Raw genomic sequence first — 57,671 nt, 5'->3', positions numbered from 1 at the left:
TCGTTTTTCTCCACGGCCAGGTCACCGTTGTTCATGTGTTCATAGGCGCGTTGCACGGTGAGCAACCGGCGTAGTTCTTTTAATGGCGCCTCATGGTCATCTACCCGAAGGTCTACCAGGCGTTCATTCCAGGGTTCTTTCTTGCTTTTGCCGGGCACCACCAGCAGGGCCGCTGATTGTTTGCCCCGGATGTCTCCGCCCTGGGCTTCAGCGGCATCCAATACGGCCAGCATCCGCTCTGCCAACGGAAGGTGGGCGTTCTGTTCAAAGGCTTTGGCCATGGCCGGCCATACGCCCTCGGTGAGCATCATGTTGGCCTGCACCGAGAAGTCTTTGCCCGTGATGTGCCCCGCGTACATGATGCACTTCTTACCGGTATGGGTGGCTACCCCACCTTTGGCATCTAAGATGGCCACCTGGCGCACGTCGCGGCCAGCATCATTAGAGAGCAGGATCTTCAGGGTTTCCTCAGCAGTCTTGCCTTGCTTCATCAAAGCCAACCCGCGGGGCCCGAAGGATTTATTCGTGAACGATTGCGTGGCCACTACCCCCACGCCGGCTTCGCCCCAACTCACCGCCGTGCCCACTGAAAACCAGTGGCTTTGCACGGCCACCGCCATCTCCCCGGTTTTAGGGTCTCGGGCGACAATGGAATAGGTATGGGCTAGGGGTTCCTGGGGTGTGTACACCTGGGCCGCGGCCGGTTGGGCCACTACCCAAGCACCCAGGCCCAGCAGAATAAGAAGCTTTTTCATGGAGTGGTTTCTCTGGAAATAATATATTGAGAGTACAAATATGTGGAAGGTACAGAAAATTAGCGGTGGGTTTTTGTTTTTCCACAGTTGGTTTCTGGGTGCTTTTTCAAAAACAAGCGGTAAACCCCACCCTTTACAGGGAATAATTTCAAGGTGATCTTTGCCGTCGTAAATCATACGGCCATTCTAGGTAGTTTGGGGCCTGTTTTTCTAAAAACAGGCCAAAATCGAAGTTCCTTCTTTGCTTCTTCCAATCCTGCCGTTCATTCCTTACATTTAGAGAACCAAACTCACCCATACAAACTACCCACCTCGTTTATGATAAAACAACTACCTACGTTTTTATGCCTTTCCATATTGGCGCTGGGGCAGGCGCAAGCTCAGACGCTGCCCATGAACCATTTCAACCAGATGAAAGCCCGCAGCATTGGCCCGGGGGTGATGAGTGGTAGGGTCACGGCCATTGACGCTGTGGTCAGCAACCCAGACATCATGTACGTAGGCGCGGCCTCGGGCGGTGTCTGGAAAAGCGAGAACGGCGGCACTACGTTCACGCCCGTCTTTGACGAACAGCCCAATATCAACATCGGGGCCATTGCCGTGCAGCAAAGCAACCCCAGCGTGGTGTGGGTAGGAACCGGCGAGGGCAATCCCCGCAACTCGGTGAACATGGGCAACGGCATCTACAAAAGCATAGACGGTGGTCGCACCTGGAAGCACCTGGGCCTGGACAAGAGCTTCAACATCCACCGCATCCTTATTGACCCTTCTAACCCAGATGTGGTCTACGCCGGGGTGATTGGCTTGCCTTTTGGCGAGCACCCAGAACGCGGCTTGTACAAAACGGTCAACGGAGGGAAGAGTTGGGAGCGCGTGCTGTTCACGAATGAGAAATCGGGCGTGGCCGAGATGGTCATGGACCCCAGCAACCCGAACAAACTGGTGGTGGCCATGTGGGAGCACAAGCGCACTGCCTGGGATTTCACCTCGGGCGGGCCGGGTTCCGGGCTGTACATCACCTATGACGGTGGCAAGACCTGGCGCAAGAAAGGCGCGGCTGATGGCTTGCCAGCCGGGAACTTAGGACGGTTAGGCTTGGCGCAGAGCCGCAGCATGCCCAGCCGCATCTACGCGTTGGTGGAGGCCACCAAGAACGGCTTGTACCGCTCAGACGACGGCGGCGAGAAATGGACTAAGGTGACCGAAGATCCTTCCATTGTGACCAACCGGGCCTTTTACTTCAATGAGATCTACGTAGACCCCAAGAACGAGAACCGCCTGTACATGCTCTACCAGCCCCTGTCGGTGAGCGAAGACGGTGGCAAGACCTTCCACGTGACCGCCTCCATGGACGCCGTGCACGCTGACCACCAGGCCCTCTGGATTCACCCCGAGAACCCCAACCTGATCCTGGACGGGAATGACGGCGGCCTGGCCATCAGCCGCGACCGGGGCAAAACCTGGAGTTTCCCAGAGGCTTTACCCTTTGGGCAGTTCTACCACATCAACGTAGACAATGAGGTACCCTACAACGTGTACGGTGGCCTGCAGGACAACGGCTCCTGGACCGGGCCGGCCTACACCTTCACCCGCGGCGGCCTCCGCAATTACTACTGGCAGACCGTACAGGGCGGTGACGGCTTTGACGTGGTGCCAGACCCCGAGGATGCCCGCTTTGGCTACGCCATGTCGCAGGGCGGAAACCTGGTGCGGTATGACAAAGAAACCGGCCGGTCTTACATTGCCAAGCCTACGTCCCCGGACTTGAAGACGAAGTTGCGCTTCAACTGGAACGCCGCCATTGCCCTGGATCCGTTCAATAAGAACGGGATCTTCTACGCCAGCCAGTACCTGCACCAATCCGCAGACGAAGGCCTCACCTGGCAGACCATCTCCCCAGACCTGACCCGCAACAACCCTGCCCAGCAGAAACAGCAGGAAAGCGGCGGCCTTAGCCTAGACATCACCTCCGCCGAAAACCACAACACCATTCTCACCATTGCGCCCAGTTCCCTGGAGAAAGGCGTGATCTGGGTAGGCACCGATGACGGACACGTGCAACTCACCCGCGACGGCGGCAAAAGCTGGACGAACCTGCGCGACCGCCTGCCCGGCCTCCCGGCCGAAGCCTGGATTCCGCAGATCACCGCCTCGCGCCACCGGGCCGGCGAGGCCTTTGTGGTGGCCAACCACTACCGCTTCGGGCAGGATTTCAGCCCGTACGTGTACCGCACCGTTGATTTTGGCAAAACCTGGACCAGGCTGGTAGACGGCAAGAAGGTACGGGGGTATGCCTTGTCATTCATTCAAGACCCAGCCCAGCCCAACCTGTTGTTCACCGGCACCGAGCATGGCCTTTGGGTGAGCATCAACGACGGCAAAGACTGGACCCAGTGGACTCAGGGATTACCTTCTGTGCCGGTCATGGACTTGGCTATTCAGGAACGGGAAGCTGACCTAGTGATCGGCACCTTCGGCCGCGCTGTGTATGTGCTGGACAACATCAGGCCGCTGCGCCAATTGGCGGCTACCGGCGGCAAAGCCTTGCAGAAACCGCTGGCAGTGTTTGAGCCCGCCGAAGCGTATCTAGCCAGCTACGCTTCGGCCCCAGGTTACGGCTCAGAGGCCGACAACCTCTACCAGGCGGCCAACAAACCCGCCGGAGCTACGGTCACCTATTATCTGAAACCGAAGGCCTCTACACCCACCCCGGCTCCCGCCAGAAAAGCAGTTCCTAAAAAGAAAATGCCGGCCACAGAACTCAACAAAGAGACCGGCGACAGAATGGCTACCTCTTTGCCCGCCCGTGACACAGCCGCCCTCTCTCCCGTAGCTCGCATAAAGGCAGATTCCCTCACCCTGCGGGTATTTGACGCGCAAAACAACCTGATCCGCACCCTGCGCCAACTCCCAGATTCAACCCTGGGCTTCCAGCGGATGTCCTGGAACCTGACCGAGCGCGGCATCCGCCAACCAGGCGGCAACCGGGGCCAACGAGGCGGAGGCGGCGGCGGTGAGCCAGCGGGCAATCCGGTGTTGCCAGGCACTTACAAACTGGTGATGCAGTACGCCGGCCACAAAGACTCTACGCTGGTGACGGTGAAGGCTGATCCTCGTTTCCCCTTCCAGAAAGAGAACATGATCGCGCGGCGCGCGCTTCAGGAGCGTTTAAACAAAAACACCCAGGAATTAACCGCTGTGTTAGACCGCCTGCAGGAAGCGTCAGATGCCACCGAGGCCATCAATTCCCAACTGAAATTAGCCAGCGGCAAAGAAAAAGCCGACCTACAGCGCAGCATCAAAGCCATGCAGGATTCCATCAAAACCTACCGTGAAATGATCCAGGGGCAACAACTCTCCCGCCAGGGCTACGGCCGTCTGAACCAACTCACGCCGCTCTCTAAACTGCAGGAAGCCCGCACGTATCTTTCCAGCCGCACGGAGCCTATCACGCAAACAGAGACGCAGCTGGTAGAACAAGCCGCCACCCTCACGCAGGGTGCTGTAACCAAAGTGAACAGCTTCTTCTCCACCTCCTGGGCCGGTTTCCGGCAGAAGGTGCAGTCTGCGGCACTGAGCGTGTTTAAAGACGAGAAAAGTAAGCCAGTGCTGTAGGCTGGTTTTTAGAAAAACAGGTCAAAAATCCCCGTTGTCACTTGGCAACGGGGATTTCTGTTTTTGGAAGGGTCTAGAAAACTGGTAGGCATTAGAATGTAGCGGCGTTACACTGTAACGCCGGGGCTCCATGAAACTAGAAGCCTCTACCAGAACGAACCGATATCCGTGGAAAAAAGATCCTTGCAAATAGAGGTTCAATTAGACGAGGCCTTTGTTGCTCCGTAGAACCACGGCGTTACAGTGTAACGCCGCTACGGTTGGTAGAACTTATCTTCCTGCCATTTGGTGGGGTTGGATAGAATGTACTGCTCTATATGCACCAGCTCGCGCTGATTTCTGATGATGCGGTCATGGTAGCGGGCTTGCCAACCAAAAGGCATTGTGCTCACGCCCCTGATCATTTTGGTACAAGCCGCCTTATAAGAACCTATAATCCTGGAGAGAGAACCTGCCTTCGGCGATAAATTCGCCATGGATTCGTTCTTACCATTATAAAGGCCCGTAGCGGCCTTACACTGTAACGCCGAATCTCCGTCGATCAAGGAAAGGGCCTTGGTTTTCAAATTATCTTCCCCCTCCAATCCAATTATCCCGTGCACATGGTTTGGCATGATGACAAATTCACCAAGAAAAACCCGAGGCCAATGCTGTTCTATCTCCAACCAATATTCATGGGCTATAGTCCCTTCATCAGATAGCTCCATTATTCCATTTTTCACCTCACCAAAAAATGGGCAACGGTCTTGGGTACAGATGGTAATGAAATAAAGCCCTTCCATCCGGTAATCATATCCCGTGAGGCGGCGGTTCTTTTTACTGAAGGCGTCATATCTTCCCATACTGGTTTTAACAGCTCCAATATCCTTAAACGAACACCGCTCCCGCTGGATTCTTCCTTTAGCCCATTTTCTTGAAACCACCTAATAAAGGCAAAATGTAGCGGCGTTACACCGTAACGCCGTGGCTCTACGCAGCAGAGTCGTTTTAAATGACGTTAAGGTGGTTGCCATTAGGAATCCATTATTGCTCCGGAAAACAGTCTGTTTTGGTGGAGACTTTTCTGTTTCATGGAACCACGGCGTTACAGTGTAACGCCGCTACACCTATCAAAACAAAAATCCCCACCAACCTTTAGAGGCAGTGGGGATTTTTAATATCCAAAAGCGGCCAATCTAGCTGGTCACCGTCTTGCGCTCAATCTCGCGGAGGTTTTCCATTTTCTTGTTACGCAGGAAACCGTTGATGTCCTCAAAATGCTCCTTGATGCGCTTATTCCCGAACTCAAACACTTTGGTTGCAAGCCCGTCCAGGAAGTCGCGGTCGTGGGATACTAAGATCAGCGTGCCGTCAAAGGCCTTGAGCGCATCTTTCAGGATGTCCTTGGTTTTGATGTCCAGGTGGTTCGTGGGCTCATCAAGAATGAGCAGGTTCACCGGTTGTAGGAGCAGCTTGATCATGGGCAGACGGGTCTTTTCGCCACCGGACAGCATCTTCACCTTCTTCTCCACGGTATCGCCACCGAACATGAAGGCGCCCAGAATGTCTTTGATGCGGGTGCGCATGTCGCCAACGGCAATCTGGTCAATGGTCTGGAACACGGTCAGGTCTTCGTCTAAGAGGGAAGCCTGGTTCTGCGCGAAGTAACCGATCATGGAGTTGTGGCCCAGTTGCAGTTTTCCTTCGTAGTCAATCTCGCCCATGATGGCTTTGATGAGCGTAGACTTCCCTTCGCCGTTCTTGCCCACAAAGGCTATCTTCTCGCCCCGCTCAATGGTCAAAGATGCATCTTTGAACACCGTGTGGTCGCCGTACTTTTTAGTGAGTTCCTCTACAATGACCGGGTAGTTGCCGGAGCGCGGGGCGGGCGGGAATTTGAGGTTCAGCGCCGAGGTGTCTACCTCATCTACCTGAATGATCTCAATCTTCTCCAGCATCTTCACCCGCGACTGCACCTGCAGCGTTTTAGAGTAAGTTCCCTTGAAACGGTCAATAAACGCCTGAATATCGGCAATCTCTTTCTGTTGGTCGTCAAACTGGCGCTGCTGCTGCTCGCGGCGTTCTTTGCGCAGCTGCAGGTATTGGCTGTAAGGCACCTTGTAGTCGTAGATACGGCCCATGGTCACCTCAATGGTGCGGTTGGTGATGTTGTCTACGAAGGCCTTGTCGTGCGAGATCACAATCACGGCCTTGGCGTTGTTCAGCAGGAAATCCTCCAGCCACTGCACTGATTCAATGTCCAGGTGGTTCGTGGGCTCATCCAGCAGAATCAGATCCGGTTTCTGCAACAGGATCTTGGCCAGCTCAATGCGCATCCGCCACCCACCCGAGAACTCGCTGGTGGAGCGGGTAAAGTCTGTCCGCAGGAAACCAAGGCCCAGGAGGGTTTTCTCCACCTCGGCGTCAAAGTTGATTTCCTCAATGGAGTAGTATTTCTCACTGAGCTCAGACACGTCCTCAATGAGCTTCATGTAGGCATCAGATTCATAGTCGGTGCGGGTTTCCAGCTGGGTGTTCAGTTCCTCCATCTGCCGTTTCATCTCCAGAATCTGCCCGAACGCCTTAGAAGCCTCCTCAAACACCGTACTCTCATCTTTTGTGAGCAGGTGCTGTGGCAGGTAGGCGATCACAGCATCCTTGGGCGCCGAGACCTTGCCTCTGGTGGGTTTGTTCACGCCCGCAATGATCTTGAGGAGGGTAGACTTTCCCGCCCCGTTCTTGCCCATGAGGGCGATCCGGTCGGTTTCATTGATGTTAAAGGTGATGTTACTGAAAAGAGCCGCGCCGTTGAATTCAACAGCGACCGAGTCAACTGATATCATGTTTTTTCTAAATAAGACCGCAAAGATACTAGGATTTCCCCGATTGCTTCGAATTCCAACCTCCTCAGCAGAAGGATTATTCAGGAACAAACCCTTGGCGAAACCAGCGCAACACCAGGGGCAGCAGATTGGCTCCCTTTTGGGCTTATTTTTATAAAACAAGCCCCAAAAGGGAATGGTCACAAACAAATGAAGGGCCCGCAGAAAGGCCGGTCTCCCAAAAAATACGTACCTTTTCAGAAAGAACTTTTCCTTTGACTTAAAACTCTCCCTTTCTCCTTGGCAGGGAATGGAATGGTTTTTGCCCCTGACACGCTATGAAAATCCCCTATCGCTATATTTTAAGAACATCGGCCAGTCTTCTGCTGGCAGGGTTATCGGTTTTCCCGGTGTTTGCGCAGGAAGACCCGGTGCCTTCGGTGGCGGCCTTTGACCCCGCTTACGTGAACTGGTACAACCTGGACCCCGTGCAAGACAAAGTACAGGGCACGGGCGTGAACCGCGCCTACAAAGAACTGCTGGGTAATAAAAAACCCAAGAAAACCATTGTGGTGGCCGTGATAGACAGCGGCATTGACATTTTCCATGAAGACCTCAAAGGGCGGATCTGGGTTAACAAGAAAGAAGTGGCGGGCAATGGCCAGGACGACGACCAGAATGGCTACGTAGACGACGTGCACGGCTGGGGCTTTTTAGGCAACGCCCAGGGCGAAAACATCCGGTATGAAACCTATGAGTACGTGCGCCTCTTGCGCAAGCTGGCCCCCGTGTACCAGCACGTGAATGCTATCTCTGAGGTTCCCCTGGCCCAGCAACCGGAGTACAAAACCTACCTGCGCAGCAAGCAGACCTATGAAAAGGAACTGGCCAAACACCAACAGACCAAAGAAACCCTGGCCGCCTTTGAACAGGTCCTGAACCAGGTGCAGGACGTATTGGCAGCGCACCTGAAAACCAAAGACTTCACCGTGCAGGACGTGCAGAAAATCTCCACTCCAGACGAGAACGTGATGAAGGCGCGGGCCTGGTACCTGGGCAGATTCAACCAGGGGCTTACGGTAGAAGCGTTCCAGAAATACAAGGAATATACAGACACCTTCCTGGAGAAACACCTGAACCTGGCCTTCAACCCGCGCACCGTGATTGCGGACAACCCAGAGGTAATTTCTGACACCAAATACGGCAACAACGATGTGGCGGGTCCCCGGCCTACCCATGGCACCCCCGTGTCTGGCCTCATTGCCGGCTTGCGCGGCAACAACCTGGGCATTGACGGCATCGCTGAGAACGTGCAGATCATGGCCCTGCGGGCGGTACCCGAAGGCGATGAATATGACAAAGACATCGCCCTGGCTATTCGATACGCGGTAGACAACGGCGCCCATATCATCAACATGAGTTTCGGGAAAGGTTTCTCGCCCCAGAAGGCGTTTGTAGACGAGGCCGTGAAGTATGCTGAGTCCAAGAATGTGCTGCTGGTGCACGCCGCCGGCAACGAGGCCTCCAACAATGACCAGGTGCCGCATTTCCCTACCCGGGTGCTGGGAGATGGCGCGCAGATCAGGAGCTGGATTGAGGTGGGTGCTACCTCCAGAACGCTGGGCAAAGACCTGGTGGCTCCTTTCTCCAACTACGGCAAACAGACGGTAGACCTCTTCGCCCCAGGCGTAGACATTGTGTCTTTGGCCCCGGGCAACAAATACGCCAAGATGGACGGCACCAGTTTCTCTACCCCGGTAGTAAGTGGAGTGGCGGCCTTGGTGTGGTCTTATTACCCAGAGCTGACCGCCTCAGAGTTAAAGGAGGTACTGCTGAAATCGGTGGTGGTGTACCCCAAAGAAACGGCTCTTTCACCAGCCTCTGAGACGGAAGCCCGAAAGAAGGTAAAGCTGTCTGACCTCTCGGTGACCGGGGGCTTCGTTAACGCTTATAATGCCCTGCTGTTAGCTGAAAAGCAGGTGAACCAGAAAAAAGCCAAGAGTTAAGCTCCGTCCAAGCTTTCCTTATCCCTCAACAGAAGGCGCTGCCTAGGTTTCGTGCCGGGCAGCGCCTTTTCTTATTCAGGGAGCCAAGCCTTCAGGAAAGGGCTTTACCTGAAGGCTTGGCGCCCGCCTTTTTTTTAGCCGCTGGCAATAGAACCCTAATTCCTATTTTAGGCCTTTTTCGGGAAAGGGAGGCCCTTTTTCATCTTACGTTGAGGGCTTGCCAAGCTGATCATCCTTTCTTGATTGAATTAAAATACAAGGAACTGCGTTAGACCATCCAGACCAATCCATCAAAATAGTACAGTTTTCTGCTTTACTTCTTATTTAGGTAAAATAGCAGTATAACACCTTATACTTCACCTTAGCCACCTTCACCTTAACCCAGCAAGCTAAACCAAGTTCTTACTAAAGTGATAGCATCAAGAAATAACCATTTTATTTCACAAAGAAGGAAAAGCTAATTAGGAAAGATGAAAAAAGAAGGATTATATTTGTTCATACCGCCTCTAACCCCTTTATTAAACAGCACTATTGCATGAAACGTCTACTCAAGAAAGCTATCAAACCCTTTATGCCTTCGTACCAGGTAGTGACCACGTCGTACCAAGTAATTCCAGGCAAACCCATCACCAAGCAGCTCTCTACCCATTCTTTTGAAAAAGGTGCCTCCAAAGAGGCCAAAGCCTTTTACGGGAAAGTGATTTCCTCTGACTTCACCAAAAAGCTGGCTCCGGTAGAGGTGCAGCTGCGCGTAGCGGGCATCACCATCAAGAAAGCCCAGTACGGCCCGTTCCAAAGCTTTGACAAGAAGAAGATCGCCTAACAACTTCTCTTGCGCCTTTAAGGCATAGCGTCTGTTTCAACCTAGCCTTACCCCAGGTGCTGCCGGTAAGGCTTGGCTTAAGGAGACTATTTTGCCCCTTGGTCTCAAAAAAGAGCCTGAAAACGCTGTGCGGTTTCAGGCTCTTTTGGTTTAAATAGGCTTTAAACGTGGTTTATCCTTCGCTGCGGCCGCTTTCCAGGGTCTTAGAGGCGGCCGGTGCCTGGGCCCCTGGGTTCAGATCCCAGTCGTTGTTGAGCAGGCCAATGGTGTGGTGGGCGGTCATATCAAACTGGCAGGGCACAACAGACACGTAGTTCTGGGCCAGGGCCGCTTCATCAGTGTCTTCGCCTTTGTCATAGTTCACAAAGTTGCCGGTAAGCCAGAAGTACACGCGGCCCCGGGGGTCCAGGCGCTCGTCAAACTCCTCTTCCCACTTAGCCACCGCTTGCCGGCAAACTTTTACCCCGGCAATGGGTTCGTTTGATTTCTTAGGGAAATTCACGTTCAGGGCCACACCTGCCGGAATGCCGTGCTCCAGCGCCTGCCGGGTGATCAGTTCCACGTACTCCTCCGTGTGGGAGAAATCTATGTCATGGCCGTAGTCGCAGAGCGAGAACCCGATGGCGGGTAAGCCTTCAATGGCCGCCTCTATGGCTGCCGACATGGTACCGGAATACAGCACGCTGATGCTGGAGTTGGAGCCATGGTTGATCCCGCTCACCACCAAGTCCGGCTTGCGGTCTTTCAGGATGTGGTGCTTGGCCAGTTTCACGCAGTCAGCGGGGGTTCCGGAGCACTCGTATGATTCCACTTCGGCAAAGACCAATGACCGGTCTAACCGGAGGGTGTTCCCGATGGTGATGGCATGCCCCATTCCTGATTGAGGACCATCTGGCGCCACTACCACTACCTCTCCTATCCGCTGCATCACCTTCACCAGGGTATGAATCCCCGGCGCAGTGATTCCGTCATCATTGGACACTAAAATCAAGGGCTTTTTCTTCATCGTGATCAATTTCTAAGTTCGGCGGCAATTTAGCTTGTATACGGCCCGCGGCCAAATTAGAAGCACCGCAACTTAGGCCAAACGCTTGCGTTAAGCCCCAGGAAACCGTACCTATGCCGTGCTAAAACCTTTATAGCCATGAAGAAATCCGCTTTCCTGTTTGGTGCCCTCCTGGCGCTGGCCGCCTGCAAGCAAGACACCGCTGCCGTGAAAGACAACACCGAGGTGCAATTGGAAGAAGCCGCTGAGGAGGTGGCCCCCGAGGCCACAGAAGCCCCGGCGCAAAGCCCTGATGGCCCCACCCCTGCCCCGGCAGAGCCCATGTCTGAAGAACCGCTGCCCGGTGCCCCCTCTACCGCTTCCACCCCGCCCTCCGCAGACAACCCGCTCTTTAACCTGACCTTGCAGAAGGGCCAGGCGGGCCGCGTGAAAATAGGGATGCCCATAGAAGAGCTGAAACAGGCCTACGGAACCCAGAAGCTCCAGGAAATAGACCATACCCTGGAGGGCACCACCACCAAAGCCTATGAAGTGCTTGGGGAGCGCCGCCGGCCAGACCTGCGCGTAGAACAGCAATGCAACGGCACCGCCTGCAAAGTATCGCGCATCACGGTCCTGAACCCCGCCTTTAAGAGCTCAGCCGGCGTGGGCATTGGGAGCACGTTTGGCGAGGTCAAAAACCATTTCAATATCACCCGGGTGGGTACCGGCGAGGGCATTTTTGTGGCCATCTCAGAGGTGGACAAGATCAGTTTCGTGCTGGATATGCGCCAAATACCTTCTACCCGCTGGGGCAGCCTGAAGGTGAAAGACATCCCTGCCACCACCCCCGTCACCAGCATCATGCTTTACTAACCTTTTTACAGGCGTTTCCGGAAATGAAGGCCGAAAACAGAAGAGGCGTGCCTTTGCACGGTACGCCGCTTCTTTTTGAACCTGCTGCGCGAACGGCTGCCCTCTTTTAAAGAAGTAAAGGGTGAAAAGCCATACAAAAAGAAGACAAACCAAAAGCTATCAGCAGGAAGAACCCCAGACGGGAAGGCTTGCGCCGTTCTTTCGTAATTTCCGTAAAGTGAAACATCACCTTCCAACTTTTTCAATACAACCATGAGCTTTCTCCGCAATCTGTATCCTCACCAGCACATAGGGCTGCTGATCCTCCGCCTGGGCATCGGGTTTATGTTCATTGTGCATGGTTGGCCCAAGATGACGGGCGGCATGGAAAAGTGGGAGCAGGTTGGCAGTGCCATGTCAGTGGTGGGCATTACCTCCGGGGCGGCGTTCTTTGGGTTTATGGCCGCATTCGCCGAGACGGTAGGCGGTTTGTTCCTGATGCTGGGCTTCCTTTTCAGGCCCATCACCCTGCTTCTGCTGGTCACTATGATCATGGCTGCCCTCCGGCACATGGTAGCCGGCGACGGCTTTGGCGGCTACTCGCACGCCTTGGAAGCAGCCATCCTTTTTCTCAGCCTCTACTTCATCGGCCCCGGCCGCTACAGCCTGGATGAAGGCATGTTCCGCGACAGGAAAAGGGACATGGCGTAACTCCTTGCCTTGTAAAGAAAGGTTCTTCAACACCGTTCCAAGGCTCTTTTTTGATAAACGATAAACAGCCTTGAAACAGTGAAAAAGCCAAGCTCTTCGGTTCCCGTTCCCGCTGCAGGGCAGCAAGGGAAACCACAGACTTCCCGGCATAGCTGGAGTCTGCATTTTTTTGGCGGTCACGCGTTTTCCGGCTCCCTTCAGTAAACCAGTCCTCAAACGGAAGCACGCCGTTCCTTCTCCCTCAGGGAAAAGGCTAGGATGAGGGGGAGTAGGTTCCTACCTGGAAAAGCCTTTGCCTTGAATGCCCGCAGCCCCTCACCCTAACCCTCTCCCCAGGGGAGAGGGAATTCCCGGTATCACGCTTTTTCCTTGAGCCCCTTCTTTGCTCAGAACCCTTTCTTTAGCTTTAACCACGGTTCATAGAAGCTAAGTTGAAGCCTTACGTCAGGGAAGCCAAGACCTCACAGGTTTTGAAAACCTGTGAGGTCTATTACAACCTGCTCACGCATTGCCCATTCCAGTCTTTCCCGAGCGCGCCTCGCTTTTGGCCCTAAATAAACCTCTTCTAAGAGGAACAGTCAGTTCAGGCCGAAAGGGCAGTGCGAGAGGGGAAGACGGGGCCTCACGGCCGTGAGCGCTTAGCGGCAGCTATGCAAAGAGCCGTACTTGCACCCATGAAAAAAGCGGACAACCCAAGGGAACAGCATACCGCATGCACAAAACTGTCCATCAACGAAAGAAACGGCAAGGAGAGGCAGACGCCCAATTGCGTAATCACACGCCATCCTTCGCGACTCATCCAGAGGAAAGGCCTTTTCATCTGCAAACGTGAGACAAGGCAATGCCTGGTCTCATCCACCCACCATTATTCCTTTACATTCCCCTCCAGAATAGCTAACATTACCGGCTCATTACAAGACCCACCACCATGTTCCTTCCCTTGCTCACCTTTCTGGGCGCGCTGCTTTCCGCTGGCCCGGCTACACCCGACTGGAAAACCCCTTACGAGAAAAGCAACCGCACCCAAACCGCCACCTACCAGGAGTGCATCTCCTATTACCAGCGGTTAGATGAAGCGTACCCTGAAATCAAAATGACGCCCATTGGCACCACCGATGCCGGGAAACCCTTGCATACCGTGGTGCTTTCCACCGACGGCGACTTTGACCCGGTTTCCCTCCACCGCAAAGGCAAGACGGTGCTGCTGGTGCAGAACGGCATCCATCCGGGCGAGCCCGAAGGCATTGACGCTACCATGATGCTGGCCCGCGACCTGATGCAGGATAAAAAGCTGAAGAAGCAGCTGGACCACGTGGTGCTGGTCATCATTCCCATTTACAACATAGGCGGCGCTTTGAACCGCAACAGCCATACCCGCACAAACCAGAATGGCCCTGTGAGCTACGGTTTCCGGGGCAATTCTAGAAATCTGGACCTGAACCGCGATTTCATCAAGGAAGACTCGAAAAATGCCCAGACTTTCGCCACCATTTTCCGCACCTGGGACCCTGAGGTGTTCGTGGACAACCACACCAGCAACGGCGCCGACTACCAATACACCATGACGCTCATTCCCACGCAGCACAACAAGCTGGGCGGGGCCTTGGGCACCCTTTTAAAGCAGCAGATGCTGCCGGCGCTGTACAAAGGCATGGAGAAACGCAAATGGCCCCTGGTGCCGTACGTGAACTCTCGCGGCGAGACCCCGGAGACTGGCATCTTCGGCTTCGCCGATTTACCGCGTTATGCGAGCGGCTACACCACCCTGTTCCAGACCCTGGGGTTCATTCCGGAGACGCACATGCTCAAGTCCTTTGACAAGCGGGTAGCTTCTACCTATGACCTCATGCTGGAGTTCCTGGACTATACCGCCAAAAACGGCAAGGCCATTCAGGAAGCCCGCCGGAAAGACCGCGCCGCCTTGCTCACCCAACAGGAGTTCGTGCTGAACTGGGCACCTGACACCACGCAGGTAGAAATCATTAAGTTCAAAGGCTACGAGGCCAAGTACAAACCCAGTGAGGTAAGCGGTCTGGAGCGCCTGTACTATGACCGCAACGCCCCCTTTACCCGCCCGGTGAAGTTCTTTGACACCTTCCGCCCTACCCTCACGGTCACGAAACCGGTGGCCTACCTGATCCCGCAAGCCTGGAGCCAGGTCATTGAACGCCTGCGGCAGAACCAGGTGGAACTGAAGCGCCTGACCAGAGACACTGTGCTCACCCCCGAGACCTACTACATCACCGACTACAAAACCGGTCAACGCCCTTATGAGGGGCACTACCTGCACACCGAGGTACAGGTGAAAAAAGTACAGCAGCCTATCCAGTACTTCGCCGGTGACTACGTGGTGTACCTGAACCAGGTGAGCAACCGCTTTCTGGTGGAAACCCTGGAACCGCAGGCCCCCGACTCTTATTTTGCCTGGAACTTCTTCGACTCCATTCTGGGGCAGAAAGAATACTTCTCTGCCTATGTATTTGAAGACCTGGCCGCCGAATACCTCCGGAAAGACCCTAAACTGAAAGCCGCCCTGGAAGAAGCCAAAGCCAAAGATCCGGCTCTGGCCAAAAGCGCACAGGCGCAACTGAACTTTGTGTACCGTCACACGCCCCATTATGAGAACACGCACCTGCGCTACCCGGTAGCCCGCTGGCAAGGAGGTGCGCTTCCGGTGCAATAGACATGGATTTAGGGGCTGTTTTCAATAAAACAGCCCCTAAATCCATGTGTGGTTCTTAACGCTTTTCCTAGGACTTGCTTTTTGCAGGCTTTACTGAAGTCAATAATGGCCTTTTTTAGGCGGTGGCAGGTGCTAGGCCTTGTTTTTGTGGGCTTTATCTCCAAGGGTTCAAGCCGCCGCTCGCTTCTCCGTAGCCTTTTCCCGTCAATTGCCCCAGTTACCTCTATTGCCAATTTTGCTTCAATTGCCTCTCCTCCTTCTGTCATCCTGAAAGGATCTTGTGGGCGAACGGTAAAGGCGCAAGAGCCAAGGCCTTTCTAGTTGGTCACAAGATCCTTTCAGGATGACAATTTGGGTGTGAAAACAAGTATGGGCAATGGACAAATAAGAATGATCTATTAAGGATGATGTAGCCAATCGAATCCATTATTCCGCTAAGTAAAAAAAGCCTTTTCCTGCTCCGGGAAAGGCTTTTTTTACTTAGCGGAAAATATTTCCTACCTGATACACACTTTATTACGAATTTTTCGTAGAATTACGAAGACATCGTAAATAAAGGACAACATGGAGAAACTAACCCAACAAGAGGAAGACGCCATGCAGGTCATCTGGGAAACCGGGGGCGGCTTCATCAAAGACTTTCTGGAGAAGCTACCGGAACCCAAGCCGCCTTACACCACCTTGGCGTCCACGGTGAAGAACCTGGAGAAGAAAGACTTTGTGCAGGCCGAACGCTTGGGAAATACTTACCGCTATTCTCCCCTCATCAAGGCTGCGGAATACAAGAAGAAATTCATGAAGGGGTTTGTGGGCGATTATTTCCAGAACTCCTACAAAGAGCTGGTGGCCTTCTTCGTGAAGGAGAAACAGCTGAGCCCCCAAGAGTTGAAAGAGATCATGGACATGATTGAAAACCAAAAGCCCGAATAAGATGCCAGCCCTCCTCCTGTATCTCCTCCAAGTCAACGTGGGCCTCACCCTCTTCTATGCCACCTACCAGTTGGTGTTACGGCAGACCACGTTTTACCGGCTCAACCGTCTTTTCCTGGTTTCAGGGCTGCTGCTCTCGGGTCTGTTGCCGCTCGTGGATTTGGCCTCTCTGCTGGAAGAGAAACAGCAGCTTTACCAGACCGTCCAGAACTTTGCTCCTTACTGGCAGATGCCTTTACCGGTAGCCCCGGCAGAACAAGGGTTTGATGTCTGGCTCATTCCGGTGGTGCTTTTCTGGCTGGGGGCGGGCGTGATGGTCTGCCGGTTCTTACTACAGATGGCCTCTTTGTACGCCATTCACCGGAAGGCGGATCGCGCCTCTTACCAGGGCATCAAGTACCGCGAGGTGCAGGCTAGGTTAGCGCCGTTCTCCTTCGGGAAGGCCATCTACTTCAACCCACGGCAGCACCCGCAGAAAGATTGGTTGCCTATCCTGCAGCATGAGCACACGCACGTACGGGAATGGCATACCCTGGACATCCTGCTCATAGAGATAACCACGCTTTTCAACTGGTTTAACCCGGCGGTGTGGCTGTTGCGCAAATCGTTGAAGCAGAACCTGGAGTTCCTCACCGATCAACGGACCCTGGAAGCCGGCATTGATCGGAAACAGTATCAATTTTCGCTGCTGCATACGGCCGGAGTTTCGCCCCTTTCCTTTACCACTTCTTTCAGTTTTCCATCTTTAAAACACCGAATCAAGATGATGAATAAAGCCCCTTCCGCCCAAGCCCAGAAAGTCCGTTTTCTGGCCGTATTGCCCCTGTTGTTTTCCGGTTTGATTGCCTGCCATGGCATTGCCGGCACCAGCTCCGAGTTAGGAGGAATCCTGCCGCAGGAGAATTCGCTTCAAACGGTGCCTACCCAGGACCACTATGAGGCCTTCCTGAAGCGGAATCCTGCGGTGAAAAGAATCACCTGGAGCGGCCAGGCCATTCAGGTGTACCTTAAATCCGGAGAAACGGAGCAATACGCCAGCACCCCAGAGGGAATAGCCCAAGCCGAGAAGAAATACGGCGCCCTGCCTGGCCCCCCTCCGCCCCCGCCCGTTCCTGCAGCGGCCCCCTTAGCCCCAGAAGCAGCTATGGCCCCACCCCCTCCGCCACCGCCTTTCAGAAAAGATTGGCCGAAGGAATTTCTGGAGCGCAACCCTAGCGTGAAAGGCTTCACCGGTTCAGAGGATACCTTCTATGTTCTCTTGAAAAACGGAGAAATAGAGACATTTGACCAATCCCCGGCGGGTGTAGCGGCTTTGGAGAAGAAATATGGCCCGCTGCCAGCACCGCCTCCGCCCGTCAGAGCCAAAGTGGGGGTTTCCACTAGCCAGGAGGAAAAGTTATTCCCGCCTGTCGTTAAAAAGAAGTTTTCGCCGCCTGTGATCAAAAGGCAGGAAGCGAAAAACCTACCACCAGACTACCAGGATTTCCTGAAACGGAACCCTACGGTGAACCACATCTACTGGACAGAGAACAGCTTCCACGTGGTCTTGAAATCAGGCACGAATGAGGTTTTCCCTAAGTCTGAGGCCGGTTACAAGGCGGCAGAGAAAAAATACGGGAAACTGCCGGCCTCCCCGCCCCCTCCGCCCATCCATGATCTGCCGCTGCCCCAACCGGCTCCCAAACCTAAAAACTAAAACAAAAGCCCTTGCCCCCAGGGGCTTTTGTTTTGGGGTATTTCCGCAAATCCGGGTGGTAAACGCCCCTAAACCAAACTACCAAGTTTCCTTTCGCTCGCTTTTCTGCCAATTCCTCCTAGCTTTGTAATCCACCACTTTCAAGCAAGACCAAATTGGCAGATATATTAGAGATTCAGGGCATCAGCAAACGCTACGGCGCGGTGCAGGCCCTGGACCAAGTGAGCCTCAACGTACCTCAGGGCAGCATTTATGGCCTGTTAGGTCCCAACGGCAGCGGAAAAACCACCACCTTGGGCATTGTCCTGGATGTGATCAACGCCAGCGCCGGCACGTTCCGGTGGTTTGGGCAGCCCCTTTCCAAAAGCACGAAACGCCGCATTGGGGCGCTGCTGGAGACCCCTAACTTTTACCCCTACCTTACCGGTGAAGAAAACCTGCGGCTCACGGCCGAGGTGAAAGGGGTAGCCCCTGCCCGCGTGGGCGAAGCATTGCAGACGGTGGGCTTAGGCAACCGCCGGGGAGACAAGTTCAAGGGCTATTCCCTGGGCATGAAGCAACGGCTGGCCATTGGTGCCGCTTTGCTGGGTGACCCCGAGGTGCTGGTCCTGGATGAACCCACCAACGGCTTAGACCCCGAGGGCATTGCCGAGGTGCGCCGGTTGATCCTCCACATTGCCTCACAGGGCAAAACCATCGTCTTGGCGAGCCATCTGCTGGATGAGGTAGAGAAAGTCTGCACCCACATGGCCGTGTTGCGCAACGGGAAACTCAAAGCCCAGGGACCGGTTTCTTCTATTCTGGCCACCAACGACCTGGTTTTCCTGAATGGAGGTGCTCCTTTAGAAACCCTGCTCCAGACGGCCCTTGCCCTGCCCTTTGTGGCGGAGGCCCGCTTAACAGACCAGCAAATACAGGTAACGCTGCAAAATGGCGTAGACAGTTCAGAACTCAACCGCGCCTTCTTCGCCCAGGGTATTGCCTTGGGGCAGTTGGTGGTGCGCAAGAAAAGCTTGGAAAGCCAGTTCCTGGAAATCATTAAAGCCGATCACGCATGACCTCCCTACTTCGCATAGAACTCCGTAAGTTACTGCCTTATTCCACGTTCTGGGTACTGCTGCTGTTGCAAGCCGCCCTGCTGTTCGTCTTCTTCTACGCCCGCGGCAACGTCATGGTCAACGGCCAGATGGCAGGTGCCGAGTTGTACCAGTTCCCCAAGCTCTGGATGCACCTGACGTATGTCTCCAGTTACCTGAACCTGATCCCGGGCATCCTGATCATCATCCTGGTTTCTGACGAATATACCTTCCGGACCCTGCGGCAACAGGTGATTGACGGGTACTCCAGGGCAGACGTGGTGCAGAGTAAGGCTTCTGTTATTCTGCTGTTGGCTTTATTGCTGGCGGGGTACGTTTTCCTGCTGGGGATGGGGTTTGGCCTCTACCACAGCAAAGAAGGCGCTGCCTCTATGTTCACGGAGGCCCAATACATTTTCTACTACCTGGTGCAGGTGATGGGATACATGGCGCTGGCCATGCTGGTGGCGTTTTGGGTCAGGAAAACCGGGTTGGCCATCATGGTCTTCCTGGCGTATACCCTGGTGCTGGAGCGGCTTATCCAATGGCAGACGCCAGATACCATAGACAAGTATTTCCCTATGAAAGCCCTGTCGGCCTTAACACCTAACCCCCACAGTGAGCTAGAGCAACTCATGCTGGGCATCACCGACTTTCTTACCCCTGGGCAGGCCTTGGTGCCGGCGGTGCTGTACATCGGCCTTTTCGGGTTTCTTTCTTATCAGCTGCTGCGGTCCAGGGACTTATAAAGTATGTTTTGGGGCCTTTTCCATAAATCAGGTCTAAAACTATCTTAGCCCGTAACAGAACGCCCCGCTAACTTACATTAGCGGGGCGTTCTGTTATAGGGGGGAAATGCAGGTGGGCAAACGTGGAGCAGATGCCTATAAATCAACAGATGTGGTCTTCACCTCAGGCTGCGAGATGGCACCCAGGTAACTCACAATCTTGGCCAGGTCTGGCAGGCTGGTGTACTTGAGTTTGTTCTGCCGCACGTATTCCTTCATGGCGCCGCTTTTCTTGCCATAGATCAGTTCCAGGTCTTTTTTCACGTTCCGAAGCTCTTTCACTTTGCCGTTGGGGAGCAGGATGAAGAAGTTCTCCAGGCGCTGGTCTACGTACATGGGCCCACCCATGGGGTAGCCTCCGTACCCGTAGGGGTAATAGGGGTTCCGGTACATGGGGTCACGGCTAATGTCACGGCGGGTCATGGTCTCACGCTTGAGCAAGCCGTACTTCCCAATCACAATCTGTTCAAAGAAAGCGGGCGCCAGAAAATCGCTGTAGTCGTTCCCGAAGTTCCAGCGCTGGGTCACAAACACCCGGCGGTAACGCCCTTCGTTGTCAATGGCCTCAAAGCCGCGCACTGCTACTGGGGCATACGCCACCACTGACCCATCGGGCTTAAGAATCCGAACCAGGTCTTCTGATCTGTGGTAGGTGATTTTCCCACTGATGGAATCACCCGTAGCCAGGTAGACCCGGCCCATGGGCCATTCATCTACCAGACCAGAAGATTGGGCCATGGCATGGGTTGCCCAGATTACCAGTACAACTAAAAGGCCACACGCTTTGCTTACCATCGTCTTCATGTTGCAGTCCTCTTCTAAAAGTAATATACAGTTCTTAAAAAAATATACTTCAAAAAACCAGAGAAGGTTGTCTTGTTATTAGTACATCCATAACGCAGGCAACGGTATTAAAGTGCAGCAGACAAGCGGTTTGAGGCGCAGTTTTTATACAGACTCTAGCGCAAGTACAATTGACCGAGAGAGAAGAGAAGGTACTACAGATTTTGGTCTTTTAAAGCAAAAAGGCAGAAGAAACCTTCTGCCTTTTTGCTTTATTTTTTCAGGATGGTGTGCCCCAGTTTATCTCGTTTGGTGGTGAGGTACCGCTGGTTGTGCTCATTGGGAATGATCTCAATGGGCACCTGCTCCACAATCTGCAGGCCATAGCCAATCAAGCCCGTCCGTTTGCGCGGATTGTTGGAAAGGAGCCGCATTTTGGTTACCCCCAGGTCTCTAAGAATCTGGGCACCTACGCCGTAATCCCGCTCATCGGTGCCAAAGCCCAGTTGCAGATTGGCTTCTACGGTGTCCAGGCCTTGTTCCTGCAGTTTGTAGGCTTTGAGTTTATTCAGAAGGCCAATGCCTCTGCCCTCCTGGTTCATGTACACGATCACGCCCTTGCCGGCTTTCTCAATCATTTCCATGGCCTTGTGCAGTTGCGGGCCGCAGTCACAGCGGCAAGAGCCGAAGATGTCTCCGGTGACACAAGAAGAGTGCACGCGCACCAGCACAGGCTCGCCTTCTTCCCAGGTGCCTTTTACCAGGGCCAGGTGCTTGGCGTTGTTGCTGCGCTGGGTGTAGGCGTACAGGTCAAAGTTACCCCAGTCGGTGGGCAGCTCTACGGCAATTTCACGGTCAATGAGGCTTTCCTTCTGCAGGCGGTAGGTGATCAGGTCTTTGATAGAAATAAGCTTGAGGCCGAAGCGTTCTGCCACTTTCTCCAAGTCCGGCATGCGGGCCATGGTACCGTCTTCGTTCATGATCTCTACCAGCACCCCGGCAGGAGCTAATCCGGCCAGTTGGGCCAGGTCTACGGCTGCCTCGGTATGGCCGGCTCTCCTGATCACGCCTTCCTTGCGGGCGCGCAACGGGAAAATATGGCCGGGTTTGCCCAGAGAAGCGGGGTCGGTCTTGGGGTCTGCCAAAGCCAGGATGGTCTTGGCCCGGTCAGAGGCCGAAATACCCGTGGTACAGCCGTGGCCCAGTAAATCAACGGACACGGTGAACGGTGTGGCGTGGAGGGCGGTGTTGCGGCCTACCATCAGTTCCAGCCCCAGTTCATCGCAGCGCTCCTCGGTCAACGGGGCGCAGATAAGGCCCCGGCCGTGGGTAGCCATGAAATTGACAATCTCGGGAGTTATTTTCTCCGCGGCGCAGATAAAGTCGCCTTCGTTCTCGCGGTCATCATCGTCTACCACAATCACTACTTTACCGGCTCTTATATCTTCTATTGCGTCTTCTATTCTATCTAACATGGTATGTATCTAATGCAGGCAGACCAGCCAAATGCCTTATTCCCCGTAAAGGGACTCTTCTGCCTTTGAAAACACAAAGATAGCGGATTTCTAAAGGATTCTGCGCTGTCTGCCGCTCCCGCTCGTTTACCTCTTGCCCACTGGTTCTGAACGCCGCTGCCCCTGCAAATTCGCTGCCTTGCCAGGCGAAGGCGCCAACCGCTCTTTTGGGCCTGCCAAACAACCACGCTTAGATATATTCATTACCTTTGCGGCAAGATTTTTGCGTTCAATGCGCTCAAGTCTTTTATATGCCCTTACAGGAGCGCAACAAGAAGCACATGGACCCTACCTATCTACACTTTACCAATAGCCTGGGGCGCAGGTACTGCGTGGTCCGGTATATTAAGTCAAATCAATTGCTTAACCTCATCTGGCAGGGTACCGCCTCAGAAGAAAGCATTAAGGAGGTACGGGAAGGGGTCTTGCAATTGCTGCGAAGCTATCCGTGTACCGCTATTTTAGATGACACCCAAAAACTCTTCCATGGCCCTTCTGCTATCTTGTTCGAATTAACAGAAGCAGATTGGAATTTTAAAGTAGCAGATTTAGGAGTAGCCCGCATTGCCCACGTTCTGAACCCGAACGCGGAAGTTCCGGGCGTGATTCCAGCCAAACACGGGTACCCAGAGGTGGGGTATTTCACGCACCACATGGATGCCTTGGAGTGGTTAAACCGTAAAAGCGCATAATTTGCCCCTTACTACCCAGAAAGCAGCCCGTAAACGGTCCCTGTTCTTTCTGGCATCTTTTGCTCGGGTCGTTTGGCAGGGTTCTGCTCCTGGGCACCAGCTTTTCCAGCGTTGTTTTCACGAAAGTAACTCAAACCAGCTCCTGTTTTTCTGCTGCTTTGCTGAAAAGCTCCCCTAAACAGGAACGGGTGACAAAGCGCTCCTTCTACAAGCCGAAGCCCCTTCTCCTATCCCCTCTTTTACTCTTCAGTGTAGAATAGCTGCGCGAAACGCTTCATCTGGGCGCGAGAACCCAGCAGGATAAGGATGTCGCCGGCCTGAAGGCGGATCTCGACTTCCGGACTGATCAGGAACTCCTTGCCGTTGCGGTTGAGGCCAATGAGGGTGGCGCCGGTCAGGTTCCTGAGGTCCAGTTCCTTGATGGATAGACCACGCAGATCCTGGTGCAGGCGGTCAAGGTGTACTTCTTCCAGGTGCAGTTTGTTGGGGCCGGTGCCGTTGAGCAACTCCAGGAAATGGATGACCTCGGGCTGTGTGATCAGGCTGGCCATGTGGCTGCCGCCAATCTCATCAGGCATGACCACGTAATTGGCCCCCGCCCTTTTCAATTTCTGCTCCGTGGTCTTTTCTGAGGCCCGGGAGATGATCTGCAGTTTTGGGTTCAAGCCCCGGGCGGTAAGGGTCACAAAAACGTTGTCTGAGTCTTTGGGCAGCGTGGAGATCAAGGATTTGGCTTGCTGCACCCCCGCCTTGATGAGCAGTTCGTCTTCGGTGGCGTCACCAGACAGAAAACTCAATTTATCCTGGCCATTTGATTTGCCCGCCAGCAGGGCTTGGTTTTTCTCAATCACCACAATCCGTTCGCCGCAGGCCAGCAGGTCGCGGGTGGCTTTGGAGCCGTTTCGGCCGTAGCCGCATACAATCACGTGGTCAGTGAAGCGCTTGATCTCCCGTTCGTTCATATAGTTCTTCCAAAGGGCCCTTAATTCCCCCTCAAAAAGATACGTAGTCACCACTGATACGGTGTAGGTGATGATGCCCAAATTGACCAGAATATAGATAGAGGTGAAAATCTGGCCGGTGGAGGAGAGCGGGTGCACTTCCTGAAACCCGGTGGTGGAAATAGTGATCACCGTCATATAGAAGGCTTCTGACCAAGTGTAGCCCTCCAGCGTATGATACCCGTACATACCGGTGACCAGACTGGCAATGATGAGCCAGAAGGCCCACATGAACCGGTACAGTTTCAGCCGGCGCCAGTTCATCTGCTCACCACTATACCCAGTAGATCAGCTATCTGTTTTTCAAATTCTTTGAGCGCCTTGATGGTGCGGAGGGTCTTGTCTAATTCCTGCGCCTCCTTGAGGCGGGGAAGGGTATCCATCTGTTCTTTGATCATAAGCTGCACGTTGCGCCACTTCAGCCGCAGCACCTCCCGTTCAGAACCGTAAGAAACCAGATCACTTTCGTGGGGTACGATGATCTCATGGGTGGCCCAGCCTTTGCTCAACTCGTATTTCTCGCTCAGCAAATCCACCACTTCCGTGCGGATTTCCTTTTCCTCGTGCTGCATGAACTCAGAGGCGGTGGGCATAAACCCCTGCTCTAGTTTGAGGCGGCACAGATCGAACAGCTTTTTGTAAATAGGGGTCTTAAACTCAATGTCTTCCAGCTCGCCCAGCATGAACTGGCTGGCGGTGAGGCCTTCTTCCACCTCTTTGTCGGCGTAGTTCAGGATAAACCGGATCACCTCCCGCTCCCGCACCCGGAGCACGTTGCTTTGGTCGGCCTCCGGCGCGCCCTCGTCTTCGTACATGGCGGCCTCGGCAGCAGCGGCGGCCTCGGCTTCAGCGGCCATTTCCTCAAAAGAGCCGGGAGCGTAAGAAGCCGGGGAATTCCCGTAAGATGAACCCTGAGAAGGTTGGGACCGGGAGTTTTTCTGCTCCGTGAGGTGAATTTTGTTGTACTCAGAGATCAGCACCTGCTCGTCTATCCCGAACTGCAGGCTACACTGCTGCAGGAACACGGACCGCTTGATGGCATCGGGGATCTTGGCAATAGAGACCACCATTTCCCGGATCGCCTCGGCTTTCTTCACCGGGTTGTCTTTGGCCTCCTGCGCGAAGAGCTCTGCCTTAAAGGAAATGAAGTCCCGGCTGTTTTTCTCCAGATAGTCTTTAAAAGCGGTGTCACCCACTTTCCGGATGTAGGAGTCCGGGTCATCGCCATCGGGGAACAGGACTACGTTCACGTTCAGGCCGCCTTCCAGAATCAGGTCAATTCCGCGTAAAGAGGCCTTAATCCCGGCGGGGTCACCATCATACAACACCGTGATGTTCTTGGTGTAGCGGCCAATGAGTTTGATCTGGTTCTCGGTGAGCGACGTACCCGACGAGGCCACCACGTTCTCAATGCTGCCCTGGTGCAGGGAAAGCACATCCAGGTAGCCTTCCACCAGGTAGCAGTTGTCTTCCTGCCGGATGGATTGCTTGGCCTGGTACATGCCGTACAGCACATCAGACTTGTGGTAGATGGGCGACTCCGGCGAGTTGACGTACTTTGGGGATTTCTTGTCGTTGGTTTTAAGGGTACGCGCGCCAAACCCGATGGTACGGCCTGAGACGTTCTGGATGGGGAACATGACCCGTCCCCGGAACCGGTCATACTGCTTGCCTTCTTCCTGCTTGACAATGGTGAGGCCGGTTTCCTCCAGGTATTTCAAAAGGAAGCCTTTTTCCAGCGCCGCCTTGGTGAAATCATCCCAGGAGTCAAGGCTGTAGCCCAGCTCAAACTTCTGGATGGTGGCCGCCGAGAGCCCGCGCTGCTTGAAATACGGCGCGCCTATGCTCTGGCCTTCGTCGTTTTTATGGAGGGCGTTTACATAGTACTTTTTGGCGAAATCGGAGAGGATGTAAAGGCTGTCACGCTCGTTCTGGGCCTGCACCGCCGCCGGGCTCTGGTCTTCCTCAATGTCAATGCTGTACTTCTTGGCCAGGTACTTGAGTGCCTCCACGTAGCTGGTGCCTTCCACGTCCATGATGAACTGCACAGAGTTGCCCGCCTTGCCGCACCCGAAGCATTTGTAAATGCCTTTGTTGGGTGCCACGCTGAACGAGGGCGACTTCTCATGGTGGAACGGGCAGCACGCCCACATGTTCTGGCCCTTCTTCTTCAAACTCACAAAATCACCCACTACCTCCACAATGTCGGCTTGCAGGATGATCTGGTCAACAACTTCTTTCTTTATCAGGGCCATGGGTACGCAGGAAAATAGGGCGGTAGACAAAGATAGCCGGAATGGAGATTAGTTGGTGACTGAACCAGTTATAGAATGGCAGGGAAATTTAGGCGAAGGGGGGGCATTAAAAAGCCAGCCTTTGGGGCTGGCTTGGGAACGGGTCAGGTTCACCACTCTTAAAACACGGATTTGGATTACAAAACGGTCACTACCCCCTTGAACTCCCCGCCTGAGAACTCCAGGTACTCCTCCACCACCGGCTCCTGTGGTGGAGTTGTCCCCCAATAATCCTTCTTCAAGTTAAAGCGGAAGGTACCTTTCATGGCTTTGGTGTCTGGGTTCCATTCAGTGATAGTCACTTCAGCCTCACTTTTGGCAGGGTCTAGGTGATTTAAGTAATAAGAGCCTTTACGAGCCCCCTGGGCATCCAATTCTGTATAGGAGACCATGACCACCTGAGGGATTCCGTATTTACGCACGCCAGAAAACCGGAGGTGTATCCAGATTTTCCCGGCGGCGTTTTCATCTTCAATCACCAGCGAGTCTGCGCCTTGTAGCCCTTTTTTCAGTACAATAGACTTCACATTTCCTGCCTTCCAGACCACGCCTTTTCTAGCCATGGTAGCAGTACCCTTCACTTCTCCACCCGTGAAGCGAAGTGACTCTGGCCCCACCGAGGCTCCCCCGGAGGCAGCTTTCTTCAGGGTCACCTGAAACGTAGCCTCCAATTCCTTAGTGGCAGGATTCCACTTGGTAATAATCAGCTCTGAAGTTTTATCATTTGCATCAAGGGAATAAGTGCTTGCTGTTTCTTTTCCATCAACTAGTTCATAAAAACTAACAACTCCAGATTGCGCTAAAGTATAGGTACCTACTCCATTGAATTTCACTTTCAGCTCTATCCTACCATTCTGCTTAAAGCCAATCACTTTTAATGAATCTGAGGCCCCGGCAGCCCCATGTAATAATGAAATAGACGCCGCTTTGTCAGATTTCCATACCTCCACCTTCTTATTAGCATCAAGTGGGTTTTCAGGGGCGGGGTCTTCCTCTGCGCACGAAACGAACAGAAGAGAAACCAGAAAGTAGAGAAAGGATAGTTGATAGTTTTTCATAAATAATATTTGATTTAATTAAACTGAATAGAACACCTTTTATAAAAATCACCTGAACGCATATTCAAAATTAATGAGTAAATACAAGTCTATATGTAATTTTTTGATCTGGATTTGGCCTCACACTCTATTAGAATTTTTAATGCAAAAGATAATGGATTTAAAGAGTCTAAATCTAAAGAATACAAATACCAAAAACAAACCGGGTATTTTGGCATAAAACAGGATAATAAATATCCTTATAAGGCGGAGAGTTAAATCAGAGAATCAGGAATGCCTCATAAACATGAAAGAGTTTTCTGTGGGTAATTACAATGACTGCCTGAAAAAAGAACAGCAGAAACCTACATAAAAATATCTGTTGCTTCCAGTATGCAATTACCTCTTCTCAACCCTATGGTTGCACCTCCTTTTTAGAAACGTCTGTTTTCCCCTTACTTTTTGGAAACCGCCCTTAAAACAGCTACTGGTAGCTTGTTACGCAGATAGTGTGTATCTTTGTAGTAGCGGATTTTAGCGCTGAACAACGTATGGCAATTACCCAAGAAGATGTATTAAAAGCTCTCAGCTATGTAGAGGAGCCAGATTTAGGCAAAGACCTGGTGACCCTGAACATGATTGAGGACGTGCAAATAAATGGGCAGGACGTGGCTTTCACGGTAATCCTGACCACTCCGGCTTGTCCGCTCAAAGACCTTATCCGCAACGCGTGCATCCGGGCCATCCATACCATGGTAGACAAGGACGCGAACGTGACGGTGCACATGACCTCCCGCGTGACCTCGGCCCGCCAGGACAACCTCACCCTGCTCAAAGGCGTGAAGAACATCATTGCCGTAGCCTCAGGCAAAGGCGGCGTGGGCAAGTCTACCCTTACCGCTAACCTGGCCGTGGCCTTGGCCCAATCCGGTGCCAAAGTAGGGTTGGTAGATGCTGACATCTCTGGCCCGTCTGTGCCTACCATGTTTGGCGTGGAAGACGCCCGCCCTGCTGTGTACCGCATGCCAGACGGCCGCAACCTGATTGAACCCATTGAGAAGTATGGCATCAAGCTCATGTCCATCGGATTTCTGGCCCCGGCCGAGAGTGCGGTGGTGTGGCGCGGTCCCATGGCCAGCTCCGCCTTAAAGCAGTTTATCACCGAGGTAGACTGGGGCGAACTGGATTATTTGCTCATTGACCTGCCGCCGGGAACCAGTGACATCCACCTGACGTTGGTACAGACAGTACCGGTTACGGGTGCCATCATTTTGACCACCCCGCAGAAAGTGGCCGTGGCCGATGCGGTGAAAGGTTTGCAGATGTTCCGGCAGCCACAGATCAACGTGCCTATCTTAGGATTGGTGGAAAACATGGCCTACTTCACCCCGGCTGAATTACCTGAGAATAAATACTATATCTTTGGGCAAGGCGGGGGCCGCGACCTGGCAGAGCGCTACGGCGTTCCGTTCATTGGCGAGGTACCCTTGGTACAGAGCATCCGCGAGAGCGGCGACCAGGGAGCCCCGCAGATTCTGCAGGAAGGCACCGCCGCCTCCCTGGCATTTGAGAAAGTAGCCCAGGAAGTGGCCCGGCAGGTTTCTGTCAGGAACGCGAGCCTGGGCAAAACCAAAGTAGTAGAAATTAAAGCGTAAGAAAATGGCAGAGAACGCACTAAACGATATTTTGATCCAGCGAGTAGAGCAAGCCCTAGACTCCATACGCCCCTACCTAAAAACCGACGGGGGTGACGTGAAGGTGCTGGAAATCACAGAAGACAAGGTGGTGCTGCTGGAACTGATGGGGGCCTGCGGCTCTTGCCCTATGTCTGCCATGACCTTCAAAGGCGGCATTGAGCAGGCCATCATGCGCGCCGTGCCTGAAATAAAAGGCATTCAAGCGGTGAACCTTACCCCTATGGACGTTTAAGGGGACGCAGATTTTTTTAGCGTTTAGGCAGAGGCCCGTCGGCTTTGAAAGTTTTCCTTTCAAAGCCGACGGGCCTCTGTTTTTGGGCTTTTCTCTGAAAAACAGGTTAAAAACGAAAAATCCTGAACTTGAAACTAACGCGGGTTTCCGGTGTCTCATGACGCAGGCGGAAGGAAACTTCCAGCTTTTTCAAAAATCGCAACGAAAATGCCCTGCCCTATAGACTAAAACTGGCGCGAGACTAAAGTCTCGTGCCTAAGGATGGTGCGAGTCTCCAGACTCGCCGGGACCGAGATAGTTATTGTTGGGTGCTGTGTTCTGGTAATCGCCCACAAATCAAAGAACGCTGCATTTGCTGATTGGCGGGAAAGGCCATGGCACGGACACTCGTAGGACCTTCGGACACTACGAGGTCTTTTGAGCCAGCGGGATTGCTATGGCAAGCAAAAACTCCCCCTACTTCATGATGGAGGAGTCCCAGGGGAAGATTGGTAAAAAGCGGTTCAGGGAGTAGGCAAGACGAGGTTTCGCTGCTGAGGCAGCGAGGGTAGTCTGAAGACTCCCCATCTCCTACTGGCACGAGTCTGGAGACTCGCGCCAGCTATAAGCCGGCAATGCGCAGGTGTCATATTCCAGGAGTAAAAGCCCTTTGTGGACGCTAGCAAAAGGTAGACACATAAGCAGAATCTGCAACGGAGGACTTCCTTCCAATTCCTATCTGAAAGGAGACTTCCGACCTCAAATGCCATTCCCTTTTCTCGCAGACCTTTCTATCTTTGTTACTCCACCGTTCCCTTTTGTCCTTATGCTTAGCGCCAACGACCCCTCGCTCCATTCCTGGATTCAGATTGCCCCCACCAGTGATTTCCAGATCCAGAACCTGCCCTTTGGGATTTTCCAGGCCCCAGACCGGGACCCGCGGGTGGGGGTGGCCATTGGCGACTATGTATTGGATGTGTACGTGCTGACCCAACACCGGCTCTTTGACATGCTGGACGTGGAAGACCCCACGGTGTTCCACCGCCCTTCCCTCAATGACTTCATGGCCTTGGGGAGGCCTATCTGGCGCCAGGTGCGCGGCCGGATTTCTGAGCTTCTGCGCAACGACAACCCAGAGATCAGAGACAACCGCGAACTCATGGCCGAGTGCCTGCTGAAACAGAAAGACGTGGAAATGCTGTTGCCGGTGCAGATCCCCAATTACACCGACTTTTACTCCAGCATTGAACACGCCACCAACGTAGGCTCCATGTTCCGGGACCCTGCCAACGCGCTGTTGCCCAACTGGAAGCACCTGCCGGTGGGGTACCACGGCCGGGCCTCTTCTATTGTGCCGTCTGGGGTGCCCATCAGAAGACCCAAAGGCCAGACTAAACCCGCCAATGCTGAGTTACCCATCTTCGGGCCTACGCAGCAGCTTGATTTTGAGCTGGAGATGGCTTTTATCACCGGGCAGCCGACCCAATTGGGCAGCTCCCTTACCCCTGAGGAGGCCGAGGAATACATCTTCGGGATGGTCTTATTCAATGACTGGTCCGCCCGAGACATCCAGGCCTGGGAATACGTGCCGCTGGGGCCGTTCCTGGCCAAGAACTTCGGGTCTTCTATGTCGCCGTGGGTGGTGACGCTGGATGCCCTGGAACCATTCAGGGTACCCGGGCCGGTACAAGACCCCAAAGTATTACCCTACCTGGAGTACAGCGGCAACAAGAACCTGGACATCAACTTGCAAGTCACCCTACAAGCCCCAGACACTGAGGAAGCCGTTATCTGCCAGTCAAATTACAAGCACCTATACTGGAACATGAACCAGCAGCTTGCCCACCACACCGTGAACGGCTGCAACCTGGAAGTAGGCGACGTGTACGCCTCCGGCACCATCAGCGGCCCCACGCCAGATTCTTATGGCTCTATGCTGGAACTCACCTGGCGCGGCACCAATCCCCTGCAATTGCCCAACGGCACGGAGCGCAAGTTCCTCCATGACGGCGACATCATCACCATGCGCGGCTACGCAGAAAGAAACGGCGTACGCGTAGGCTTCGGCGAAGTACGCACGGAGATTCTGCCAGCTATCTAGATTTGAAGATGTGGAAATTTGGAGATGTGAAGATTAATGAATTAGAGTAAGGTATTATTGGTCTTGCCCGAATTCATTCATCATTTATCACATTTCCAAATCTCCTCATCTTCACATCTCCAAATTTTACACATCTCCAAATTTTACACATCTCCCCATCTTCAAATCTCCTCATCTCCAAATTTGAATCATGTGAGAACCTTCAACCCTAAAGATAGTACCACCGGTGCGTTCCATAGCCTCATGTTGGGGACCATTGCGCCCCGGCCCATTGCGTTTGCCAGTACGGTGGACAAGGAAGGGAATGTGAACCTGAGCCCTTTCAGCTTCTTCAACTGCTTCGGCTCCAACCCGCCCATCCTCATCTTCTCCCCCGCCCGCCGCGTGCGCGACAATACCGGCAAACACACCCTGGAAAACGTGCTGGAAACCGGCGAGGTGGTCATCAACATAGGCAACTACGCCATGGTGGAGCAGATGTCTTTGGCCAGCACCGAGTATGACAAAGGGGTAAATGAATTTGTGAAGGCGGGACTTACCCCCGTGGCTTCAACGCTGGTGAAACCGCCCCGCGTAGCCGAGGCCCCGGCTGCCTTTGAGTGCAAGGTACTGGAGGTGAAACCCATGGGCGAGCAAGGCGGCGCGGCCAACCTGGTCATTTGCGAGGCGGTGCTGCTGCACGTGAAAGAAGAGGTTTTCGGCACCGATGGCAAAACCATTGACCCGGCTAAACTTGACGCCGTGGCCCGCCTGGGCGGCGATTGGTACCTGCGGGCTCAGGGAGACTGCATGTTTGAACTACCCAAACCGCTCCAGAACCAAGGGATTGGGGTAGACCAGCTTCCGGCCCACATCCGCAACAGCGCCGTGCTCACGGGCAACAACCTGGCCCGTTTGGGCAACACCACTACCCTGCCCACCCCAGCTGAGGTCCAGGAATTCGCGAATGAGCCCATGTACCGGTACCTGCTCCAAACGCACCAGCACAACCCCAAAGAAGCGGAACGGCAGGTTCACCTGTTAGCCAAGAAGCTGCTGGAGGAAGGCCGCACCCTTGAGGCTTGGAAAGCGTTGTTGACCCTTACTTTGCCTAAAAAAGGTTAAGTTGTTTAGGGCCTTTTTTTTGAAAAACAGGTTTAAAACAGGAGAATAAGGTAGTGGTCTAGAATACAAGATGTTTGTCACCAACTATCGCCTTCCACCTATGGTGAATTTTCTATGGCGCGGAAGTTCCTTCTGTGCCTTTTTTGCCATTACGGCATGGCCGGCATCTCCCTCATCCTACCCTTCTCCCTGAGGGAGAAGGAATTCCGCTTAGCCGGTTCTGGCCTGTTCTAGGAAAAACAGGCTGGATCCCGATGGCCACTTTAGGGTTGTTTTCCGGAAAACAGGGTTAAATCAGGTAGGGGCAATCCTTGGTGGTTGCCCTTCACGTTTATGAACGAACAAGGGCAACCACAAGGGATCGCCCCTACACTCCATAAAACCAATAACACAGATCCCGTTTGGGGGCTTCTTTCATAAAAGAAGCTCCCAAACGGGATCTGTGTTATATCTTCTACCTGACTACTTAATTCCGCACGGCAATCATGAGGCTCAGCTCCTTGTAGCGCATGTTGAATTTCTTGGCGATAGAGGCGTTGGTGAGGCTGCCTTTGTAGATGTAAACACCGCTGCGGTAATGCTCATGGGTGAAGAGCGCCTCGTTCACGCCGCCGTACTTGGAGATCTCCAGGAACATGGGTGTAAAGATGTTGCTCAGGGCTTTGGTGGCGGTGCGGGGCACCCGGGAAGGGATATTGGGTACGCAGTAATGGATCACGTCATACTTGCGGTAAATGGGCCGTTTGTGGGTGGTCATCTCTGAGGTCTCAAAACAGCCGCCTTCGTCAATGCTCACATCAATGATCACGGAGCCGGGGTTCATCTTGGAAACCACTTCTTCCGCAATCATGCAGGGCACCTGCCCGTCCTCGGCGGTGATGGCGCCAATGACCACGTCGGCATCCTGAATCTCTTTGTGCAGGATGGTGTGGTCTAACGTAGAGGTGAAAAGTTGGGTACCCACGTTCTGTTTGAGGCGGCGCAGCTTGTAGAGGTGGTCGTCAAAGACCTTTACCTCGGCCCCTAGCCCCAGGGCGGCCCGGGTGGCGTATTCGGCCACGGTGCCTGCGCCAATAATGACAACTTTGGAGGGAGGAACCCCGGTAATACCGCCCAGGATCACGCCTTTGCCTTCATTGCTGCTGCTCAGGTACTCGGCGGCAATCAACATGACAGTGCTGCCGGCAATCTCACTCATGGCCCGCACTACCGGCTTGGTGTCTGATTTGTCTTTCAGCAGTTCAAAAGAGATCGCGCTTATTTTCTTCCGGCAGAGGGCCGTGATGTACTCTGAGGTAAGGGAGCCTATCTGCAATGCTGAGATAAGGGTTTGGCCAGGCTTGAAAAACTCCAGTTCATCATAGGTAGGCGGGGCAATCTTGAGCAGGATATCCGCCTCATAGACCTCTTTGGTGGAATAGACGATCACGCCACCCGCCTCTGAGTATTCGTGGTCTGAGTATTTAGAGGGTGCCCCGGCCCCGGATTCTATCCAGACTTCGTGGCCGTGGTCGGTGAGTTGTTTCACGGCTTCAGGGGTGAGGCCAATGCGATTTTCCTGTAAAGACGACTCTTTGGGCAGACCGATAAACAGGTTGCGCTTGCGCGTCTCCACCGCCAACATTGACTCTTTGGGCATCAGACTGCGGGCCGTGGCCTTGGTCAGGGCCTCAAACCCGCTGTTCTTCTCCGTCATTTCCTCCATCATATACTCTCATACTAATGATACGCGCTTCTTCGGTGTCACCGGTTTCTATCCGTACCTCCACCCCTTCGTCTGGCAACAGGTTTACCACCTTAGAAGGCCATTCAATGAGACACAGGTTGCCGGAACTGAAATACTCCAGCGCTCCCATGTCCAGAGCCTCGGCCTCCTCATTGATCCTATAAAAATCAAAATGGTAAATGAGTTCCCCATTGGCGGTTTCGTACTCGTTCACGAGCGAGAAAGAGGGGCTGCTCACCGGTTCCCGCACCCCCTTCTGGGCGCATATCGCCTTGATAAAGGTGGTTTTACCGGCCGCCATCTCACCCTCAAACAAAATTATCTTTTTTTGCCCGATAAATGACAAAAAATCAGCGGCGGCCTGGGGTAAATCGGCTTTTGTAAAGATATGGAGATTATGCTGGCGCAGTCCCGGATCAGGCATTTTTAGTGGAAAGTGTGATAAATGGAATGATACACTCCTCCAAAGATACGCCGCCGTGCTGGAACGTGTCTTTGTAGTGGTTCACGTAATAGTTGTAATTGTTGGGATAGGCGAAGAAATCGTCGTTCATGGCGAAGACGTAGGCCGTAGACACGTTGCTCTTGGGCAGGTGAAAACGCTCCGGCTTACGGCACACCAGCACATCTTTCTCAGTGAAGCCCAGGTTTTTGCCGTGCTTGTAGCGCAGGTTGGTGTTGGTGTTGCGGTCGCCCACAATCTTGAACGGCTTTTTCACCCGCACGGTACCGTGGTCGGTGGTGATGATGAGGCGGCCTTTGCGGTCAGCAATGGCTTTGAGGGTGTCAAACAGGGGCGAATGCATAAACCAGGAGCGGGTCAGAGAACGGTAAGCAGCCTCATCGGCGGCCAGTTCCCTGATCATCTGCATGTCTGTGCGCGCGTGCGAGAGCATGTCCACGAAGTTGTAGACGATCACGTTGAGCTTGTTGTTCTCCAGGTTGTTGAATTTGGCCAGGAGCTCTTTGCCGGCGTTGTTGTTGGTGATCTTGTGGTAGCTGAACTTGTCCTTGATGTTGTTCTGCTGCAGCTGGATTTCCAGAAAATCCTCTTCGTGCAGGTTCTTGCCTTCCTCCTCGTCGTCAGAAACCCACAGGTTGGGGTAGCGCTTGGCGATGTCGGCGGGCAGCATGCCAGAGAAAATGGCGTTACGGGCGTAGGCGGTGGTGGTAGGCAGGATGGAATAGTACATCTCCTCGTTGTCCACGTTGAAGTAATCGGTGATGATAGGCTCCAGCACCTTCCACTGGTCATAGCGCAGGTTGTCAATCAAGACAAAGTACACCGGCGCGTCGCTTTCCTTCATCAGGGGGAACACGCGGTCTTTGAACAGCTTATGCGACATCAACGGAATCTCGTCGGTCTCATCGTTCACCCATTCCTCGTAGTTGTCCATGATGAACTTGGCGAAGTTGGTGTTGGCTTCGTCTTTCTGCATGTTGATCACCTCAGCCATGCTCTTGCCCTCAGTGTCTGCAATCTCCAGTTCCCAGAACACCAGTTTCTTGTACACATCGGCCCATTCCTGGTAACTCAGGCGCTCGCCGAAGGCCATGCCCAAGGTTCTGAAATCGCGTTGGTACGAGCTGTTGGTTCTTTCCTCTACCAGGCGGCGGTTGTCCAGTATCTTCTTGATGGACAGCAGGATCTGGTTGGGGTTGATAGGCTTGATGAGGTAATCGGCTATTTTAGACCCGATGGCCTCTTCCATGATGTGCTCTTCCTCGCTTTTGGTGATCATGACCACGGGCAACGAAGGCCGGGCGGCTTTGATCTCACTCAGGGCCTCCAGACCGCTCAGGCCAGGCATGTTCTCATCAAGGAACACGAGGTCAAAGGTTTGCTCCTGCACCTTCTCCACGGCATCGGCCCCGCTGTTCACGGGAGTAATGTCATAGCCCCTATCGGTTAAGAAGAGAATATGCGGCTTGAGCAGGTCAATCTCGTCGTCCGCCCACAAAATAGTATATCTTTGCATGGTCAATTTTTGATTTTCATAGCGTGTATAATGGCTGGCGCTTTCTGCGTTCTTTTCTAAACAGACCCTTCTTTCTAAAGGTGCTCTTCGTACATATACGCATTCTTTAACTACTACCGACAACGGACACTAGAAGAACTTAGTTATCTTGAATAAGAAAAAAATCTTCAACGACCCGGTTTACGGCTTCATCACGGTTCCGTCTGACCTGCTGTTTGATATTATCCAGCACCCGTACTTCCAGCGCCTGCGGCGGATAAAGCAACTGGGCCTCACGGAGTTCGTGTACCCCGGGGCGCTGCATACCCGTTTCCACCACGCGCTGGGCGCCATGCACCTCATGAACATTGCGCTGCAGAGCCTGAGCGGCAAAGATAACATCATTACCGACAAAGAGTGTGAGGCCTCCATGGCCGCCATTCTGCTCCATGACGTAGGGCACGGCCCCTTCTCGCACGCGCTGGAAACGGCCATCTTCGACCAGGTGCCCCATGAGCAGATCTCGCTCCACATCATGGAATTGCTGAACCAGGAATTTGGCGGTCGCCTGCAACTGGCCATGGATATCTTCACCGATAATTACCACCGCCACTTCTTCCACCAACTGGTTTCCAGCCAGCTGGACGTGGACCGTCTGGACTACCTGAACCGTGACAGCTTCTACACCGGCGTCTCTGAAGGCAAGATCGGCGCCGACCGCCTGCTCAAGATGCTGAACGTAGCCGATGACCAGCTGGTGGTGGAGGAAAAGGGCATCTATTCCATTGAGAGTTTCCTGGTGAGCCGCCGCCTGATGTACTGGCAGGTGTACATGCACAAGACCGTGACCAGCGCCGAGCAGATGGTCATGAAGATCATGCAGCGCGCCCGCGAACTCACCCAACGCGGCGAAGACGTGCCCGCCAGCACCAACCTGCAGTTTTTCCTGCGCGAGAGCCTGTCCATCCTGGATTTTGAGCGCGACCCCAGCATCATGAAACGGTTTATAGCCCTGGACGACTATGACATCTGGAGCGGTATCAAAGCCTGGGCTGAGCACCCAGACAAGATCCTGAGCTACCTTTCTACGTGCATGCTGGAGCGGAAACTCTTCAAGATACTGCTCTCCCCCACCCCGTTTGAGCTGGACTTCCTGATGGGTGTGCGGGAACTGGCGCAGGAGCATTTCCATATCTCGCCAGATGAGGCGCATTACCTGGTGGTGGAAGGCAAGATCAGTAACAACGCCTATGAATCTGGGGGCGAGAACATCAACGTGCTCACCAAGCAAAGCCTGGTGGTAGATGTGGCCAAGGCCTCTGATTTGCCCAACATTCAAGCATTGAGCAAAAAGGTAGAAAAATACTACGTGTGCTACCCCAAAGAGATCACGCGCATGAGTTTATAAAGCATCGTCTGTTTTAAGGCTGTTTCCTTAAAAACAGGCGTCAAACAACCTTCTGCGTCGTTGTTGACCACACCACCCGCACCTGAAGCAGTTCTAACCCAACCACCCATGATTATTTACCAAAGTGGGCTTATCACCTTGGATTATGACCCCGCCACTGATATTCTCTACATTGAATGGCCCGATGTGCAGGACTTTCTGGTACTTGAGATCAGGCAGGCTCTGAGTATTCTGGTAGACCATATCAAAAGCTATGACATCAAGAAACTGCTGATAGATTCCAGCAGAGCCTCACTGGAAATACCTGGTGACGAGTATAAAGAGGTTTTGATGGAGTTTGGAAAAAACTTAATGAATACCCGGCTAGAAAAGTTGGCGCGCATCTCCACACCTAACGCCATGCGGGAAAACAAGGTAACAGAGGCCCAGCAAGACGTCCATTTCACCATTTCCTTGCGCACCTTCACTGAAAAAAAGGAAGCCATTTCCTGGCTTAAGGGAAAAGTGGCGGAAGAAGCCTAAAGCGCTTACTCCTGCCAAGCCTTTGGTTTAGCGTAAAAAAGCAGTAAGCGCTTAGGGGCCATTTCTATAAAAACGGATCTTAAATGCTTGCTGCTTTTATACGCTAAACCGGGATAGAAAAATCTTAAAAAAACAGCAGGCTGCCTTCTGAGCTTCATAAATTTCTGGTCCTTCCTCAAAAGCAAACAAGAAGTTAATTATAGAATCGGTTACCCGTTCTGTAACAAGTGTTCCTGATACGAGAAAGCGGCAATGCCTATTCTGAAAAAGCTATACATGAAAAAAAGGGAAGAGCAACCTGCTCTTCCCTTTTCTATTCTTGCGCCCGTTGATGCTTAACGTAACCCTAAATCATCAATATAGAAGGTGTTCGGGACAGCTCCTTTGTTCTTGATCAGGAACTCATCAACTCCGGCTGAGATGTTCCCGAAACTACTTAGCGGGATTTGCACGACCGTATATTCACCGGCTACTATATCAAATTCTTGCTCACCGGTAAAAGCCCCGCCAACTAGCTTAAACTGAATAGCTGCCTTATTATTAGCAGTTCCGCCACCTTTCACATAAAGCACCAGGTGCGTATACCCATTGGCGAAGTTGGCATCACCAGGCTTCAACTGGATGGTGGCGGAAGCTCCTGAATAAGTAACTTTTAAAGACTTAGCACCTCTTTTTACGTTAGTGGTGTTGTTTAAATCCTGCACATCCACTCCATTGTAACCACCCCATTGCGCCCAACCACTGGCTAACGCGTCATCATAGATAAAGGATCTGATGGTGGGAGCGGCGGCCCCAACGGTTGCCTCCTGGGTTGTCTCCACCTCAGTATTGGTGTTCGTTACCAAGGTTAACTTACCTGTTCTGGCAGTGGCTGGAACCATCAAGATGATTTGATTCTCCGTCTGCGTTAAGAAAGTGCTTACCTCGGCCCCACCGGTGAATTTAACCATTCTCACTAACGTCAGGTTAGAGCCATTGATCGTTAGATAAGAACCGGGTGCCACAGGGGCCGGAGTGATGCTGGAAACCGTTGGCATCACAATCGTTAACTCAGGACCTTCTATCACATACCCAGAGGTCAGCGTGAATTTAGGCACCCCGGTTTTTGCCGCCGTAGGAACTGTGACCTGTATTCTAGTGGCACTTTGATTTAAAAAGGTAGATACCTTGGTAGTCATGCCCCCGAACGTAATGTCCTGAATCAGATCCAGGTTGGTACCATTGATGGTTAAGGTTCCATTGGGTGCCACAACTGCCGGAGCGTAAGAGCTTACCGTTGGTAACAGTACATTGAAGTTGACAGCAGACGTGACAGCAAAATCATTCATGGTTTTATATCTCAGGGTACCTGGAGCAGCCATTGCTGGCACTGCCACCACAATCTGAGTGGCGGTTTGGCTAACAAAATTTGCTCTGGCTACCGTAATATTACCCGGGAAAGTGATTTCCTTTATCCTATCCAGATCTGTACCGGTAATGGTCGTATTTTGATTATGCCTTACGGTTGAAATAGCGGTGATCACCGGAAGGATAATAGAAATGGTCTGAGTTGGCTTCACTTCTACCAAAGAACCTTTAGCAACCAGCGTAAGAGCTCCATTGGTAGCGGTAACTGGCACTTTGAGGGTGATGGCCGTGGCAGATTGGCTTATGAAAGTACTAACATTTCCTCCGCCCGGGAATTTCACCTGTCCCACCAAATCAAGGTTGGCCCCATTGATAGTTAAGACTTCATCATGCCTGATACTGGCGGGTGATAAACTGGTTACCGTAGGCAAAGTGATGATTACTTCCTTCTCCGTTTCCAGAAAAGTAGGGTTCTCACCGCCGCCATAGATGGTTAATTTACCTGTTTTCGCATTTTCCGGTACCTGAACCTGAATTTGGGTTTCCGTTTTGCTGATAAATTGCTTTACGATCAGGTTATCAAATCCTACACTATCCACCCAGGTTAGCTTAGTTCCGGTGATTGTGATGGTGCCTCCCGGTCTTGCTTCAGCCGTAACGGAAGCAACTGTAATAGGCACTTCAAAGCTGAGCATGGTTTTAGAAACCACGTCTGCCCCTCCGGTCACCTTAAGGGTAATCTTTCCTTCCATGGCCTCCTGCGGCACCACCAACCTGATCAATTCAGAGGTGTGCTCCACAAACTTGGCTTTAGGAACCGTTACCCCAGGCAACTCAATGGCCTCTACCAGGTTCAGATTGTGACCAATGAACCGTATCTCCTCCCCGTGCTTGGCCCCGGTGGGCCCAAAGCTCAACAACTGAACCTGCCCACTATTGGGTGTATTCTCATCATCGTCTCCACAGGAAGCAAAGAATCCCGTGGAGACCACCAAAAAGGCAAGGAGTAGTAACTTTATCTTATAAAGATTTTTCATATATAGAGCTTTATAATTAAATCAGTTAATTGGCGGCGTTAGGAACCACCCGTAAATTATCCATGGCAAACTGAGCCTTTGTACCTGATCCTACAAAATGGAAGGAAACAGCATAGCCATTTGGATTATAGGTAAACACGTTACCATTCTTGTTATTGGCTTCATATATATCCTTGAAAGGTATAGTGACTGTTTGCCATTTATTCTTGGTATCAATATTAGGCGACCAGGAATAAGTTGCTTTTTCTCTGCCTGAAGGATCACCAGTTCCGAAGTGAATCCGGATTCCGTTATAGCTTAGGGCTGAAACGGTATTAATTTCAAACTTCAGGACATAGTTTCCAGGATTAGCAAAGGCCGCTTGTGGAATGTTCCTTGTTTTTGATTTTATTGTCCCTTCACCTACCCATGCTTCAAACCAGCCACCGGTATTTTCTTTATCAATGCGCAGGAATTTGCCACTAATAGGCTGAATATTAGCATCACTTGCCATAATGAAGGCCGGCCCATGCCACCAACCAGCAAAATCAGTATCATCATAATCAGCAATGATATTGCGGTTATCACGAAACCAGAAGCTTGATTCTGTTTCACCAAAACTGGTTCTGATAGTAATAGGCCCAGGTTGCGCTGCAGCAGGCACTCTTACTTGAAGCACAGTTGGCTTACTATCTACTATTTCCCCTTCCACTTTGGCACCATTGGCACCCGTGAAAAACACCTTTACCGGGTCATAGAAAAAGTTACCTCTAATGGTGGCAATATCACCGGCATTCACGTACTCGCTCTCCATATAAGTAGGCACCGGCTCACTGATATCTACCGTAAAGTCATGCACTAACTCTTCGCCGTTAGAGAACACAATCCGCATTTTGTTTGTGATCTTAGTAGGAATGTCTGAAGGCACGCGTGTAATAATAGAAGTGCTGGTGACAAAGGTAGACTGAAGCGCAGCCTGCCTGTCGTTTATCCATAATTCACGGGCATTCCCTAGGTTTTCACCTATAATGGCGATCATCTGGCCCTGACCAGCCTTCACAATAAGAGAATCAGAGGCTTCCGGACGGGTAACCCGAACATAGCTAATCATAGGTTTACCACCGTTCGGAAGATCATCATCTTCTGAACAGCTGGTAAAAGTCCCTGTCGTCACCAAAGCAACAAAAAGGAACAAGAAGTATTTTATCTGACTTTTCATACAGTTTTTTCTTTTCTAAATCTGACCCCTTAATTCTCAAACTTATAATCAACGGCTGGCTGGTTTAAGCTTGGCGACTGGCTAAGCTCAACAGCTGGTAACGGCATGAAGAAATTACCAGGGCCAACGTTAGGATTCCGCTCCGTCATCCAAGAAGTTTTAGTGAATGTCCAGCCCGTAGGGTTAGGGAAACGATCAGGCTTAGCTAAGAACAAGGCCCGGTCTTGGTTGTTAATGATATTATATGCCTTCTGGGGATTATAGTAATGGATTCTAACTAATTCATACCAGGTTAGATTTTCCATGGCAAATTCCTTCACCCATTCTTCAAACACCTGGTCATCTCCAGATAAAGGATAGTTACGGCTCATCTGGATTGGTCCGGCAACAGATGGTAGGCCCGCCCGGGTACGAATCTCATTAAAATATTGAAGCGCAATCGGATCAGAGGTGGATTCAGCATTCCCAATGGCAGCATCAACATACGTCAGGTACATTTCTGCCAACCGCATCATATAAGTATTGTGCGGATAATTTTGCTGACCAGCTTGTCCTGCTAAATCCAGTTCATTACCAACTACATACTTTTTGATTACAGCAAAGTTATTGTCTGCCGTAGCACCAGGCGCAGCCCAAGTCAATTTCTCCTTAGCTTGGCCTTTAGCATCTTTCACTGTGATTTCCGGGTAATGGAAACCAGGCAGCATAAAGGTGGCCTTTAACCGTTGGTCCATTGTGAAGCCTTTGGTTTGTCCATCATTAGCGGGGTTACCATCTTCCTGATTTGTGATCAAACCATCATACAAGCTCATCATCCACCAGGTAGCGCTATAATTACCACCCCAGCCATCGTTATTCACTGCTATTTCACCCATTGGGTAAATCTGGGATGCCATGGTATTAGCTGTTGCATAAGCCCCAAAGACCCATTGATTCTCAAATAAAGACTCAGCGTTGTTGTCGTAAGGATATTTAAATAAATTTTCATAAGGTCTCACCAACGCTTTCCCACTCTGGGTAATTACCCGCTGGGCATATTCTTTCGCCTTATTTAAGAATTCCTGATTACGTTGCCCACCTGTACCTGAACCAACACCCGCACGGGTAAGATACGTACGGGCTAACATACCTTCAGCCGACCATTTGGTTACTCTTCCGGGTTGTGAAGCGGTAACAGGTAAATTATCTGCTGCAAACAGATAATCACGGGTAATAAACTCCCATATACTTGGTACGGTATTCTTTATTTTACCTGGGCTATTTAAATCCGCTACGTTGTCAGTTATGATAGGAATTTCACCAAAAGTAGTAACCAAAATACTGTAGGCAGTTGCCCGCATAAAACGAGCCTCCCCAATGGCTTGGTTTTTAGTTGCAGCGGTTACATCTGGCCCAGCTAGCTTATTAATGTTATAGATAGCCATATTTGACTGCCCAATAACATTATAACAAGCTTGGTAAGCCCACAAGGTAGATTTTGAAACACCGGTAGCCCTGAAGAACACATTATCCCTTCGCTCGGCCGGGCCCTCCCAGGGATAAAACAAAGTGCCCCCGCGGATGTCACCAATAAAATAGGATGCTTGGTCATGATAATTTTTCCAAGCCACATTATAAAGCGGGGCAGTCGCAGCTAAAACCTGGGCATCTGTTCTAAAGAAAGCACCGTCAGTTAACGTATCTAGTGGCGGCCTCTCTAAAAACTCATCTTTACAGCCAGAGAAAATAGCCAGGGCGGCAAGCGCCCCTGCTAAAATATATCTATTGATCATAGTATTTATTCCAGTTAAAAATTAGAAATCAATCCCGAAGTTGAAAGAATAGATAGGAGTTATCGGATAGCGGCCGGTATCAACCCCAATTGGCGCATTATCATTCCCAACATTTGGACCAACATAAGAACCTACTTCAGGGTCGTATCCGGTGTATTTAGTGAAAGTGTATAAGTTTTGGGCACTAACGCCTACTCTAACTGCCTTCACAAATTTTTGCCTGGCAATTAGGGCATTAGGTAAACTATAGTTCAAAGAGATATTCTTGATTCTAACAAAAGACCCATCTTCTACATATTTACTAGTGTGGCGGGCGAAATTCTTGTTTACATCACCACCTGATAGGCGGGGAACAATTGTTCCAGGGTTTTCTAACACTCCTTCAGCATTAACCCTGGCATAATCCCTGGCTTCTCTTAACATGTTTTGCCCAACGTTAATATTGTTAGGGTTTGAATTACGGAAGCGAACGTAATTGTACACATCATTGCCGAATGTGCCTGTCACCAGGATACTCAGGTTGAAACCTTTATAAGAAAAGTCATTGGTGAAACCGCCAAAGTACTTAGGCCATGGGCTACCAATCTTAGTCATATCCTGCTCGTTGATGACCCCATCACTATTCAAGTCACGAAACTTCACATCTCCTACCCAAACACTGTTTTGTGCCACTGGGAAAGGTTTACCTTGAGCATCGGCTGGACGAGCACTTGCCCGAACCTCTTCTACTGTTTGGAAAATACCTTCTTCAATGTATCCATAGAAAAACCAGGGAGATTCACCTACCACCGTTCTTTGTGACCAAAGTGGTTGGATGTACCAATCAGGGGCATTGCGGGTAACTATACTCGTTTCTGTATAAAGTTTAGTAACCTCTGCTTCAAAGTGGGAAATATTCAGATTTGATTCCCATTTAAAATCACCCTTATCCATGTTGATGGTGTTAAGGGAGGCGCTCCAACCTTTATTTTGCAGAGCACCAAAGTTCACAAGAGGAGCCGTAATAGAACCAGGAGTATCTGGAGCAGATCCCATATACCAGGGCAGGGAACTTCTAACAATTACATTATCTGTCTTTTTAATATAATAGTCAGCTTCTATCTGAACCCGGTTTTCAAATAAACCAAGGTTGATACCAAAGTTATTAGTTAAGGTCTCTTCCCACTTAAAATTTGGGTTTGGATAATTGGCCGCCAAGAAACCTGATCCCCACTCTGTTGGATATTGCTGAAGTCTTGCATAAATATTACCACCAGCACCTTGGTTCCCGGTTAAACCAGTTTCAAAACGAAACCGTAGATCACTAATTAACGGAACAGCAAAAAATGGTTCTTCAGAAATGCGCCAAGCAGCCGATACAGAAGGAAAATACCCCCATCTGTTTTCAGGTCCAAAATTTGCTGAACCATCTGCCCGGAATGCCCCTTGGATAATGTAACGGTCTCCAAAATTATAGTTTATTCTACCTAAGTAAGACTCCATGGCCCAATCGCCTTGTCCACCACCGGTAACCCCATTCGCCGGGCTTTGATTACCCGCGTTAATATCTATTATTTCGTTAGTTTCGAATCCTCTTCTGCCAAGGGTAGTATTTTGCCATTTAGACTCCTGGGATTCATGTGAGGCCATCAAAGTTAGGCTATGCTTACCAAACTGTCTGGCATACTGCAATAATTGGTTCCAGTTCCAATAGGTGTTTGTCTCATTTCTGATATCCAAACGGGCAATCGTATTCCGCTGGTACCCGAAGGTGTAGGTGGGTTGAAAGTTGGTTCCAGCCCCGGTTCCATAATCAGCGTTGAAAGAAGTACGGAATTCTAATCCTTCAGCCAAATTAACAGTTGCGTTCAAGCCTCCTAAAATCCGCCGTCTCACCATATCATTGGTGATGATATTAGCTAAACCGATGGGGTTGGCCGGTGTAAAACGTTCAGCTTCAGAAACACTCCCATCTGGGTTAAGCCTGGGCTCACCACCGCCATAGGTTCCATCTAGGTTTCTTACCGGAATGGCAGGAGACAACTGAATGGCGTTATTGATTATATCAAACTGGGTGGTAGAAATTTGTTCGTTGGTTTGGGCAAAGTTAAAGTTGGCACCTAAAGTAAGCCACTTGCGGGCTTTACTATCCAGGTTCAACCTTATTGAGGCACGATCAAACCCAGAACCTATGGCCACCCCCTGCTGATCCAGGTACTCACCTGATAAGTAAAACCGGTTATTCTCACTACCTCCACTCAGGCTTACCTGGTGTTTGTTCATAGGGGCATTATTGAATAGTTCACGTTGCCAATTGGTTCCTTCTCCTAAAATAGAAGGATCCAGGAAGTCCTCGCGTACAGCCCCACCGGCAAGAGCTTTGTATTCATTATCCATTTGGGCATATTCCCTCAGATTCATTACCTCCAAGAGTTCTGGCGGAGTTTGTATACTGTTCAGGTAAGTATAGTTTACCCGTACATCACCCGCTTTACCTCTTTTTGTCGTGATCAAAACCACCCCATTGGTACCCCGCGATCCGTAGATGGCAGTAGCAGAAGGACCTTGCAAAATCTCCATACTCTCAATATCAGATGGGTTCAAGGAAGCTAACGGGTTTACCCCTGAAGTGGAAGTAGAACCCTGAACCTGCACACCATCAATCACATACAAGGGCTCATTGGAGCCGTTGATAGAGTTGATCCCTCTGATGTTAACAGAAATACCACCACCTGGTGCGCCTGTATTCTGAGTCACATAAACCCCTGGTGCGCGTCCCTGAATAGCTTGCTCTATAGTGGTATTCACCGTTCTTTCTATGGCTTTAGAACTGATAGTAGTCTGAGCAGAAGGCACATCACTGGCTCTTAGCTCACCATAACCGGTTACTACTACCTCGTTCAATTTTTGGGCATCCTCCTTCAGGGTTACATTCACGGTGGTATTGTTTCCTACAGGCACTTCCTGTGACACATACCCAATGAAGGTCACTACCAGAACATCTGTATTTCCTGCCTCTAGGGTGAAGTTCCCGTTTGCATCTGTAGAAGCCCCGTTGGTAGTGCCCTTTACCACCACACTCACGCCTGGCATACCGGTATTATCAGCAGCCGAGGTCACTTTACCCGTAATCGTTCTTTTGGCAGTCTGCGCCATACCATCTAACGCCTGGGTAAAAACGGCAAACAGGATCGCTACCGCCACCCATACCGTTTTAGACCTTAAGACATAATTACTTTTTGGGTAATCTGTGTCTGAGTAAAAGTTTCTATTCATAAAGTAATTAGGATTAAGTAGTAGATTTTTAACAAATAAGGTCACTCAAAAGCCAATACCCAAAACCAAACCATGGGATCTGAGGCGGGAAAAAATAAAAAGCCTGAATCAGAAAGATCTTCAAGAGCCTCAAAGGCCTTTCTTCAGTTTTAGTAAGCTTAAAAAGGGTATTTAACTTAGTACTTCCTCTATTTTTCCTTTAGGTTAGAAAGCGTCTTTTTGCAGCTTTACAAAACTAGAAAGATCATAAGCAGCCATATAATACTATTTTATCAATTGTTTGATTGAAAGAAGCTATTCTGCTACGCTATTTAAGCCATCGTTGGCATAAATCAAAACCCCTTCTCTATTTCAAAAATCAAAACAACAACCGAATAATCCAGGTAGTATTTTGAAGAATTTTTAAAAAGTTTCCGCTATTTTACTTTTTAGGCAATATGCAAAAAAGAGTTTGACCTACAAATCGAATTTATTTTTTTCGCGATTTAGTCATTTGTTTGTCAATCTGCCCTTTTTTTTAATAAAAATAGGCAGATACCAAGGAAAATTAGTAATCTTATTTTAGCCTAACACCTGTTTTTTCGATTAAATTCCTTCTACTCTACTCTATTTTAAGCTTCCTTGAAAAAGGTAATTTTCGGCCACCCAATGAGGCAAAAGGGCACTTTTTGTATTATAAAATAACCTACTTTGATAGCCAGGACCTAAGGCCTAACATTTCCAAGGTACAATGGCACTCATGGGGGAGTTATGAGTGGGAAAAATAAAAACAATAATAAAAAGTCGTTCAGCTCAACTTAGCTCTATCTATCGCATAGCCCTGCCAGGGGAAACAAGCCCAATGACACCACGGGTATTTTGGGAAATTCTGTTTTGGGACCAGGAGTCAACTAATCTACTACCTGCCTATCCCCTTGTCTCAACTTATCCAGACCAATACTTTAAAATGCCTAATCAGGTTGTCCTTAATTTAACCAAGCTTAGCTTATCAAAGCTTACCCCTCTAATTAGGCTTTCTGGTATTTGGTAAAATTATTCAGTTTTATAGTAAGAAGGCGCCCCCTTTTGTTTCAGGGATAGGCATCAAATGTTAAAGGCAGAAAGAAATTAGCAAGCACCTCGGCCAAAACAGCCCCTTCTGGGGTGCGTGGATCAAAGAGAGAGCCTTTCAAGGCATAACAAGGCCATGCTTACGCTGTTGAGTGGCAGCAGGTCTTTTTAGGACTTCTTTTCAGGAAAACAACCATAAAAGGCCGGCTTATGAGTAACTCACCCCCCTGGCATTTCTCAGACCAGGTAAAAGTAAGTGGGGCGATTAAAACTCAACGCCCTACTTCAACAGCCTTAACAATGAGCCCCATCCAACACTGACGGTAACCGCCCCTGTTTTCCCGCGTTTTTTCAGGAAACAGCCTAAAAACAGAAGGGCCGCTGTCACTTTGTGACAACGGCCCTTCTGTTTTTACCTTATGGAATTCTACAGGGTGATGTCTCCGGTTAACCGGATGTCTCGGGAAGAGCTACCCATCACTATCTGAAACTTGCCGGGCTCTAGCACCCATTGTTTCTTGCCTGCATCATAGAACTGGAAGGCGTCTTTCTGCAACGTGAGCGTTACGGTCTTGCTTTCGCCCGGACTCAGGAATACTTTCTGGAACGCCTTCAGTTCCTTCTCTGGGCGCTTCACAGAAGCCTGCTCGTCTTTCACGTACAGTTGCACCACCTCGGCACCAGGTACCAGGCCTGTGTTCTTCACTTGCAGGCGCACCTGCACGGCCTCTCCCTGGCGGCTTATAGTCAGGCCGGTGTACCCAAAACTGGTGTAAGACAGGCCATGCCCGAAACTGAACAGCGGTTCTACTTTATAGGTGTCAAAGTAGCGGTAGCCGACAAAGATATCCTCCCGGTATTCCAGGTTCAGGGTATCTTTATCGCCGGGGTATTGGCCCAGGGCGTGGGCCGGGGAATCCTGCAGCCTTTTAGGGAAGGTGACCGGTAATTTGCCAGATGGGTTGGTTTCCCCGAAGAGGACTTTGGCCAGGGCGGTGCCGCCTTCCATGCCCGGGTACCAGGCCTGCAAAATGGATCTGGTTTGGTTTACCCAACGGCTCATGTCAATGGGTCCACCGCCTATGAGCACAACGACGGTGTTAGGGTTTGCCTTCAGCACGGCCGCCAGCAATTGGTCCTGCGCGAAGGGCATGGTCAGGCTGGGCTTATCGGCGCCTTCGGCATCATAGCCACCCCCGTTCCAGTCATCGGTGTAGCCGTGGGTCCAGCCGCCTACAAAGACCACGCGGTCGGCGCTTTTGGCGGCCTGCACGGCCTCGTCAATCAGCTTTTGGTTGGCTTTTTCTTCTCTGGTGACTTCAAAACCCGGGGCATAGGTTACTTTCACCCCGGGCGCCACCATTTTCTGGATGCCCTGCAAAGGCGTTACCTCATAGGGTGGGCGAACCTGTGACGAACCGCCCCCCATGGCCTGCCGGCGGGTAGCGTTGGCCCCTATCACCGCGATGGATTTAACGCCTGTTTTTGACAAAGGCAGCAGATTCCCTTCGTTCTTCAAAAGCACGATGGCTTCTTCGGCTACTTTTTGGGCCGTCTGCTGGTGGGCGCTGGTGCTTAAGGCTCCTGGGGTGCGTTGGGCGCCCATCATGTTGGTGTGGTACATCACCCGCAGAATGCGTCGTACTTTCTCATCAACCAGGGATTCCTTCACTTGGCCGCTTTTCACCAGGGTAATCACGGTATCACCCAGCAGGAACTTGTTGTAGTTGATGTTGGGCATCTGTAGCAAATCTGTGCCCATCTCAATATCAGTCCCGTGGTGCAGGGCTTCCATGGTGTTCAAGACGGCTCCCCAGTCACTCACCACCAAGCCTTTGAAACCCCACTCCCCTTTCAGGATGTCATTGATGAGGTAGGCGTTGTGTGTGCTGTACTGGCCCCTGAACTTGTTGTAGGCCCCCATGATGGTTAAGGCACCACCTTCTATGATGGAGGCTTTGAAAGCGGGCAAATAGATTTCCCTCAACGCCCGCTCACTCATTTCCACGTTGACTTTGGCCCGTTTGATTTCCTGGTTATTGGCGGCGTAGTGTTTCACCGAGGCCGCCACCCCCTGGTCCTGCACGCCTTTGATATAGCCCACGGCCATTCGGGCGGCCAGGTACGGATCTTCGCTCAAATACTCAAAGTTACGGCCGTTCAAAGGCGTCCGCATGATGTTCACGCCCGGGCCCAGAATCACGTCCTTGCCCCGCGCCTTGGACTCACGGCCTAACACCTCGCCAAAGGCATACCCCAACTCCGGGTTCCAGGTGGCTGCCAGAGCCACCCCGGTAGGCAGGTAGGTGGCTGAATCGTTGCCGGCGTTGTCCATGGACCAATCACGCCCGTGCTCGGGCCGTACCCCGTGCGGCCCGTCAGACATGGTCAGTTCCGGGATACCCAGCCGTGCCACTCCGCCCGAGGTAAAGGAAGAGACCCCGTGAATCATGTTCACTTTCTCTTCCAGGGTCATTTTGCTGATCAACTCATTTATCTGGGCTTCATGGGTCATGTTGATCCCATTTGCTTCCAGAGCGGCAGCCTGTTGCGGTGTTTTCTCTGAGGTGGAGCAGGCGGTAACAAGAGCCACTAAAACCAGACAGCCATAGCGTTTCAAGTGGGGAAGTTTGTACGTCATTTTATAAGAATTGGTGGTAAAACAGAAGAGGGCCCTGGAAGATGACCAAGGAAACACGTTATGGGAGAGGTTTATCTTTTCACGATTCTGATGATCCTGACCCGGTCCTGGTAGGTGGCCTTCAGCACATACCCTCCCGGGGGCAGGCGCTCGCCCACTGACGTGTCTCCCCGGCTTTTCCCCGCCTCCACCACTACCCCGGTCATGGTGGTGATGTCATAAGTGAAAGCGTGCGGAGCCTGTAGGCGCAGGTCCTGAGAAAATGGGCTTGGTCCGCAGGTCAGGGCAAGGGCCGGCAAAGGAGTCACCCCGCCGATTACCCCCGCCGCATTGCCGTAGATGATGCCCCGGCCAGCAGTGGCAACATACACCCGCCCATATACCCTGGGGTCACCGGTGAGGTCGTTCACCCCGCCAAACTGATGCTGGTCATCGTTGATTCTGACCCAAGTGCCTCCGGCGTCATCTGACCGGATAAAACCCACCTGGTTGTTCACTTTCCCTACCAGAAACACGGCTGGGTAGGAATTGCCCTCCTTCGCCTTCCCAAAACCTACTTTAGTGGCCTCCTGCACGTTGGGGAGTTTGGTGAACGAGCCCGCCGAGTTAGTAGAATGGTACAACCCTCCGTTCTGGTTTGTAAGCCATACATCACCCCCCACGCTGTAGGTGGGGTAGATATTGGAAGCCCACAACTGCCAGTTGGCCACCACGGGTAAATTGGCAGCCGCCGAGACAAAGGAAGCTCCACCGTTCGTACTCACCAATACCACGCCCGCTTCAGCATCATACACGTAGAATTTACGCCCGTTCACCCGGTCGGCCATAGGTTTCAACCCAGGCTTGGAGACACCCGTTGCCGCGCTCCAACTGGCTCCCAGATTGGTGGAGGAATACACCGAGGTTGTGCCCGCGGGAGCCCACACCAACGTAGTCCCGTCTGCCGAGGCGGCAATGGTTCCGCCTCCGCTTGCCCCAGCCGGGGCCGAGGGGAAGGGACTCCAGGTAGTACCGCCATTGGTGGAGAAGGCACCGAACTTCCCCTCTGGGTTGTTGAAGACCCGCACCATGAAAGAGGATTGGTTAGCGGCGTAGTCTATATAGGTGTTAGTTCCGTACCGGGGGTTGAGTCTTCCGGCCGGGGGCGAGGCGTCCAGGTCATCATGCCGGAACCCATCAATGTCGCCGATGGCGCTTAACAAAGGAGCCCCGGTGGGCGGACTGATTAGCTTCAGAGGCACGGTTTCCTCCAATCCTTTATTCTGGAAAACCCAGGCCACGGGCCGATTTTGGGTAGCTTCCTGCAGGTTAGTGGTCTGAAAAACCCCGTAGCCGGTGATAAACCAGGCGGTGTTGGAGTCAAAAGGATCAATTTCAATATCGCCTATCCAGTGGGGGTTGGAGGCTGCCGCATACGGGGCCGAGGAATGGTCGCGGGTACCGGTTCCCAGCACGGCCTTCCAGGATGTACCACCATCTGTGCTGCGGTAGATCTCATCATTAGGCCACCAGCGGTCAAGGGTAGACACGAGCAAGGTGTTGGGGCTTTGGGCATCTAAACTGAGGCCGGCAAACCCTCCCTGGCCGGTGGGCAAGGTCAGATCCGTCCAGGTTCCGGTAACGGGGTTGAATTTCCGGACGGCTCCTGCGGATGCCCCATTGGGCCCGGGACTGTTGGAGTAGGTCACGTAAATGGTTCCGTCTGCGGCCATCTCTGCATGGTGCGGCATGTACGTGGTGTTCTGGTTGGGGACTGCCTGCCAGGAAATGCCGGCATCGGTGCTTCGGTAAAGGTTGGTGCTGCCAGACCGAAGAACTCCCACATAGATAGTAGGGGTAGCTGAACCCGTGGTCCCGCTGCGCTTGTCAAACAACACCAACCCAATACCGCCGCTTCCGGCGGGCGAACTGGCAACTGGGAAACTTCTCACTTTGCTCCAGGTCCCGGCGGAGTTGGTGCTGCGCCAAAGCCCGTCGGTGCTGGTTCCCAGGTACAGGGTACTCCCCAGGTTAGGGTCTACCTGCAAGCGTTCGCCCGTTGACCGGCCTTCTTCATTCCCGCCTAGTTTGATGGTTAAATTGGTTCGGCTCCAGGTAACACCTCTATCTGACGAAGCCAACACCGCACCCGTTCCCGCCCAAGACTGCGAGTACAAACCGGTAGCCAGGTACACCTTGTTGGCATTGGACGGATCTACCGCCAAGCTCAAAACCCCCATCTGGTTCTCATCCAGGCGGGTGAGGTGGTCGGTCAACGGAACCCAGGCTTTATTGGAAGCATCCCACCGGAAAGCCCCGCCCACATCGGTACGGGCGTACAGCAGGTTTCTTTCTGTGGGGTGGTACACCAAGCCCGTCACAAACCCGCCCCGTGGATCTGCACGCTTTTCCAGGTGTACGGTTCTGAGGTCTGGGCCTGTAAAGACACCTGGGCCATCCCTAAGAAAATCAAAAGCACCCCTCTCCTCACCTTTCTGTGCAAGGCCATCGTCTTCTTTAAAACCTTGGAGGGAATCCACGTTGTGTCACGTTGTACCATGCGCTTTAGAAAGGATAAAGAAAGTTTCACCAGGAACCTGATTCAGTTGGCCTCCTTGGTTTAGGGCCTGTTTTCTGGGAATAGGCTATAAACCAAGGCACTTTGCTGTGGTAAAGGTAGATGCCTGCCAGTTGACAGGAATGCACCAATTGTATCTGATCACCGATCAAAATGTTAATCGCAGACAAAATCTCCAGAGGGCAGCCGAAGCCATTTCCCTTTTCAAGCCTCCTTTCTTAATCTGCCCTGAAAACCAGCCGCACTTCCTTCCCCGCTGGCAGACTCACCTGCGTGGTTCTGGCAGCGGGGGTCCCAGATGATTTCCCGCCGGAGACCAGGTGCATGTGGCGGGGGGCTTGTAGGGTGATTTCCTGTTTCCTGGGCGCCTTTAGCACAACAGAGACTTCCTGCCTGCCCCAGGTGAGTTTTTGCACTTCCACCCCACCCCGCAACAGCAGCCCTGTGATGCTTCCGGTTGCCCAGGCTTCCGGCAACGCGGGCAACAGTTTCACCAGGCCGGGTTCTGAGTACACCAGGGCACGCATGATCACAGAGGGGTAGCCACCGCTTAAATCCATGTTGAACAGAGAGCCGGGGTTGTGGTAAGTGCCCAGGCCGTTGGTCCAGTAGTAGCGCGCCAGCCAGTCAATGAGCTGGGCGGTGGTAGAGGCGTCTTCCAGGTTGGCGGTCACAAAGGCCATCTGCGCCAGCCCGAACACCATTTCGCCTCCGTTTTCTTTGTAGCGGAACTTCATTTTCTCCTCTATCACCTTACGGGCGCCCGCCAGCAGTTGCGGGTTGTTTTTGAAATCAGGATCAACCTGGTCATAAAGGCTATAGAGGTGCGAGAGGTGCCGGTGCTGGTGGTTGTTCTGCAGGCCAGGCCAGAGCCATTCCTTCAGCGCGCCGGCTTCATCCAGTTCATAAGCGGGCATTTTGGTGAGCATCTGCTGCCAGACCTTCACCTGGCTTTTATCTGTTTTCAGTTCCTGCGCCGCGGCGATGCAGTTTCTCAGAAGCTGCTTGGCAATCATGACATCCATGGTGGCGTTGATGCTGGCCTGTGATTTGAAGTTGGCCGGGTTGTTCTCAGGCGAGTACGACGGATTGAACACGTATTTCCCGTCTTTGCCTTCTTTCAGGAAATCCTCATAAAACCGCGCTGCTTCTTTCATGAAGGGATACGCGCGTTCCTTCAGGAATTTCTTATCACCGGTGTGCAGCCAGTAGTCGTGATAGAAACTGGAAGTCCAGCCGGCCCCACCAGTCCAGAGGCTGAGGCACCAGATAGGGTCAAAATGGTTGTCCCAGCCATGGCTGCTGGTATGCGAGGGCACATGAATACCGCGTGTCCCGAACATCTTCTTGGCGTTATCCCTATAAAACGGCAGGCGCTTGTCATGGTAGTCAAAGTAGGCGAGCATCAGTTCCGGCACCCGGCTGGTGAGCAATGCTGAGATAGCGACTTCCACGTTTCCGTCATGGGTGTAATCTGACGACCACGGGGGTGTCCAGCTGCCTCCCCAGATGCCTTGCAGGTTGGGCGGGTGAATACCCGTGGCGGAGATGATGTTGTAGCGCGCAGCGTCAAACTGCTTTTCAATAATGGCGGGCGCCACGTGGCCGCTCTTGGTTTTGAGGTTCAGGGCCTCGGTGTACAGATTTGCCTCGGCCCCGCCGCCTAAATCAAGTTGCACGCGGTTGAACAGGTCACCGTGTACTTTCTGGTGGCGGTTTACCAAGGTCTGGTAGTCAGCGGGCAAGCCCGATAAATGCTGCTTGATCTGTTCTACCTGAGAAGTGGCGTAGTCATAGCTGGCGTTGATTTTAATGAAGATCAGCACCTCGTCAGCGTTCTGGACGAGGAATTCACCGCCCTCCGTGCGCGAGCTGCCGCCTTTCACCTCTACCCGGCCCATGCCTTCGTAGCCCTGCAGGCTGCCCGGCCAGCGTTTCTTGTAGGCGCTTCGGTAGGTGAGCCAATTGCCTTGGGCGGCAATGTGCACGCTTTCCACGGTCTTATTCATCTGCTCCCACTGCTGCCACTCCACCGGGCGGCGGGCGAAGGAAAGCTGGCCGTTGATCTTGCCGCTGCCTTTCAAAGAGATCACCACCGCACTGTCGGGCCGTGACACGAACACGCTGCGCTGGAACGTGCCATTCTGATCAGTCCAGGTGACCTTGGCCTCGCCGGTTTCAAAGTTCACGGTGCGTACGTATTTCTGCACGTTACTGGGCTCTAGCTGCAGCCGCACGTCAAACGCGGGTACGTACGGGTTAGACCATAGGTGCCCACCGTAGCCTTCCTTCAGGCTCTGCTCCACCGGGATTTTGGCAGCCTCCTCACCTTTCCCCTGCAGGATCAAGGAACGGATTTCGTCTAGTCGGCTGGCCTGGTCAATGGGTGGTTTGGGCTCAGTGGCGGGAAGATACAGTTGAGCCTGGTTCAGGATAATGGTCTCATCATGCGGGTTGCCTATGACCATGGCCCCCATGGCGCCGTTGCCACTCAAGAGCGCGTGCTCCCAAGAAGGCGCCGGCAACCAACTGGCAAAGCCTTTCTTAGGGGCTTTATAAGGATCTTCCTGGGCAAAGGCAGGTGGCTTAGAACCCAGAAACAGCAGAAGAAAGAAGAGTAAAACTGGTTTTTGGTGCATTAGGCGTAATGTGTGGTGCCAGGTGCTGTTTAAGGCCCGTTTTCTGGAAATCAGGCTCTAATCAAGTGCTAGTTGCGGGCGGGTTTTTAAACAGTGAGGGATAAAGCCCCACCTCCTTGTCTTTAAGTAGGCGCTTAATCCGGGGGACTGCAACCTGGGTTCGCTGGGGCGGTTGCCAGGCAGCTTGCGGGAGGCAGACGGTTTCTTGGGTTTCTGGCCGTTTCTGGTAAAACAGCCCGAAAACCTAGGAAGGGTCTTTTACTTTAGGTGAAGGATGATGGTGGCGGGTTCCAGGCCTTCAGAGGTAGCGGTCAGTTTCACGGTGCCGGCTTCTTCCTGGGCTTGCAAGATGGCCAGGCAGAGGCCGTTGAACGCTTTGCGGTGGTTCGCCTTAAACGACTCCAAGCTGGTTTGCAACCCATTGTCCACCCCGGCCAGAACCGCTTTCCCGTCAATCCTGAAATGCACCAGGTTATCGGCCCGCGGTACCAGGTTGCCGTCTTTGTCCAGTATTTTCACGGTCACGAAGGAAAGGTCTTTGCCATTGGCCACAATCTGGGTACGGTCTGCTTCCAGCACTATTCTGGCGGCGCCGCCGGCGGTCTTGATTTCCTTGGTGAGTACTTCTTTGCCGTTGGCGCGGGAAACGGCTTTAAGGGTACCCGGCTGGAAAGGCAACCGCCACATCACGTGCAAGTCATCACCCTGCTTTTTGCGTACGCCCTGTGATTTTCCGTTCAGGAACAACTCTACCTCCTCTGCGTTGTTGTAGTACGCCTTCACGTCTACGGTTTGGCCAGCTTGCCAATTCCAGTGCGGGAAAACATGCAATACGGGTTTGTTTGTCCACTCGCTTTGGTACATATAATAGACATCCTTGGGGAAACCGGCTAAATCTACAATCCCGAAGTAGGAGCTGCGGGCCGGCCATACATAGGGCGTGGGCTCCCCCAGGTAGTCAAAGCCCGTCCAGATGTACTGCCCGGATAAGTAAGCATGCTTTTTTATTAGTTTCCAGGTTTCCTCATGGGTAGATCCCCAGGGGGTGCTCACATTATCATACGCTGAGACGGTAAGATCTTTGTTCCCGTCGTGGAAAGGAATGTCCCAGCGCTTGGGCCACCGGCGAATGCTGTCTGCCGGCATGTCATAGTGCCCCCGCGTCATCAACGCGGAGACGGTCTCCGTGGCGATGAATTTCTGCCCCGGAAAGGTCTTCGGAAACTTCTCAAAGTCCTGGTGGTGGTAGTTGAAGCCAAACAGATCCAAGGCGCCTGATTTATAGATGGTGTTGTTAGGGGTTGGCTCATTGATGCCCACGGTAACGGGGCGGGTGGTATCCAGGCTCTTCACAATGTTGACCAGTTCCTTCGCAATGGTGGTTCCTTCCGGGGCCCACTGCTCCGGTATCTCATTGCCGATACTCCAGATAAAGACGCTGGGGTGGTTGCGGTCTCGTTTGATAAAATCCTCCAGATCGCGTTTGTGCCACTCGTCCCAGGCATGGCTGTAGTCAAACTTGGTTTTCTCTTTCTTCCACATGTCAAAGGATTCGTCCATGACAATGAAACCCATTTTGTCACACAGGTCCAGCAACTCAGGCGTAGGTGGGTTGTGCGAGGTCCGGATTCCGTTGACACCCATGTTCTTCATGATTTCCAGTTGGCGTTCCAGCGCCCGCACATTCACGGCTGCCCCCAGCGCCCCCAGGTCATGGTGGTTGCACACCCCATTGATCTTCATGGATTTCCCGTTCAGGGTGAATCCTTTCTGCGCATCAAAGTTGAAAGTTCTGATACCCAGCGGCGTCTCATAGTTGTCTACCACTTTTCCGTTTTGCTCCACCAGGGTGACCACCCGGTACAGGTACGGCTGCTCCACTGACCACAACGTGGGGTTGCTGACAGTTAGATTCTGCTTTACCTCGGTGAGCGCATTGGCTTGGCCGGTTTTCAAGGCTACCTTTTCAGAAGAAGCTTTGGCCACTTCTCTGCCCTGGGCATCATACACCAGCGTACGCAGAGTGATGTTACCGGCCTGCTGCCGGGCATTTCTGACCTGGGTAGTAATGGCTACCGAGGCGGATTGCTCTGACACCTGCGGGGTGGTCACAAACGTGCCCCACTGGTCAACATGCACCGGACTGGTTTTCACCAGCCACACATTGCGGTAAATGCCAGAGCCGGAATACCAGCGGGAATTGGGTTGTTGGGAGTTATCTACTTTTACGGCTACTACGTTCTGCTCCGGCCCAAATTTGAGGTAAGGAGTCAGATCATACCGGAAGGAGATATAGCCGTTTGGTCTTTTTCCTAGGTATTGGCCATTCACCCAGACTTCAGAGTTGGTGTACACGCCGTCAAAGTCAATGTAGAAGAGCTTGTCTTTGTCTTTCGCATCTAA

At 52.2% G+C, this 57,671-nt stretch carries 39 protein-coding genes (2 of these 39 running past the window's edge); 17 read left to right on the top strand and 22 right to left on the bottom strand.

Annotation, left to right across the window (positions count from 1 at the left end):
• On the bottom strand, window positions 1-755 hold the 5' portion of the coding sequence (locus tag FOE74_RS06775) for a DUF1028 domain-containing protein (protein ID WP_149097832.1). 241 nt of this gene lie to the left of the window's left edge; the window shows 755 of its 996 coding nt (coding positions 1-755); the start codon lies at window positions 753-755; its stop codon lies off the left edge, out of view.
• Window positions 756-1,073: 318 nt separating this feature from the next.
• On the opposite strand from FOE74_RS06775, the gene FOE74_RS06770 reads away from it, so the two are divergent.
• Window positions 1,074-4,370 carry a VPS10 domain-containing protein gene (locus tag FOE74_RS06770; protein WP_149097831.1) on the top strand — a complete coding sequence of 1,099 codons (3,297 nt, stop codon included), beginning with the start codon at window positions 1,074-1,076 and terminating at the stop codon, window positions 4,368-4,370.
• Window positions 4,371-4,624: 254 nt separating this feature from the next.
• On the opposite strand, the gene FOE74_RS06765 is transcribed toward FOE74_RS06770, so the two are convergent.
• Together FOE74_RS06765 and FOE74_RS06760 are read right to left on the bottom strand one after the other, a co-directional pair.
• A complete protein-coding gene (locus tag FOE74_RS06765) occupies window positions 4,625-5,212 on the bottom strand; it encodes a transposase (protein WP_149097830.1) in 588 nt (195 codons plus the stop codon).
• Between the two features lie 333 nt (window positions 5,213-5,545).
• Entirely contained in the window at window positions 5,546-7,192 is a 1,647-nt protein-coding gene (locus FOE74_RS06760) for an ABC-F family ATP-binding cassette domain-containing protein (protein WP_149097829.1), read from the bottom strand.
• Window positions 7,193-7,509: 317 nt separating this feature from the next.
• On the opposite strand from FOE74_RS06760, the gene FOE74_RS06755 reads away from it, so the two are divergent.
• A complete protein-coding gene (locus FOE74_RS06755) occupies window positions 7,510-9,177 on the top strand; it encodes a S8 family peptidase (RefSeq protein ID WP_149097828.1) in 1,668 nt (555 codons plus the stop codon).
• Between the two features lie 535 nt (window positions 9,178-9,712).
• A complete protein-coding gene (locus FOE74_RS06750; RefSeq protein WP_149097827.1) occupies window positions 9,713-10,000 on the top strand; it encodes a hypothetical protein in 288 nt (95 codons plus the stop codon).
• A 172-nt stretch (window positions 10,001-10,172) separates the two neighbouring features.
• Here FOE74_RS06750 and surE read toward each other — a convergent pair whose 3' ends face one another.
• Window positions 10,173-11,006, bottom strand: coding sequence for a 5'/3'-nucleotidase SurE (gene surE / locus FOE74_RS06745; RefSeq protein WP_149097826.1), 834 nt, complete (start codon window positions 11,004-11,006; stop codon window positions 10,173-10,175).
• 138 nt (window positions 11,007-11,144) lie between these two features.
• Here surE and FOE74_RS06740 point away from each other — a divergent pair, with 138 nt between their 5' ends.
• Window positions 11,145-11,861 carry a hypothetical protein gene (locus FOE74_RS06740; protein ID WP_149097825.1) on the top strand — a complete coding sequence of 239 codons (717 nt, stop codon included), beginning with the start codon at window positions 11,145-11,147 and terminating at the stop codon, window positions 11,859-11,861.
• Window positions 11,862-11,866: 5 nt separating this feature from the next.
• On the opposite strand, the gene FOE74_RS06735 is transcribed toward FOE74_RS06740, so the two are convergent.
• Window positions 11,867-12,115 (bottom strand): hypothetical protein, encoded by a 249-nt coding sequence (locus FOE74_RS06735; RefSeq protein WP_149097824.1) that lies wholly within the window; start codon window positions 12,113-12,115, stop codon window positions 11,867-11,869.
• Here FOE74_RS06735 and FOE74_RS06730 point away from each other — a divergent pair.
• Both FOE74_RS06730 and FOE74_RS06725 read left to right on the top strand, forming a co-directional pair.
• Complete coding sequence (locus tag FOE74_RS06730; protein ID WP_149097823.1) at window positions 12,114-12,551, top strand: DoxX family protein; 438 nt, start codon at window positions 12,114-12,116, stop codon at window positions 12,549-12,551. The genes FOE74_RS06735 and FOE74_RS06730 overlap by 2 nt on opposite strands.
• Window positions 12,552-13,479: 928 nt before the next feature.
• Window positions 13,480-15,234: a M14 family metallopeptidase gene (locus FOE74_RS06725; protein ID WP_149097822.1), complete on the top strand. Its 1,755-nt coding sequence runs from the start codon at window positions 13,480-13,482 to the stop codon at window positions 15,232-15,234.
• An 8-nt stretch (window positions 15,235-15,242) separates the two neighbouring features.
• Here FOE74_RS06725 and FOE74_RS06720 read toward each other — a convergent pair whose 3' ends face one another.
• Window positions 15,243-15,500, bottom strand: coding sequence for a hypothetical protein (locus FOE74_RS06720; protein ID WP_149097821.1), 258 nt, complete (start codon window positions 15,498-15,500; stop codon window positions 15,243-15,245).
• A 298-nt stretch (window positions 15,501-15,798) separates the two neighbouring features.
• Here FOE74_RS06720 and FOE74_RS06715 point away from each other — a divergent pair, with 298 nt between their 5' ends.
• From FOE74_RS06715 to FOE74_RS06700, 4 genes are all read left to right on the top strand, one after another.
• Entirely contained in the window at window positions 15,799-16,164 is a 366-nt protein-coding gene (locus FOE74_RS06715; RefSeq protein ID WP_149097820.1) for a BlaI/MecI/CopY family transcriptional regulator, read from the top strand.
• A 1-nt stretch (window position 16,165) separates the two neighbouring features.
• Window positions 16,166-17,860 (top strand): M56 family metallopeptidase, encoded by a 1,695-nt coding sequence (locus FOE74_RS06710; protein WP_149097819.1) that lies wholly within the window; start codon window positions 16,166-16,168, stop codon window positions 17,858-17,860.
• 155 nt (window positions 17,861-18,015) lie between these two features.
• Window positions 18,016-18,918, top strand: a complete 903-nt coding sequence (locus tag FOE74_RS06705) for an ABC transporter ATP-binding protein (RefSeq protein WP_149097818.1) — start codon at window positions 18,016-18,018, stop codon at window positions 18,916-18,918.
• Entirely contained in the window at window positions 18,915-19,685 is a 771-nt protein-coding gene (locus FOE74_RS06700; RefSeq protein ID WP_149097817.1) for an ABC transporter permease, read from the top strand. The genes FOE74_RS06705 and FOE74_RS06700 overlap by 4 nt, the downstream gene beginning before the upstream one ends.
• A gap of 135 nt (window positions 19,686-19,820) precedes the next feature.
• Here the strand turns inward: FOE74_RS06700 and FOE74_RS06695 are convergent, their stop codons facing one another.
• The gene (locus tag FOE74_RS06695) at window positions 19,821-20,462 is read right to left on the bottom strand and encodes a hypothetical protein (RefSeq protein ID WP_149097816.1); all 642 of its coding nucleotides are present in this window, start codon (window positions 20,460-20,462) and stop codon (window positions 19,821-19,823) included.
• A 317-nt stretch (window positions 20,463-20,779) separates the two neighbouring features.
• Window positions 20,780-21,982, bottom strand: coding sequence for a bifunctional 3,4-dihydroxy-2-butanone-4-phosphate synthase/GTP cyclohydrolase II (locus FOE74_RS06690; protein ID WP_149097815.1), 1,203 nt, complete (start codon window positions 21,980-21,982; stop codon window positions 20,780-20,782).
• A 290-nt stretch (window positions 21,983-22,272) separates the two neighbouring features.
• On the opposite strand from FOE74_RS06690, the gene FOE74_RS06685 reads away from it, so the two are divergent.
• Window positions 22,273-22,713, top strand: a complete 441-nt coding sequence (locus FOE74_RS06685; protein ID WP_149097814.1) for a hypothetical protein — start codon at window positions 22,273-22,275, stop codon at window positions 22,711-22,713.
• A gap of 239 nt (window positions 22,714-22,952) precedes the next feature.
• Here FOE74_RS06685 and FOE74_RS06680 read toward each other — a convergent pair whose 3' ends face one another.
• The 3 genes from FOE74_RS06680 to FOE74_RS06670 all read right to left on the bottom strand — a co-directional run bounded on the left by FOE74_RS06680 (window position 22,953) and on the right by FOE74_RS06670 (window position 27,066).
• On the bottom strand, window positions 22,953-23,978 hold the full coding sequence (locus FOE74_RS06680; protein ID WP_149097813.1) for a potassium channel family protein: 1,026 nt from the start codon (window positions 23,976-23,978) through the stop codon (window positions 22,953-22,955).
• Window positions 23,975-25,969 (bottom strand): DNA primase, encoded by a 1,995-nt coding sequence (dnaG, locus tag FOE74_RS06675; RefSeq protein ID WP_149097812.1) that lies wholly within the window; start codon window positions 25,967-25,969, stop codon window positions 23,975-23,977. Before dnaG ends, FOE74_RS06680 begins: the two co-directional genes overlap by 4 nt.
• A gap of 176 nt (window positions 25,970-26,145) precedes the next feature.
• Window positions 26,146-27,066, bottom strand: a complete 921-nt coding sequence (locus FOE74_RS06670) for a DUF6252 family protein (RefSeq protein WP_149097811.1) — start codon at window positions 27,064-27,066, stop codon at window positions 26,146-26,148.
• A 530-nt stretch (window positions 27,067-27,596) separates the two neighbouring features.
• On the opposite strand from FOE74_RS06670, the gene FOE74_RS06665 reads away from it, so the two are divergent.
• From FOE74_RS06665 to FOE74_RS06650, 4 genes are all read left to right on the top strand, one after another.
• Complete coding sequence (locus tag FOE74_RS06665; RefSeq protein ID WP_149097810.1) at window positions 27,597-28,700, top strand: Mrp/NBP35 family ATP-binding protein; 1,104 nt, start codon at window positions 27,597-27,599, stop codon at window positions 28,698-28,700.
• Between the two features lie 4 nt (window positions 28,701-28,704).
• Window positions 28,705-28,974: a NifU family protein gene (locus FOE74_RS06660; protein ID WP_149097809.1), complete on the top strand. Its 270-nt coding sequence runs from the start codon at window positions 28,705-28,707 to the stop codon at window positions 28,972-28,974.
• Between the two features lie 805 nt (window positions 28,975-29,779).
• Window positions 29,780-31,054: a fumarylacetoacetase gene (gene fahA / locus FOE74_RS06655; protein ID WP_149097808.1), complete on the top strand. Its 1,275-nt coding sequence runs from the start codon at window positions 29,780-29,782 to the stop codon at window positions 31,052-31,054.
• Between the two features lie 192 nt (window positions 31,055-31,246).
• Complete coding sequence (locus FOE74_RS06650; RefSeq protein WP_225840712.1) at window positions 31,247-32,158, top strand: flavin reductase family protein; 912 nt, start codon at window positions 31,247-31,249, stop codon at window positions 32,156-32,158.
• Window positions 32,159-32,624: 466 nt separating this feature from the next.
• Here FOE74_RS06650 and FOE74_RS06645 read toward each other — a convergent pair whose 3' ends face one another.
• Genes FOE74_RS06645 through porX form a run of 3 tightly spaced genes read right to left on the bottom strand, consistent with a single transcriptional unit; the run spans window position 32,625 to window position 35,863 of the window.
• Window positions 32,625-33,854 carry an alanine dehydrogenase gene (locus FOE74_RS06645; RefSeq protein ID WP_149098116.1) on the bottom strand — a complete coding sequence of 410 codons (1,230 nt, stop codon included), beginning with the start codon at window positions 33,852-33,854 and terminating at the stop codon, window positions 32,625-32,627.
• On the bottom strand, window positions 33,829-34,308 hold the full coding sequence (tsaE, locus tag FOE74_RS06640; RefSeq protein WP_149097807.1) for a tRNA (adenosine(37)-N6)-threonylcarbamoyltransferase complex ATPase subunit type 1 TsaE: 480 nt from the start codon (window positions 34,306-34,308) through the stop codon (window positions 33,829-33,831). The genes FOE74_RS06645 and tsaE overlap by 26 nt, the downstream gene beginning before the upstream one ends.
• Window positions 34,301-35,863 carry a T9SS response regulator signal transducer PorX gene (porX, locus tag FOE74_RS06635; protein WP_149097806.1) on the bottom strand — a complete coding sequence of 521 codons (1,563 nt, stop codon included), beginning with the start codon at window positions 35,861-35,863 and terminating at the stop codon, window positions 34,301-34,303. The genes tsaE and porX overlap by 8 nt, the downstream gene beginning before the upstream one ends.
• Window positions 35,864-36,011: 148 nt before the next feature.
• On the opposite strand from porX, the gene FOE74_RS06630 reads away from it, so the two are divergent.
• Entirely contained in the window at window positions 36,012-37,250 is a 1,239-nt protein-coding gene (locus FOE74_RS06630; protein ID WP_149097805.1) for an HD domain-containing protein, read from the top strand.
• A 108-nt stretch (window positions 37,251-37,358) separates the two neighbouring features.
• Window positions 37,359-37,772 carry a hypothetical protein gene (locus FOE74_RS06625; RefSeq protein ID WP_149097804.1) on the top strand — a complete coding sequence of 138 codons (414 nt, stop codon included), beginning with the start codon at window positions 37,359-37,361 and terminating at the stop codon, window positions 37,770-37,772.
• 335 nt (window positions 37,773-38,107) lie between these two features.
• On the opposite strand, the gene FOE74_RS06620 is transcribed toward FOE74_RS06625, so the two are convergent.
• The 8 genes from FOE74_RS06620 to galB form a co-directional block, all read right to left on the bottom strand.
• On the bottom strand, window positions 38,108-40,156 hold the full coding sequence (locus tag FOE74_RS06620) for a hypothetical protein (protein WP_149097803.1): 2,049 nt from the start codon (window positions 40,154-40,156) through the stop codon (window positions 38,108-38,110).
• 25 nt (window positions 40,157-40,181) lie between these two features.
• Entirely contained in the window at window positions 40,182-41,354 is a 1,173-nt protein-coding gene (locus FOE74_RS06615) for a glycan-binding surface protein (RefSeq protein ID WP_149097802.1), read from the bottom strand.
• Between the two features lie 29 nt (window positions 41,355-41,383).
• On the bottom strand, window positions 41,384-43,126 hold the full coding sequence (locus FOE74_RS06610; RefSeq protein WP_149097801.1) for a RagB/SusD family nutrient uptake outer membrane protein: 1,743 nt from the start codon (window positions 43,124-43,126) through the stop codon (window positions 41,384-41,386).
• Window positions 43,127-43,147: 21 nt separating this feature from the next.
• Window positions 43,148-46,381: a SusC/RagA family TonB-linked outer membrane protein gene (locus FOE74_RS06605; RefSeq protein ID WP_149097800.1), complete on the bottom strand. Its 3,234-nt coding sequence runs from the start codon at window positions 46,379-46,381 to the stop codon at window positions 43,148-43,150.
• A gap of 1,477 nt (window positions 46,382-47,858) precedes the next feature.
• The gene (locus tag FOE74_RS06600; RefSeq protein ID WP_225840711.1) at window positions 47,859-50,072 is read right to left on the bottom strand and encodes a glycoside hydrolase family 3 C-terminal domain-containing protein; all 2,214 of its coding nucleotides are present in this window, start codon (window positions 50,070-50,072) and stop codon (window positions 47,859-47,861) included.
• 71 nt (window positions 50,073-50,143) lie between these two features.
• The gene (locus FOE74_RS06595; protein WP_149097799.1) at window positions 50,144-52,591 is read right to left on the bottom strand and encodes a WD40/YVTN/BNR-like repeat-containing protein; all 2,448 of its coding nucleotides are present in this window, start codon (window positions 52,589-52,591) and stop codon (window positions 50,144-50,146) included.
• 256 nt (window positions 52,592-52,847) lie between these two features.
• Complete coding sequence (locus FOE74_RS06590; RefSeq protein ID WP_149097798.1) at window positions 52,848-55,268, bottom strand: glycosyl hydrolase family 95 catalytic domain-containing protein; 2,421 nt, start codon at window positions 55,266-55,268, stop codon at window positions 52,848-52,850.
• Between the two features lie 258 nt (window positions 55,269-55,526).
• Window positions 55,527-57,671, bottom strand: the 3' portion of a protein-coding gene (galB, locus tag FOE74_RS06585; protein WP_149097797.1) for a beta-galactosidase GalB. Its footprint extends 318 nt past the window's final position; only the last 2,145 of its 2,463 coding nucleotides appear in the window; its start codon lies off the right edge, out of view — the gene reads right to left on this strand; the stop codon is at window positions 55,527-55,529.

It is taken from the genome of Rufibacter glacialis (assembly GCF_008271745.1).
Classification (GTDB): Bacteria; Bacteroidota; Bacteroidia; order Cytophagales; family Hymenobacteraceae; genus Nibribacter; species Nibribacter glacialis.
Note: the sequence above shows the minus strand (reverse complement) of the source record. Positions and strands in the feature narration are given on the sequence as shown.

Bases quoted from the DNA above. Each gene is read 5' to 3' on its own strand.
- FOE74_RS06770 (WP_149097831.1), top strand. From the start codon at position 1,074: ATGATAAAACAACTACCTACGTTTTTATGCCTTTCCATATTGGCGCTG.
- FOE74_RS06765 (WP_149097830.1), bottom strand. From the start codon at position 5,212: ATGGGAAGATATGACGCCTTCAGTAAAAAGAACCGCCGCCTCACGGGA.
- FOE74_RS06760 (WP_149097829.1), bottom strand. From the start codon at position 7,192: ATGATATCAGTTGACTCGGTCGCTGTTGAATTCAACGGCGCGGCTCTT.
- FOE74_RS06755 (WP_149097828.1), top strand. From the start codon at position 7,510: ATGAAAATCCCCTATCGCTATATTTTAAGAACATCGGCCAGTCTTCTG.
- FOE74_RS06750 (WP_149097827.1), top strand. From the start codon at position 9,713: ATGAAACGTCTACTCAAGAAAGCTATCAAACCCTTTATGCCTTCGTAC.
- surE (WP_149097826.1), bottom strand. From the start codon at position 11,006: ATGAAGAAAAAGCCCTTGATTTTAGTGTCCAATGATGACGGAATCACT.
- FOE74_RS06740 (WP_149097825.1), top strand. From the start codon at position 11,145: ATGAAGAAATCCGCTTTCCTGTTTGGTGCCCTCCTGGCGCTGGCCGCC.
- FOE74_RS06730 (WP_149097823.1), top strand. From the start codon at position 12,114: ATGAGCTTTCTCCGCAATCTGTATCCTCACCAGCACATAGGGCTGCTG.
- FOE74_RS06735 (WP_149097824.1), bottom strand. From the start codon at position 12,115: ATGGTTGTATTGAAAAAGTTGGAAGGTGATGTTTCACTTTACGGAAAT.
- FOE74_RS06725 (WP_149097822.1), top strand. From the start codon at position 13,480: ATGTTCCTTCCCTTGCTCACCTTTCTGGGCGCGCTGCTTTCCGCTGGC.
- FOE74_RS06720 (WP_149097821.1), bottom strand. From the start codon at position 15,500: ATGACAGAAGGAGGAGAGGCAATTGAAGCAAAATTGGCAATAGAGGTA.
- FOE74_RS06715 (WP_149097820.1), top strand. From the start codon at position 15,799: ATGGAGAAACTAACCCAACAAGAGGAAGACGCCATGCAGGTCATCTGG.
- FOE74_RS06710 (WP_149097819.1), top strand. From the start codon at position 16,166: ATGCCAGCCCTCCTCCTGTATCTCCTCCAAGTCAACGTGGGCCTCACC.
- FOE74_RS06700 (WP_149097817.1), top strand. From the start codon at position 18,915: ATGACCTCCCTACTTCGCATAGAACTCCGTAAGTTACTGCCTTATTCC.
- FOE74_RS06695 (WP_149097816.1), bottom strand. From the start codon at position 20,462: ATGGCCCAATCTTCTGGTCTGGTAGATGAATGGCCCATGGGCCGGGTC.
- FOE74_RS06690 (WP_149097815.1), bottom strand. From the start codon at position 21,982: ATGTTAGATAGAATAGAAGACGCAATAGAAGATATAAGAGCCGGTAAA.
- FOE74_RS06685 (WP_149097814.1), top strand. From the start codon at position 22,273: ATGCCCTTACAGGAGCGCAACAAGAAGCACATGGACCCTACCTATCTA.
- FOE74_RS06680 (WP_149097813.1), bottom strand. From the start codon at position 23,978: ATGAACTGGCGCCGGCTGAAACTGTACCGGTTCATGTGGGCCTTCTGG.
- dnaG (WP_149097812.1), bottom strand. From the start codon at position 25,969: ATGGCCCTGATAAAGAAAGAAGTTGTTGACCAGATCATCCTGCAAGCC.
- FOE74_RS06670 (WP_149097811.1), bottom strand. From the start codon at position 27,066: ATGAAAAACTATCAACTATCCTTTCTCTACTTTCTGGTTTCTCTTCTG.
- FOE74_RS06665 (WP_149097810.1), top strand. From the start codon at position 27,597: ATGGCAATTACCCAAGAAGATGTATTAAAAGCTCTCAGCTATGTAGAG.
- FOE74_RS06660 (WP_149097809.1), top strand. From the start codon at position 28,705: ATGGCAGAGAACGCACTAAACGATATTTTGATCCAGCGAGTAGAGCAA.
- fahA (WP_149097808.1), top strand. From the start codon at position 29,780: ATGCTTAGCGCCAACGACCCCTCGCTCCATTCCTGGATTCAGATTGCC.
- FOE74_RS06645 (WP_149098116.1), bottom strand. From the start codon at position 33,854: ATGACGGAGAAGAACAGCGGGTTTGAGGCCCTGACCAAGGCCACGGCC.
- tsaE (WP_149097807.1), bottom strand. From the start codon at position 34,308: ATGCCTGATCCGGGACTGCGCCAGCATAATCTCCATATCTTTACAAAA.
- porX (WP_149097806.1), bottom strand. From the start codon at position 35,863: ATGCAAAGATATACTATTTTGTGGGCGGACGACGAGATTGACCTGCTC.
- FOE74_RS06625 (WP_149097804.1), top strand. From the start codon at position 37,359: ATGATTATTTACCAAAGTGGGCTTATCACCTTGGATTATGACCCCGCC.
- FOE74_RS06620 (WP_149097803.1), bottom strand. From the start codon at position 40,156: ATGAAAAATCTTTATAAGATAAAGTTACTACTCCTTGCCTTTTTGGTG.
- FOE74_RS06615 (WP_149097802.1), bottom strand. From the start codon at position 41,354: ATGAAAAGTCAGATAAAATACTTCTTGTTCCTTTTTGTTGCTTTGGTG.
- FOE74_RS06610 (WP_149097801.1), bottom strand. From the start codon at position 43,126: ATGATCAATAGATATATTTTAGCAGGGGCGCTTGCCGCCCTGGCTATT.
- FOE74_RS06605 (WP_149097800.1), bottom strand. From the start codon at position 46,381: ATGAATAGAAACTTTTACTCAGACACAGATTACCCAAAAAGTAATTAT.
- FOE74_RS06600 (WP_225840711.1), bottom strand. From the start codon at position 50,072: ATGACGTACAAACTTCCCCACTTGAAACGCTATGGCTGTCTGGTTTTA.
- FOE74_RS06590 (WP_149097798.1), bottom strand. From the start codon at position 55,268: ATGCACCAAAAACCAGTTTTACTCTTCTTTCTTCTGCTGTTTCTGGGT.